Origin of the sequence: Nocardioides euryhalodurans, assembly GCF_004564375.1 — a bacterium.
Classification (GTDB): domain Bacteria; phylum Actinomycetota; class Actinomycetes; order Propionibacteriales; family Nocardioidaceae; genus Nocardioides; species Nocardioides euryhalodurans.
In genome coordinates this window covers 3,953,889-4,010,421 of sequence record NZ_CP038267.1, presented here as the reverse complement: position 1 = coordinate 4,010,421, position 56,533 = coordinate 3,953,889, and the positions used below count along the sequence as shown (strand labels likewise).

Genomic DNA, 56,533 nt, shown 5'->3' with positions numbered 1-56,533 from the left:
GTCACCAGCCGGACCGTCCGCGGCCCCACCGCGCCGATCCGTACGCCGGCCTCGGCCGCCCGGGCCACGAAGCCCGCCGCGTCGTCGTGCGGCACGACCACGATGTTGGTCTCGACGCCCGCCGGATCGACCCCGCACGCCTCGGCCAGCATCCGGGCGTGCTCGTGGTCCTCGGCCAGCCGGTCGAGGTGGTGGTCGAGCGCGTGCAGCCCGGCCGCGGCCAGCACGCCGACCTGCCGCATCCCGCCGCCCATCCGCTTGCGCCGCACCCGGGCCTCGGCGACCGCCTCCGCCGACCCGACCATGAGCGACCCGATCGGCGCACCGAGCCCCTTCGACAGGCAGACCGCCAGCACGTCGGCGAGCCCGCCGTACGTCGTGAGCGGTACGCCGGTGGCGACGTGCGCGTTCCAGATCCGCGCCCCGTCCACGTGGACCGAGGTGCCGACCTCGTCGGCCCAGGTCCGGAGGGCCTGCAGCTGCTCCAGCGGCACGACCGCGCCGCCGGCGAAGTTGTGGGTGTTCTCGACCGCGACGGCGGCAGTCGGCACGAAGTAGGGGCCCAGGTCGGGCGCGAACATGTCCTGCACCCGCGCCACGGGGACGCGTCCGTCGGGGGCGTGCCAGGTCCGCATGGTGATGCCGCTGTGGGCCCCGTGGGCGCCGAGCTCGGCCCGCGCGATGTGGGCGCGCTCCTCGCAGAGCACCTCCTCGCCCGGAGCCACGACGCTGCGGACGGCGAGCACGTTGGCCATCGACCCGGTCGGGGTGAAGAGCGCCGCCTCGTGGCCGAAGAGCCCGGCGACGCGTTCCTCCAGGCCCAGGACCGTCGGGTCCTCGCCGTAGACGTCGTCGCCCACCTCGGCCTCGGCCATGGCGCGCCGCATCGCGGCGGTGGGGCGGGTGACGGTGTCGGAGCGCAGGTCGATCACGCGACCGAACCTACCCACCGGCCCGTCGGGTGCCGCGACGCGGGCCTCAGGCCTGGCGCAGCATCTTGGCGACGAGGAAGGCCAGCTCCAGGGACTGGACCCGGTTGAGGCGCGGGTCGCAGACCGACTCGTAGCGGTCGGCCAGGCCGGCCTCGTCGAGCAGCTCGCCGCCGCCGACGCACTCGGTCACGTCGTCGCCGGTCAGCTCCACGTGGATGCCGCCGGGCCAGGTGCCGAGCGAGCGGTGCACGTCGAAGAAGCCCTGCACCTCGTCGATGACGTCGTCGAAGCGGCGGGTCTTGTAGCCCGAGGACGCCTCGAAGGTGTTGCCGTGCATCGGGTCGCACACCCACGCGACCTCGACCCCGGCGGCGGTGACCTTCTCGATCAGCTGCGGGAGCCCGTCGCGGATCCTGGCGGCGCCGAACCGGGTGATGAAGGTCAGCCGGCCGGGCTCGTTGTCGGGATTGAGGCGGCCGGCGAGGGCCAGCGCGTCGTCGGCACTGGTGGTCGGGCCGAGCTTGACGCCGATCGGGTTCTGGATGTGGCGCAGCATCTCGACGTGGGCGCCGTCGAGCTGGCGGGTGCGCTCGCCGATCCAGACGAAGTGCCCCGACACGTCGTACGGGAGCTGGGTGCGCGAGTCGATGCGCGTCATCGCGTGCTCGTACTCGAGGACCAGCGCCTCGTGGCTGGAGTGGAAGTCGACCCGGTGGAACTCGTCGGGGTCGGCACCGATCGCCTTCATGAAGGTCAACGCCCGGGCGATGTCGTTGGCCATCTCCTCGTAGCGCTGGCCGGCGGTCGACTCGCGCACGAAGTCGGTGTTCCAGGCGTGCACCTGGCGCAGGTCGGCGTAGCCGCCGGTGACGAAGGCCCGCACCAGGTTCAGGGTCGCCGCGGAGGCGTTGTAGACGTCGACGAGCCGCTGCGGGTCGTGGCGCCGCGAGTCCTCGGAGAACTCGTAGCCGTTGACGGCGTCGCCGCGGTAGGCGGGCAGCGTGATCCCGTCCCGCGTCTCGAAGTCCGAGGAGCGGGGCTTGGCGTACTGGCCGGCGAGCCGGCCCAGCTTCACGACCGGCACCGAGGCGGCGTACGTCAGGACCACCGCCATCTGCAGGATGACCCGCAGCTTGTTCCGGACGTTGTCGGCCGTGACGCCGGCGAAGGTCTCGGCGCAGTCACCGCCCTGGAGCAGGAAGGCCTCGCCGCGGGCGACCGCGCCGATCTTGGCCTTGAGCTCGTCGCACTCCCCGGCGAAGACCAGCGGCGGCTGGGTGCGCAGGCGGGCGACAGCGGCCTCGACGGCCACCTGGTCGGGGTACGACGGCTGCTGGGCGGGGCCCATCGCGTGCAGGGTCGCGAGATCGGGAACGGCACTCACCGGACCAGCGTACGCGCGGGCGGCCCCGTGACCCGGATCGGCGACGTTCGTTGAGATCCCCGGGAGCCCGGCTCCCGCACGACCTCGGGCGAGGAGGGCCCCCGGCGCCAGTGCGTCGGGGGCCCTCCTCGACGCACGGACGACTCAGCGGACCTCGTCCTCCATGTGCTCGATGTCGCGGAAGCCCGTGCGCTTGGCCCGCACCCCGCGGTTGGTGAACCACGTCAGCAGCCACAGGGCGACGCCGATGGCCAGCAGGATCGCGGCGATCCGGTACTGGATCCAGGCCTCGGGGTCACGGGCCCAGGGGCCGGCCAGGAACAAGCAGGCCACGGCGCCGATCACCGGGAGTGCCGTCGGGGCACGGAAGCGTGTGGGCGTCGAGGTGTCGCGCCGGAGCACCAGGCACGCCACGTTGACGACCGAGAACACGATCAGCAGCAGCAACGCGGTGGTCCCGCTCAGTGCGGCGACGACCGAGCTCTCGGCGTCCAGGGTGACGAACGTGATGAGGCCGAGGGCCAGCAGGGTGGTGAAGCCGATCGCGGTCCACGGCGTACGACGACCGGGCAGGACCTTGCCGAGCGACCGGGGCAGCACGTCCTGGTTGGCCATGCCGTAGATCAGCCGGCTCGCCATGAGCATGTTGATCAGGGCCGTGTTGGCCACGGCGAAGACGGTGAGGAACGGGAAGATGTCACCGACCGGGAAGTCGGGGACACCGGCCTTGACGACCTCGAGCAGGATCCCGGTCTCGCCGTCGAAGGACTGGATCTCGCCCAGGGGCAGGACCAGCACGACCGAGACCGCCACCAGCATGTAGATCACGACCGCGATGCCGAGGCCGGTCAGCATGATGCGGGGGAAGATCTTCTCGGGCTCCTTGACCTCCTCGACCATGTTGACGGAGTCCTCGAAGCCCACCATCGCGAAGAAGGCGATCGCCGTCGCGATCGTCGTCGCGGCGAACATGCTGCGGTCCGAGGACGTCTCGAACACGACGATCTGGCCGAGGTCCGCACCCTCGGTGGCCATCGCGTAGAAGCCGATCAGGATCACGATCGCGAGCGCGAGCAGCTCCACGAGCGTCAGGACGACGTTGAACTTCACGCTCTCCCCGACCCCGCGCAGGTTGATGACGGCGAGCAGCACCATGAAGGCGAGCGCGGTCAGCAGGATCGCGGTGGTCCCCGGGTCACCGCCCTCGACGCCGAGACCCGTGAGCAGGTTGGCCGCCAGCAGGTTGGACGAGGTCGACGCGCTGGTGATGCCGGAGCACACGACCGTGAACGCCACCAGGAAGGTCACGAAGTGGATGCCGAACGCCTTGTGGGCGTAGAGGGCCGCGCCCGCCGCCTGCGGATACTTGGTCACCAGCTCGAGGTAGGCGAAGGCGGTGATCGTCGCGACGGAGAACGCGATGAGGAAGGGCAGCCAGGCGACTCCCCCGACCTCGGCGGCGATCGCACCGGTGACCGCGTAGATCCCGGCGCCCAGGATGTCGCCGACGATGAAGAGCAGCAGCAGCTTGGGGCCCATGACCCGGAGGAGCGATCCCTCCTGGTCCTGCTCCGCCTCGACGTGCGGTGTGCTGGACATGGCATTCCCTTCCGAGAGTGGCAGGTCCGCTCATCGTGGCCCACCGGGCGTACGAGGGGAAGCACCACGGCCGCGTCGCGCGTCGACACGCGAACGGCCTCAGCCGAAGAAGACCTCCGCCTCGGCGTACTCGGCAGGGCTGACGAGCTTGAGCTCGCCGGTGCCCTCGATGAGCGGCAGCCGGACGATGTCGGTCCCGCGCAGCGCCATCATGGTGCCGAACTCGCCGTCGGCGACCGCGTCGATCGCGTGGATCCCGAAGCGGCTGGCCAGCCACCGGTCGAACGCCGTCGGGGTGCCGCCGCGCTGGATGTGGCCGAGGACGACCGCGCGGGCCTCCGCGCCGGTCCGGTCCTCGATCTCCTTGGCGATCCGGTCGCCGATGCCGCCGAGGCGTACGTGCCCGAAGGCGTCCTTCTCGCCCGAGACGAGCGTCATGTCGCCTCCCTCCTTGGGCACGGCGCCCTCGGAGACGACCAGGATCGGGGAGTAGCGCGACTCGAAGCGGGACTCGACCAGTCGGCAGACCTCCTCGATGTCGAAGGGCTGCTCGGGGATCAGCACGATGTTGGCGCCGCCCGCGATGCCGGCGTGCAGCGCGATCCAGCCGGCGTGCCGCCCCATCACCTCGACGACGAGCGCCCGGTGGTGGGACTCGGCGGTGGTGTGGAGCCGGTCGATGGCCTCGGTGGCGATGTTGACCGCGGTGTCGAAGCCGAAGGTGAAGTCGGTGCCCGACAGGTCGTTGTCGATGGTCTTGGGGACGCCGACCACGTCGACACCGAGCTCGGCGAGCTTCGTCGCCACGCCGAGGGTGTCCTCGCCACCGATGGCGACGAGGGCGTCGACGCCGTCGCGGGCGAGGTTCTCCTTGATCTTCTCCACGCCGCCGTCGATCTTGAACGGGTTGGTGCGGGAGGACCCCAGGATGGTGCCGCCACGGGGCAGGATGCCGCGGCACTGCTGGACGCCGAGCTCCATGGTGAGGCCCTCGAGCGGCCCCTTCCACCCGTCGCGGTAGCCCACGAAGTCGAACCCGTGCACCTTGACGCCCTTGCGGACCACGGCCCGGATCACCGCGTTGAGCCCGGGACAGTCCCCGCCTCCGGTGAGCACTCCGACGCGCATCGACTCTCCTCGTTGTTTGGATCGTTCAAGTGGGCGGCTCGACTCTAGCGAGGTTGTCCGGCGCCGACCAGAGGGGACCGACAGTCGGTCGGTGTCCCTACTAGGGTCCGGGCATGACCTTCTCGATCGTGGCCCGGTCCGCCGACGGAGAGTCCTGGGGAGTCGCCGTCGCATCGAAGTTCCTCGCCGTCGGGTCGGCGGTGCCCGCCGCCGTCGCCCAGGTCGGTGCCATCGCGACGCAGGCCGACGCCAACGTCGCGTGGAAGGGCATCGCCCTTGCCCACCTCGACGAGGGCGCCACCGCCGGCGTCGCCGTCCAGCGCCTGCTGGAGGAGGACGCGGGACGCGACCACCGCCAGGTCGGCCTCGTCGACGTCGACGGCGAGGCGGTCTCCCACACGGGTTCGGCGTGCCTGCCGTGGGCCGGCGGCGTCACCGGCGACGGCTACGCCATCCAGGGCAACGTGCTGGCCGGCGAGGACGTCGTGATCGCGATGCAGGCCGCTTGGGACACCTCCGACGACGACGCGCCCCTGGGTCGCCGGTTGCTGGCCGCCCTCACGGCCGGCGACGACGCGGGAGGCGACCGCCGTGGGCGGCAGTCGGCCGCCCTCCTCGTGGTCCGCGAGGGTGCCGGGTACGGCGGCCGCGACGACATCGCGGTCGACCTCCGGGTCGACGACCACGACGACCCGGTGACCGAGCTCGCCAGGCTGCTCGACCTCAGCGACCTCTACCTCACCGCCTCCACCGAGGAGGAGAAGGTGCCCGTGACGGCCGAGCTGGCCGAGGAGCTCGCCCGCTTCGCCCGGGCGCAGGGCCAGCACGACTTCCACGCCTGGGTCGGGACCGAGAACTACGAGATGCGGGTGGCGCCGGACCTGACCTGGATCGACGAGAAGGTGCTCGACGTGGTCCGGACGACGGCGGCCGGCCGGGTGTCCGCCCCGTGAGCATCCTCGCGATCGACGCGGGCACCACCGGAGTCACCGCGGTGGTCGTCAGCGACGTCGGCACGATCGTGGCCAAGGGGTACGAGGAGTTCCGCCAGCACTTCCCGCGACCCGGCTGGGTCGAGCACGCCCCCGAGGAGATCTGGCAGGCGACCATCGAGGCCACCCGACAGGTGCTCCGCGAGGTCGACGCCGCCGAGCTGACCGGGGTGGGCCTCACGAACCAGCGCGAGACGGTCGTCCTGTGGGACCGGGAGACCCTCGGCTCGCCCCGCCGCGCGATCGTCTGGCAGGACCGGCGTACGGCCGAGATCTGCACGCGGATGCGCGAGGCCGGCCACGAGGACCGCGTGGCGGAGCTGACCGGGCTGCGGCTCGACCCGTACTTCTCGGGCACCAAGCTGGTCTGGCTCGCCGAGCAGGAGCCGCACACATGGGCCCACGTCGAGTCCGGCCGCTACGCCGTCGGCACGGTCGACTCCTACCTCATCGCACGGATGACGCGCGGGGTCCACCACGTCACCGACGTGTCGAACGCCTCCCGGACCCTCCTCTTCGACCTGGCGGAGGGGACGTGGTCCGAGGAGCTGTGCGGCATCTTCGGCGTGCCCCCCGACGCGCTGCCGGAGATCGTGCCGAGCTGGGGCGAGATCGCGACGACCGACGCCGCCAGCTTCTGCGGGCTGTCGCTGCCGATCGCCGGGATCGCCGGCGACCAGCAGTCCGCTCTCTTCGGGCAGACCTGCTTCGACGAGGGCGACTCCAAGTGCACCTACGGCACCGGGTCGTTCATCCTCACCAACACCGGCAGCACGGTCCAGCGCTCGGAGGCCGGGCTGCTCTCGACCGCCGCGTGGCGCTCCCCCGACGGTGAGATGACCTATGCGCTCGAAGGTGCGATCTTCGTGACCGGGGCGGCCGTGCAGTGGCTGCGCGACGGGCTGCAGATCGTGGGGTCCGCGGCCGAGACTGCCGCGATCGCTGCGACGGTCGACCACACCGACGGCGTCGTCTTCGTCCCGGCCCTCACCGGGCTGGGGGCACCCCACTGGGACCCGCAGGCTCGCGGCCTGCTGATCGGGCTGACCCGCGGCACGACCCGTGCCCACGTCGTCCGGGCGACCCTGGAGGCGATCGCCTTCGAGGTCCGCGACGTGCTCGAGACGATGCCCGTCGAGGGCGAGCCGCGACCGCTCAGGGTCGACGGCGGGGCGGCCGCCAACGACCTGCTCTGCCAGGTGCAGGCCGACCAGGTCGGCGTACCCGTGGAGCGGCCGGAGATCGTCGAGACCACCGCGCTGGGCGCGGCGTTCCTCGCCGGCCTCGGCACCGGCGTGTGGTCCTCCACGGACCAGCTGCGCGACACCTGGTCGCTCGACCGCCGCTTCGAGCCCGCGTCCGACCGGTCCGCCGCCGACGCCGCCCACACCCGGTGGCTCGCGGCGGTCGAGCGGTCGAAGGGGTGGGCGGACCTCTGAGATAGTCCGTCACGGATCGGTCGCCATCGCGGCAACAACACGACCCATCTGTGACGCACTATCTCCGTACCCGGCCTCACGCCGCACGACGGTGACGGAGCAGCCTGGCTCGTCGGCCGGCTGACAGGGACCGACGCTGCTCCACGGTGAGGGTCGGGACCCACCAGTCCGGCGGTTCGGTCGTCCACGCCCGCTGTCCCTCGGGCAGCCAGCGAGCCCGCCGGCGAGCGGCGACCATGCGCCGGGCCGTCCCGTCCGGATCGGCAGTGTCTCCCGCAACCAGGGTGAGGGCCTCCAGCCCGACCTCCCGGAACGCCTCCTCACGACGGATGTCACCGGCCCGACGGCTGCCCTCCAGGTGGAGCCTGCCGTCGTACTCGCAGATCGTTCCGGACTCCGGGTCGAGCAGGTCGGGGGTGCCGATGTGCCGACCGAGGCGGTCGAAGACCGGGCGGTTCATCAGCGGGGTGGGCAGTCCCGCGTCCAGGATCCAGATGAGCTCCATGAGCACCTCCTGGGGCGACCAGCAGTTCTCGTCGGCGTGGAGCAGGGCTTCGCGGGCCAAGGGCACGCCGGTCCAGCTCGACAGGCCCGCTCGGGGGGCCTCGCCGACGTAGAGCCGCATCTCGTCGCGACTGACGAGGTCGTCGTACGCCGCCATGGCGAAGACCTTCGCGGCACTGCGGACATCCGGTGCATAACGCATGGCGTAGGCCACCGACCGGAGGGGGAAGGTGACAGGCAGGGAGTCCACGATGATCACCTCAGCCGGATCCGAACGCTCCCGGCACACCACCACCCCATCCCGCGGACGCACCCTCGCGGAGACCGCCAGGTCGACGGGCAAGCCGGCGGCGTGGGTCGCCGTGGACCCGTCGAACCAGCTCCCTCCCAGCCAGCGCAGGGCCGCCCAGCCGGTGACTGCGCCACGGCCGCGCGAGATCAGCGACGCTGCCTCGACGATCCGCTGCTCGACCGTCTGCTCGACGTCCGCGGGGGTGAAGAGGCCACTCGTCGTACGCCGCCATCCCGGTCCGCGTGCCTGTCCGGGGGTCGGCCCCCGCAACCCCGCCGGGTCGACCCGGACCGGCGCGACGAGACCCGGCCGGTCCGGGTGGAACGACCCCGGGCGGAACCGCGAGGCAACCATGGCGACATGGTGGCGCGGCACCCGTCTCGCTCGTGCGCCTCATCCACAGGTGCTCCTGGGTCCCCCGGCACCGGGGGGATAGTGCGTCACGAAACGGTCGCTAGACAGGCCGAACCACGACCGTTCTGTGACGCACTATCGGGCTGCCGCGACGCACTATCGGGCCGGCACCCTCAGTCCGCGAGGTCGGCGAGCGGCACGCCCGGGTCGCGTACGGCCGCGGTCGCCTCGCGACCGACGACCGCCTTGAGGGGGTCGATGGCGTCCCAGTCGTTGACGTGCATGCCGGCCACGACGCGGTCGCCCCGGATCCACAGCGCGCTGAAGATCCGGCCGGCGAGGTCGCCGCGGAGCACCACGTCGTCGTAGCCGGCGCCGGTGTGGCCGACGTACTCCATGCCGAGGTCGTACTGGTCGGTGAAGAAGTACGGCTGCCGGTCGTAGGCCGCGTCGTCGCCCAGCATCGCCCGGGCGGCGTGCTTGCCCTGGTGGATCGCGGTGTCCCAGTGCTCGACGCGGATCCGGTGGCCCAGCACGGGGTGGTCGTGGTGGGCGACGTCACCGGCGGCGAAGACGTGGTCGTCGCTGGTCCGCAGCCGCGCGTCGACGAGCACCCCGCCGTCGACGGCGAGACCTGCCTCGACGGCGAGCCGGTCCTCGGGCACCGCGCCGATGCCGACGACGACCAGGTCGGGGGTGATCGCACTGCCGTCGTCGAGGACCACCCGGGTGCCGCCGCCGGTGTGCTCGACGGCAGCGACGCCGGTGCCGAGCCGCAGGTCGACGCCGTGCTCGCGGTGGAGCTCGGCGAAGACCGGCGCGACCTCGGGCCCGAGCACCCGCTCCAGCGGCAGGGACGCGCTCTCGACGACGGTGACGCTGCCGCCGGCCTGACGCGCCGCGGAGGCCACCTCGAGGCCGATCCAGCCCGCGCCGATGACCAGCAGGTGGCCGCCGAGCCGCTCCTTGAGCGCGAGCGAGTCCTCGAGGGTGCGCAGGTACGCGACCTCGGCGCCGGAGTCGTCGGCGACCGCGAGTCGTCGCGGCCGCGCGCCGGTGGCGAGCAGCAGGCGGTCGTAGTCCAGCTCCCGGTCGCCGAGGGCGACCCGGCGCGCAGCGGTGTCGACGGCCGTCACGGTGTGGCCGGTCAGCAGCTCGACGTCGTGGTCGGCGTACCACCCGGCGTCGCGCACGATCGGCGAGTCGGGCTCGTCGGTGCCGAGCAGGAGCCCCTTCGACAGCGGCGGCCTCTCGTACGGCGGGTGCTGCTCCGACCCGATGAGGGTGACCGGTCCGGTGTGGCCCTGCGCGCGGAGCTCCTCGACCGCGTGCGCGCCGGCCAGTCCGCCTCCGACGACGACGATTCCCATGGCTACCTCCTGCCTTCGCACCCTAGCCGCGCAGCCTCGCGAGGGCGGCGAGCGCGGCCTCGTGGTCGGAGGTCGCCGCCGCCAGCGACGCCTCCGCCTCCGCGCGCACGTCCTCGGCGTCGGCGAGCTCCTCGTCGACCTCCTCGTACGTCGTCTCGAGGTCGGCCAGCCTCCGGCGCAGCTCCTCGATCTCGGCCTGCAGCTGCATCCCCCGGGCCTCGAGGTCGGTCACGTCGGTCCGTGCCGACTCGAGCGCCTCCGTGGCAGCGGCCACTGCCGAGCCGGCCCGCTCGGCCTGCTCGCGGGCGGCCGCGACGGCCTTCTCGTCGGCGTCGGGGTCGGGCACGACGTGCAGCTCCGGGGGCGCGGGCTCGACGGGGGTGGCGCTGAAGCCGAGGGCCTCCGGGGTCGCCACCGCGCGGGTGAGGTCGACCTCGTCGACCCCGGTGGCCGCGAGCGCGGTCACGAGCAGCCCGCTGCGGACCGCCTCGGCGCATCGTGCGTCGAGCATGGCCGCGGTGAGCGTCGCCTCGACCTGCTCGGCCACTGCTGGGGTGACCCGGACCCCGGCCTCCGAGGCGAGCGAGCGGGCGCCGGTGGTGACGGCTGCCGTGAGCTGCCGCCGTTGACGGGTCAGGGCCCGGAGCTCCTCGCCGTCCATGCCGGCGGCCGCCTCGCGGAGTGCCGCCCCCAGGTCGAGCACCTGGCCGACCTGCTCGGCGTCCCGGCGTACGAGCAGGTCGACGACCCAGGCCGCGAGCGAGGGCTTGCGCAGCGCCTTGACGGACGCGGCCAGGTCGGTGCCCTTCAGCTCCTTGGCACGCGCGTCGCGGGCCGGCGTGAACTCGGGCAGCGGCAGCCCGTAGAGCTCGTCCGCGATGCCCAACAGCTCCTCGGTCACCGTCTGATCCTAGGATGCCTCGTCGTGGAGGTCTGGACGACAGTGGCGTGCAGCAAGACCCGGGCGGCCCTCGACGGGCTGCAGCGGGCGGGCGAGCGGTACGAGACCCGCTCCTGCCTCGACGAGCCGCCAACGCACGACGAGCTGTACGACGTCCTGCGCCGGCTCGACGTGGAGCCCTGGGAGATCGCCCGGGACAAGGAGAGCGCGGACGCCGGGTTCGCCGACCTGCCGCGCGACGCCCCGCACCGGCACGACTGGGTGGCCGCCCTCGCGTCGCACCCACGCGCGATCCAGCGGCCGATCATCCTCCTGGACGACGGCACCGCCGTCGTGGCGCGCGACGCCGAGACGCTCGACCGCGTGCTGGGGGTCTGAGCCCGGTCACGGCCCGGCCGCGACCTGCCCGTCCGCCGGCCGGGCCAGGGCGTACTCGCTCTCCACGGGGTGGGGCGGCCACTCGGCCCGACGCGACCCTCCGGTCGGGCGCCACCCGAGGTGCTCGTACAGCCCCCGCGCCCGGTGGTTCGCGTCGAGGCACCACAGCCGCGGCCCGGGCGCCATCCGGGTGACCGCCCGCTCGACCGCGGACCGCGCGAGCCCGCGGCCCCAGGCGGACGGGTGGACCGCGAGGTGGCGCAGCCGGTGGTCGTCGTACGCCACCAGGGCCAGCAGGCCCTCGGTACCGGGGACCACCTCCACCGTGACGCCGTCCTCGGCCAGCGTGGCGTCCCAGCGTGCCTCGACCTCGGCCTCGGGGTAGGGGTGCTCGGCAGCCGGGAAGACGTGGGCGAGGGCTACCAGGTTGGCGTCGCGCTCGAGCTCCATCAGCGCGTGGGCCTCCTCCGGGGACGCGACCCGGAACGACTCGGCGCCGTCACCCATCGCCGTCGAGACCCTGCTCGATCGCCCAGCGGGTCAGCTCGACCCGGTTGTGCATCTGCAGCTTGCGGAGGGTGTTCTGGACGTGGTTCTGGACGGTCCGGTGGGAGATGACCAGCCGCTCGGCGATCTGCTTGTAGGACATGCCCTTGGCCACCATCTTGAGCACCTCGGTCTCGCGCTCGGTGAGGTGCTCCCCCGGTGGCGTCTCGGCCGGCGCCTCGGCCATCCGGCGGAACTCCCCCAGCACCAGACCGGCGAGCCCGGGGGTGAAGACCGTGTCGCCCGCGGCGACCCGGCGTACGGCGTCGAGGAGCTCCTGCCGGGAGGCGGACTTGACGAGGTAGCCGGTCGCCCCCGCCTTGACCGCCGCCAGCACGTCGGCCTGCTCCCCGGAGGCCGACAGGATCAGCACCCGTGCCGAGGGGTCGTGCTCGAGCACCCGCGCGGTCACCTCGACACCGTTGGGACCGGGGATCTGCAGGTCCAGGACGACGACCTGCGGCCGTGCCGCGGGGAAGCGGGCGATCGCCTCGGTCCCGTTGGCGGCCACGCCGACGACGTCGAACCCCGCTGCCTGCAGGTCGCGCTCGACCGCGTCGCGCCACATCGGGTGGTCGTCGACCACCATCACCCGGATCGGCTGGTCGCTCATGACCGCGACCCTAGTGGGCACCGGTCGGTCCCGCAGGGCGTCAGGGACGGACCCAGCGACCGCGTCGGTGGACCAGCGGCTCGGGGTCGTCGCCGACGGCGACCTCGTCGAGGGTGCAGGTCACCAGGCGCGACCACCCGACGTCGCCCACCTCCTCGAGCGAGACCAGCGCCCAGGTGTCGGCGTCCACGAGCCGCGGGCCGTACGCCGTCTCCTCGAAGGCGGCCGTCCGGAAGGGCCCGCCGGGAGCGGGCGCGGTCCCCGCGAAGGCCTCGGCCAGGTCACGGTGGTGCCACGAGAGGAGCTGCACCACCGCCTTGCCGGTCGACTCCAGAGCGGCGGTCAGGTCGGCGTCGGGGTCGACCAGGCCGAGCACCCGACCCGGCTCGCCCCCGGCGACCATCAGCGACGTCACGGTCAACCCGGACCTGCCGCGACCCTCCCCGGCGGTCCACAGCGACACCGTGCCGGTGACCCGGCCGCGCAGCCGGCGTACGGGATCGGGGTCGGGATCGGCGAAGGGGTGCCCGGAGTGGATGGTCACGACGGGGAGCCTAGGACGCGCCGGGGGACGACGAGCTCCCACTCTGTGCCGAAGGCCCCGGTCTCGAGCGTGGCGGTCCCGCCGAGCTCGGCCAGCCTGCCGATGATCGACTGCGAGACGCCGAGCCGGCCCTGGTCCTCGGCCTCGGCGAGCCGGCCCGCCGCGATTCCCGGCCCCTCGTCGCGCACGGTCACCGTCACCTCGGCACCGGTGTCGTCGAGCAGCACCCACGCCGGGGCGTCCGGCGCGACGTGGGTACGCACGTTGTCGAGGCAGGTCCGCACCGCAGCGACCAGCTCCGACCCGACCGGCCCCGGCAGCAGCACCGGCCCGCCGGGCGTCGAGAGCGTGACCGGGGACCCGTTCGTCCGGGTCAGCTCCTCCAGCGCGCTGGCGACGTCCGTCGTGGTGGTGTCCGGGCCGTCGGCGGCGTCCTGCTGGCGGATCAGCGACCGCAGGGCAGCCTCCTGCTCCCCCGCCAGCCGGCCGAGCTCACCGAGCTGCGGGTCGGTCGTGGCCAGCTCGCCGCCCTTGCGCTGCACCAGTGCCAGCACCTGGAGCACCCCGTCGTGGACGGCGCGCGCGAGCCGGGCCCGCTCCTCGCTGGCGATCGCCACGCGCTGCGCGGCGTCCCGCTCCCGGGCCATCAGCTCCAGCGACTCGCACAGGAAGCCGACGATCGGACCGACCACGAGGAGCAGGAAGATGTTGCCGTAGTTGCCCTGCGTGACGTCGCTGCGGACGGAGAGGTCGGCGGCGGTGACGAGTGCGCCGGCCGCCAGTCCACCGCGCCAGTGCCAGTGGATGGCCCACGCCAGCACCGCCGCCATCACCCAGAAGCCGGGGATCGTGGCGCGCAGCCCTTCCCCCTTGATGAGCGGCGAGGCGAGGACCAGGCCGAGCACGACGGCCAGGTCGGCGCCGAGCAGCCAGGCGGTCCGGCGCGCCGGGTCGGCGTACAGCTTGGTGACCAAGACCGTCCAGCCGGCCATCACACCGACGGCGACGACACCCCACGCGGGATGGCGGAAGTTGTCGGCCCGGTAGACGTTGAGCGCCACCGCGTTGACGAGGAGGACGGCACGCAGGATCCCCAGCGCCCGGAAGAGCCGGTCCTCGACCGCGAGCGCCGGCCGGGACCACAGCCGCAGCCGCGTCAGGACGCCTTCTTGTGCTGGTCGGCCCCATCGCGCTCGGCGGCGGCTGCCTTCGCTTCCTTCTCGAGCCGCTTGGACTCGTCCTTGGCGCGGCCGGCGTACATGTCGACGTACTCCTGCCCCGAGAGCCGCATGATCTCGTACATGATCTCGTCGGTGATCGAGCGCAGGATGTAGCGGTCGTTCTCCATGCCCTCGTAGCGGGAGAAGTCGAGCGGGCGGCCGAACCGCACGCCGGGGCGGGTGAACGTGCCGAACTTCTTGCCCGGCGGCGCCACCACGTCGGTGCCGAGCACCGCGACAGGGATGACGGGTACGCCGGTCTCGAGCGCGAGCCGTGCGACGCCGGTCTTGCCGCGGTAGAGCTTGCCGTCGTGGGAGCGGGTGCCCTCGGGGTAGATGCCGAAGAGCTCACCCTCGTCGAGGATCCGCTTCGCGGCCGACAACGCGCCCTCGGCCGCCGAGGCGCCGGCCCGATCGATCGGCACCTGGCCGGCCCCGGAGAAGAACTTCTTCTGGAACCAGCCCTTGATGCCCGGGCTCGTGAAGTACTCGGCCTTGGCCACGAAGGTGACCCGCCGGGGCAGCGTCAGCGGCATGAACAGCCAGTCGGCGTAGGAGAGGTGGTTGCTGGCCAGGATCGCCGGCCCCTCGTCGGGCACGTGCTCGGCACCCTCGACGACCGGCCGGAAGACCACGCGGAGCAACGGCCCGATCGCGATCCACTTAAGGAACCAGTAGAACACCGCGCGACCTCCCCGACCCCGCTCGACTCCGACGGGTGGAGCCTAGACCCTCGCGGCCCGGATGCCCCACCAGCGCGACCGGCTCGGGCATGATCTGCGCCATGACCGTCCACCCCCTCGCCCAACCGCTCTCCCGGGCCGCCAAGCCGCAGCTCACCGGCGGCCGGGCGATCGGCGTCCTGCTGCTCCACGGCTTCAGCGGCTCCCCCGCGTCCATGCGGCCCTGGGGCAGCTACCTCGCCGACCGCGGCTACGCCGTGGAGGTGCCGCTGTTGCCGGGCCACGGCACCCGGTGGCAGGACCTCAACGGCGTCCGCTGGACCGACTGGTACGCCGAGGCCGAGCAGGCCCTCGACCGGCTGCTGACCAGCTGTGACGCGGTGGTCGTCGGCGCGCTGTCGATGGGCGGCTCGGTGGCCCTGCGGCTGGCGCAGGAGCGCCACGACGACGTCGCCGGCCTGGTCCTGGTCAACCCGTTCGTCTCGAGCAGCCGTCCCGAGCTCCGGGCGCTGCCGGTGCTCAAGCGGGTGGTGCCGTCGCTCAAGGGCATCACCAACGACATCAAGAAGCCCGGCCAGGACGAGGTCGGCTATCCGCGGCTGCCCCTCAAGGGGCTGTCCCAGGTCACGGAGATGTGGAAGCCCGTCGTGCGCGACCTGCCGCGCGTCACCCAGCCGCTGCTCTACTTCCGCTCGACCGAGGACCACGTGATCGACGACTCCTCCAGCAGGACCGTGCTGGGCGCGGTGAGCTCGCGCGACGCGCAGGAGCGGATGCTGACCAACAGCTTCCACGTCGCGACGCTCGACCACGAGGCCGAGATCATCTACGCCGAGTCCGCCGACTTCGTGGCCCGTGTGACCACCTGACGTATCGTCTGGGCCGTGAGCACGAGGCCCGGCGAGGACGACGTCTGGCGCTCGATCGTCGACAACTACGGCGAGCGGGCGGAGTTGGACGACGCTGACCCCCATGCTCCCGGGGCAGCACCGGAGCCCTCGCCCGAGCCCTTCGCGCCGACCCACGACGAGATCGACGCGTGGGAGGAGCCGGAGGAGCGCTTCGTGCCGCCGGTGCCGCCACCCGCGCCCCGGCTCCCGCTGCCGCAGCGGCTGGCGTGGCTGGGCGTCTTCGGCAGCCCCGCGGTCCTGCTGGTCGCCCTGGTCGCCGGCATCAGCCTCCCGGGGCTGGTGGCGTACGCCCTGGTGACCGCGTTCATCGGCGGCTTCCTCTACCTCGTCGCGACGATGCAGCGTGGCAGCAGCCGCGACCCCTGGGACGACGGCTCGCGGATCTGACTGCCGTCAGCCCGGATCCACGCTTCCGCCGCGGGCGGCCATCGCCAGCGCGGCGGCGCCGATCAGCCCGGCCTCGGGACCGAGGGCGGCCGGCACCAGCGGCGGGACCTCCCGGTGCTCGGCACCCACGAGCGAGCGCCCCAACGCCTCGCGGGCCGGCTCGAGCAGCCGGTCGCCCGCGACGCTGACACCGCCGCCCACCACGATGAGTGCGGGGTCGAAGGCGGCGACGAGGTTGGCCAGGCCCACGCCGAGCCACCGGCCCACGGACGTGAAGGCGCCCCGCGCGACCAGGTCGCCGTCCTCGGCCGCCGCGGTCACCATCGGCCCGGTGAGCCGTTCGGGGTCGCCCTCGCAGAGCTCGGTGAGGACCGTGGGGTCGGTCCCGAGCCGGGCGCGGGCGTAGCGCACCAGCGCGCTGCCGCTGGAGTACTGCTCCCAGCAGCCGCGGCGACCGCACTCGCAGGGAGCACCGTCGGGGACGACCTGCATGTGGCCGAACTCCCCCGCCATGCCCTGGTCGCCGCGCCACACCCGGCCGTCGAGGACCAGGCCGCCCCCGATGCCGGTGCCGAGGGTGACGAGCAGCAGTGACGACATCCCCCGTCCTGCGCCGTACGTCGCCTCCGCGTGGGCGGCGCAGGTGGCGTCGTTGTCGAGCACCACGCGGGCGTCGAGGCGGGTCGAGAGCCGGGACCGGACGTCCTCGCCGCGCCACGGCAGGTGCGGGGCGAACACCACGCGCCCCCCGCTGCCGTCCACGAAGCCCGCCGCGGCCAGCCCGACGGCCGTCACCGGCTCGCCGCCCGCAACCTCGGTCACCGCACTGACGATCGTGTCCTCGACGACCTCGGCCGAGACCAGTCGGCCCGGCGTGCTGCGTCGTACGGAGCGCAGCAGCTCTCCGGTGTCGGCGACCAGTCCGGCGAGCACCTTGGTGCCGCCGACGTCCACGCCCACCCAGCGGCCCACGGGGCGCGGCCTAGCTCCGCGCCAGGTCGGCGGCGCCGACGAGCCCGGCGGTGTTGCCGAGGGTGGCCTTGCGGATCTCGGCGATCGGCCGGTGCTCCCGGCCGGGCAGGTGCTCGACGAAGGACTCCCGCACCGGGTCGAGCAGCAGCTCGTCGGCGTCCGCGACACCTCCGCCGACCGCGATCACGGCCGGGTCGAGGACGGCAACCAGCGAGGCGATGCCGGCGCCGAGCCAGCGCCCGAGCTCGGCGAGCTGCGCGAGCGCGAAGGGGTCGCCGGAGCGGGCGACCTCGGTGATCATCGGCCCGTCGATCGCCGCGGCGTCGCCACCGGCGCGCTCGAGCAGTGCGCTCGCCGCCGCATCGCCGGACGCCGCCGCGGCCCTGGCCCGCCGGTCGAGCGCGGTGCCGCTCGCGTACTGCTCGAAGCAGCCGCGACGACCGCAGCCGCACGGGAGGCCGTCGGGGACGACGCGCAGGTGGCCGATCTCGGCAGCCACGCCGAAGGCGCCACGGTGGACCTGGCCGTCGAGGACGAGACCACCGCCCACGCCGGTGCCGACCGTGACGAGCAGCAGGTCGTCGACGTCGGCGCCCGCGCCGTAGCGGAACTCGCCCCAGGCCGCCGCGTTGGCGTCGTTCTCGACGACGACGGGGAGGTGGATCTGCTCCTCGAGCTCACCCTTGAGGTCGATGTCGCGCCAGGCGAGGTTGGGGGCGATGAGCACCTTGGCGCGGTCGCGGTCGACGTAGCCCGCTGCGCCGACCCCGACGGCGGAGACGTCGTGCCGGGACGCGAGCTCGCGGACCAGGCCCGCGATCGCGTCCTCCATCGCGTCGACGTCGGTCGCGGGCGACTCGACGCGCAGCTTCTCGAGGACCGTGCCGTCCTCGTCGACGACACCGCCGGCGATCTTGGTGCCGCCCACGTCGATCCCACAGCTGAGAGTCACTGGTGCTCCTCCTCCGGCCACGGGCCGTCGTCGTCCAGGTCGATGTGCTCCACCCCGGGCTCGGGCCGGGGCGCCTGGGTGCCACCGGCAGCGGCGAGGATCCCGGCCGCCGCCTGCATCAGGGAGGCCGCGGCGACCGCGAGGTGCTCCCGGACCTCGGGGCTGGTCGCGCGCACCAGGTGGACCGTGCGACAGACGGGGCACCAGCTGCACTCGGAAGCACCGGTGTCGACGTGTTCGGACACCTCCCGGGCCGCGGCGGAGGCGTGTCCGGCGAGCCCGCCCAGACCTCCACCCAGCCCGCTGCCGAGGTCGGAGCCGTGGTCGCGCGCCCAGTCGGAGAGCGCGCCGAAGAGCCTGGCCGCCTCCTCGCCGACGCTGCCGACCTCCTCGTCGGGCGCCCCGTGGGGTGCCTCGTCACCAGGACCGCTGCTCACGTGACCCTCTCCTCGAACCTGACCTGTAGCTCACCCTGCTCCACCCGCGCGCCCGCGACGGCGTACCGCGAGAGTGCCGCAGGCAGGGTGAGGAGCCGACGATACGACCCCAGCGTCACGACGAGCTCGTCGCCGTTGCGGGCGAGATCGACGTCCGACCTGCGTACGAAGGGGAGCGCGAGGTGCAGCACCGCACCCGAGGCAGTGCGGGTGACCCGGAACGGGCCCTCCCCGGACGGCAGCGCGAGCGGGTCGTCCGCGGCGTACGCCTCGGTCGCGAGGGTCGACAGCGCGACCACGCCGACCGGCTCGTCGGGGCGGTAGAGCGAGCGCCACACGGGCAGCCCGGCGAACGACTCGTCGACCTCCGCCAGCACGCCCTCCTGGGCACGGACCCAGCCCTGCCGCCACGGATCGGCGCCCTCGCTCGGGAAGACCCGGTTGGCGACGACGCCGTCGACGCGGTAGCCGAACAGCGACAGCGTGGTCCAGGAGCGCCGCGCCTCGGCGAGCACCACCGCCTCGGGGGTCAGCACCAGCCGTACGCTCGCGTCCGGGCCGGTGAGCAGCGAGCGGACCTCGTCGAGCTCGCCGTGGAGCCGCTCGACGGCGTCGAAGACCGAGTCCTCCGGCATCGGCACGCCGGCCGCCCGGGTGAGGACCGGCCGCAGGGCCTTGACCACGCGACGCTCGACCGGGAACACCCGCTGCATGTACCAGCCGAGCGCCTCGGGCAGCGCCAGCAGCCGCAGCGTCTCGGCGGTCGGTGCACAGTCGACCACGACCACGTCCCACCGACCGGAGCGGGCGTGCAGCCGCAGCTCGAGCAGGGCCAGCACCTCCTCGGCGCCGGGGATGACCGTCATCTCCTCGGCGGCGATCGGGTCCAGGCCGGCGACGTCGAGCACCGACAGGAGGTAGCCCTGGATCTCCGCCCACGACTGCTCGAAGCGGAGCTGGGCGTCGACCTGCTGCACGTGGAGATGGTCGGCGACCTCGGTCGGCTCCGGCCCGACGGGCGTGCCGAACGCGTCGGCCAGCGAGTGGGCGGCGTCGGTCGAGAGCACCAGCGTGCGCAGGCCGGACGCGGCGGCGAGGGCGGCGGTCCCGGCGGCGACGGTGGACTTGCCGACGCCCCCCTTCCCGGTGAAGAGCAGCACCCTCACCGCAGGGATTCGACCCGCTTCTTCAGTCCCTTGAGCGCAGTGTCGATGAGGATCTTCTCGCCCTTGCGCTTGAGCATCCCGATCAGCGGGATGGTGACGTCGAGGGCCAGCCGGTAGGTGACCTCGGTGCGACCGCCCCCGAGGTCGCGCAGCGTGTAGGCGCCGTCGAGCGCCCGCAGCATCTTGCCCTCGACCAGGGACCAGGTGACCTCGTCGAGCCCGTCCCAGTCGTAGGCAAGGGTGTACTCGTCCTTGATCGGCGACACGTCGAGCCGGAAGAACACGCGCTCGGCCCAACCGCCCTCGCCCTCCTGGACGACCGTCGCCTCCTGCACCCCCTTGGCCCACTCGGGGTAGGACGCGAAGTCACCGATCACCTCCATCACCGCCGCCGGCTCGGCGTCGATGACGATCGAGGAGGTGGTCTGCTCCGCCATCGGTGCTCCTGGAGTCGGGTCGGGGGGTCGGGTCGCGCTCGCTGGGCAGCGAGCGTACCGGATCACGAGGGTGCCTCCGGGCAGCGGTAACCTGCCGCGCAGACCGTCCCTCGACCCCCGGGTCGACCACCGCCGAGGAGGCATCGTGCGGGAGTACTCCACGCCGCTCTCGACCGACATCCCGTCGACCGGGAACCTCAGCGACGCCGTGGTCGCCAACGCGCTCGAGGATCCCGACGGCGTCGTCATGGCCCGCCGCGTCGACGGCACGTGGACCGACGTGACCGCGGCGACGTTCCTCGCCGAGGTGCAGGCGGCCGCCCGCGGGCTCATCGCCTCCGGCCTCGCCGTCGGCGACCGTGTCGTGCTGCTGTCCCGCACCCGCTACGAGTGGACGCTCCTCGACTACGCCATCTGGTTCGCCGGCTGCGTCACGGTGCCGGTCTACGAGACCTCCTCGTCCGAGCAGGTCGCGTGGGTGCTGCGGGACTCGGGGGCCCGGGCCGTGCTCGCCGAGACCGAGGACCACCGGGCGCGGGTCGCCGAGCGCCGGGACGAGGCCCCGGACCTCGACCACGTGTGGGTGATCGACGGCGACGCGGTCGGCGAGCTGACCCGGCTGGGGTCCGGGGTGACGGACGAGCAGCTCGAGGAGCGTCGTACGACCGCGACGCCGCTGGACCTCGCCACCCTGATCTACACCTCCGGCACCACGGGCAGGCCCAAGGGCTGCATGCTCACCCACGGCAACTTCATGTTCGAGCTCGGCGTCGCGACCGAGGAGCTCGCGGAGCTCTTCGAGCAGGACGACGCCTCGACCCTGATCTTCCTGCCCCTGGCCCACGTGTTCGCACGGATCATCCAGATCGGCTGCATCCAGCGACGGGTGCGGCTCGGCCACTCGGCCGACGTCAAGAACCTCCCCGCGCTGCTCGGGGAGTTCCAGCCGACCTTCCTGCTGGCCGTGCCCCGGGTGTTCGAGAAGGTCTTCAACACGGCGTCGCAGCGAGCCACGGCCGACGGTCGCGGTGCGCTCTTCGACCGCGCCGCGCGGACCGCCATCGAGTGGTCGCGGGCCACGGAGCGCGGTCGGCCCTCGCTCCCCGTCCGTGCGCAGCACGCCCTGTTCTCGCGGCTGGTCTATCCCCGGCTGCTCGACGCCCTGGGCGGCCGCTGCCGCTACGCCGTCTCGGGCGGCGCGCCGCTCGGCGACCGGCTCGGCCACTTCTACCGCGGCATCGGGCTCACGGTGCTCGAGGGGTACGGCCTCACCGAGACGACCGCCGCGGTCACCGTCAACCTGCCCGACGCCCACAAGGTCGGCACCGTCGGCCGGCCGCTGCCCGGGACCGCCGTCCGTGTCGCCGACGACGGGGAGCTGCTCTTCTCCGGTGGCCAGGTCTTCGCCGGCTACTGGGGCGACGAGGCCGCCACCCGCGAGGTCCTCGAGCGGGGCGGCTGGTTCCACACCGGCGACGTCGGTGAGGTCGACGACGAGGGCTTCGTCCGGATCACCGGGCGCAAGAAGGAGATCCTGGTGACAGCCGGCGGCAAGAACGTCTCGCCGGCCGTGCTCGAGGACCGGGTCCGCGCCCACCACCTGGTGAGCCAGTGCCTGGTCGTCGGCGACGGGCAGCCGTTCATCGCCGCGCTCGTGACCATCGACCCCGAGTCGTTCCCCGCGTGGGCGAGCGCCCACGGCAAGACCGGGACCATCGCCGACCACACCGAGGACCCCGACCTGCTGGCCGAGATCTCGGCAGCCGTCGAGGACGCCAACACGGCCGTGTCGAAGGCCGAGTCGATCCGCAAGTTCGTCGTCCTCCCCCACGACTGGACCGAGGAGGGCGGGCAGCTCACCCCGAGTCTCAAGCTCAAGCGCAGCGTCGTCCTGAGGGAGTCCCGTGACCGCATCGAGGACCTCTACCTGGGCTGACCTGGGGCCCCTCCGCTCGTGGACTTGTCCACCGCCGGGCAACAAATGATGAAACCGGTGTGACGGACGTTCTTTCTCATTACAGTGAACCGCGTTCCGTCTAGCCCCCCAGGACCAGATCTCCGGAACACCTCATGCTGAGCATCGCGCTGACCCCTGTGGTCTGCGCTGGACCGAAGAAGGTGCCGATGGACCGCCGCCGAATTCTCCTTGTGGTCGCCGTCATCGTCGCGCTGCTGGGCACCTCCCTGGTGTTCCTGTACGTGCGTGGCGCCGACCAGCGGGCCGAGAGCAGGTTCGAGACCGTGGACGTGCTGCGTGCCGTCCAGCCGATCGAGGTCGGTGAGTCGATCGACGACGCCGCCGCCGCCGGCAAGATCGCGATGCAGCCGGTCGTCCGCGACTACCTGCAGAACGGCTACCAGACCTCGCTGGACGGGCTCTCCGGCCAGTTCGCCGCCACCCGGATCTACGCCGGTGAGCAGATCGTCGAGGGCAAGTTCGACGCCACCGTCGAGACCGCGTCGGTGCTGCCGATCCCGGACTCGCAGGTCGCCGTGTCGGTGGACCTCACGGACACCGCCCGCGTCGCCGGCTTCGTCAACCCCGGCTCCCAGGTCGCGATCTACCTCAACGGCAGCGACCCCGCCGGCGGGACGTTCACCCGGCTGCTGCTGGAGCGGGTCACCGTGATCGGCGTCGGGTCCACGACCCCGACCCAGACCACGACGACCAGCCCCGAGGGCGCGCAGACCACGGAGGCGCTCCCCCGCACGCTGATGACGTTGGCGCTCGACCAGGCCGACGCCGAGAAGGTGCTCTACAGCCAGGGCAACGGCGAGCTCGCCTTCTTGTTGCTGACCGAGAAGAGCCGGGTCAACGCCGGCCCCGGCATCACCGCCGCCAACCTCTTCCAGTAGCGAGGTCGCCCCATGCCCGTCGTCGTCGACCCTGACAACGAGACCATCGAGACCCTTCTCACGACGGTCCCGGTGGGCGCCCACGCCATCGACCAGCCCGACCGGTTGCAGGCGTGGTTGACCAACCGCCCCGAGGAGTACGTCGTCGTGCTCGGCCCGCAGGTCGAGCTGACCGCGGCGCTGGCCCTCGCCGACAGCATGCGCCTGAGCCGGCCGTCGACCAGCGTGGTGCTGGTGCGCGACGAGGTCGACGCGATGGTGATGCGCGACGCGATGCACGCCGGCGTCCGCGACGTGGTCCCGCTCAAGGACACCGACTCGGTCCGCGCGGCCGTCGACCGGGCCTACCAGCTCTACCTGGCGCTGCGCGGCCCCGGCGGCGCGATGCACCAGGGCCGGATCGTCACCGTCTTCTCGCCCAAGGGCGGGGTCGGCAAGACCACGGTCTCGGTCAACCTGGCGCTGGCGCTGGCCGACAAGGGTGCCCGCAAGGTGTGCGTGGTCGACCTCGACCTGGCCTTCGGCGACGTGGCGATCACCCTGCAGCTCTTCCCGAGCCACACCCTCGAGCACGCGATCGGCTCCGAGGACGCGATCGACGCCCCGCTGCTGGAGTCGCTGCTGACCCGGCACGCCGACTCGGTCATGGTGCTCGCCGCGCCGAGCCACCCGGACGTGCGCGAGCGCGTGACGCCGATGCTGGTGTCGCGGGTCCTCAAGGGGCTGCGTGAGTCCTTCGACTACATCGTCGTGGACACCGCTCCCGCCTTCGACGAGCAGACCCTGACCGCGCTCGACGAGACCGACGAGTGCGTCATCGTGGCCACGCTGGACGTGCCCACCCTCAAGAACGTCAAGGTGGCGCTCGAGACCCTGGAGATGCTGGACATCGCCCGGGGCCACCGCCACCTGCTGCTGAACCGCGCCGACGACCAGGTGGGGCTCGGCTCCGACCGGGTGGAGTCGATCCTCGGGATGCAGATCGCCGGCCGGGTCGAGTCCTCGATGGACATCGCGGCGGCCACCAACGCCGGGCGCCCGATCATGAGCGAGGACCCGAAGCACCCCTCGAGCCAGGCCCTGCAGGACCTGGCCCTCCGGCTCACCGGCGAGCCGGTCGCCCCCGACTCGGCCCCCGGGTCGGGCAGCTCCCAGCAGTCGCAGCAGGACCGGAAGTCCGGACTGTTCCGCAGGAAGAGGTGACGCCATGAGCAGTCTGGGTGACAGGCTCAACGCTGCGCGTCGAGCCAACCCGTCGACCGGGGACGCGACCGTCGAGGACGCCGACGCGGCCGTCGACGAGCCCGGGTCCGCCGAGCCGACGTACGACCCGGCGCCGCAGGCGACCGTGGTCGACGACGACCCGCTCACGAGCCCCAGCTTCGCCGTGCACCGGAGTGCGCCGGTCCAGCACTCCCAGCCGACGCTGTCGCAGCCCGCGGCCTCGCCGGTCACGACCGCCCGGACCGACGGTGGCTCCTTCCCGGAGCCCCGCCGCTCGCTGAGCACGCAGCAGGACCGGCTCGAGGAGCTCAAGCAGACCGTCCACGCCGAGCTGCTCAAGCAGCTCGGTCCCAAGCTCTACGGCTCCGACATGGACGCCAACGAGCTCGACCGCCAGGTCCGCAGCGTCCTCTCCGACGTGCTGTCGCGTCAGGACAAGCCGCTCAGCAACAGCGACCGGGTGGCCGTCACCCAGGACATCAGCGACGACATCCTCGGCTACGGCCCGATCGAGCCGTACCTCCGCGACTCCGACGTCTCGGAGGTCATGGTCAACGGACCCGACTCGATCTGGGTGGAGAAGAAGGGCCGGCTGACCCCGGTCTCGGCGCAGTTCACCGACGAGAAGCACCTGCGGCGGACCATCGACAAGATCGTCTCCCGCATCGGCCGGCGCGTCGACGAGTCCAGCCCGATGGTCGACGCCCGCCTGCCCGACGGCAGCCGCGTCAACGCGGTCATCCCGCCGCTGGCGGTCGACGGCTCGGCGCTGACGATCCGCAAGTTCTCCACCGACCCGCTGACCGTCGACGACCTCATCAAGTTCGGGTCGCTGAGCCCGCAGACCGCCGGCTTCCTCGAGGCCTGCGTGCGCGGACGGCTCAACGTCATCGTCTCGGGCGGAACCGGCTCCGGGAAGACCACCACCCTCAACGTGCTGTCCTCCTTCATCCCGACCGACGAGCGCATCGTCACCGTCGAGGACGCAGCGGAGCTGCAGCTCAAGCAGGAGCACGTCGTGCGCCTGGAGTCCCGTCCCTCCAACATCGAGGGCAAGGGCGAGGTCACGATCCGCGACCTGGTCAAGAACTGCCTGCGCATGCGGCCCGACCGGGTGATCGTCGGCGAGGTCCGCGACGCCTCCGCGCTCGACATGCTGCAGGCGATGAACACCGGCCACGACGGCTCCCTCTGCACGCTGCACTCCAACGGCCCCCGCGACACGCTCTCCCGCATGGAGACCATGGTGCTGATGGCCGGCATGGACCTGCCGATGCGCGCGATCCGCGAGCAGGTCGCCTCCGCGGTCGACCTGATCGTCCACCAGACCCGCTTCAAGGACGGCTCCCGTCGCATCACCCACCTCACCGAGGTGGAGCGGATGGAGGGTGACGTGATCACCCTCCAGGACGTCTTCGTCTACGACCACGGGGCAGGCTTCAACGCCGACGGCAAGGCGATGGGCACCCTGCGGGCCACCGGTCTGCGGCCGAAGTTCCTGGAGAAGATGGAGCACGCCAACGTCAGGATCGACCCGCTGATCTTCGCCACGGGCAGGCTCTGATGCTGGCCCGTCTCGCCTCCGGCCTGCTGGCCGCCGCGCTCTCGGCAGGAGTCGCCCTCCCGGCGTACGCCTCCCCCGGCGCGGGCTCCGGCGACACCAGCATCGCCTACGTCGAGAGCACCGACGACGGGCTGCAGATCCTGGTCTCGGTGCCGCCGGACGCGACCGTGGACGTCGACTCCGTCACGGTCAGCATCGACGGGACCGCGGCCGATGCGTCCGCGGCGCCTGCCGACTCGACGACCGAGGTCCGGCGTACGGCCGTGCTCGTCGTCGACACCAGCAACTCGATGCGCGGCGACCGGTTCGCGGCCGCCCAGGCCGCCGCCCTCACCTTCCTCGACACGGTGCCGGAGGACGTCTACGTCGGCATCGTCTCCTTCGACAGCGACGTCACCGAGTCACTCGCTCCGAGCCTGGACCGCGACGCGGCCCGCGCGGTCGTCGAGGAGCTCGAGCTCAGCCAGCAGACGCGCCTCTACGACGGCGTCCAGGCAGGTCTCCAGATGGCGGGCAGCGAGGGCCAGCGACAGCTGCTCGTGCTCTCCGACGGTGCCGACACCAGCGACACCTCCCTCGATGACACCACGGCGGCGATCACCGACTCCGAGATCCTCGTCAACGTCGTCGGCCTCGAGCAGGGCGGCGCCGCGATCGACGCCCTCGACGCGCTGAGCGTCGCCGGCGGAGGATCGCTGATCAACGCCGACTCCGAGGCACTCGAGCAGGCCTTCAACGCCGAGGCCGACGTGCTCGCCCGCCAGGTCCTGGTGACGGCCCAGGTTCCCGACACGATCACGGCGACGGACGCCACTGTCGCCGTCTCGCTCGGCTCGGACACCGGGGTGCTGACCGCCGAGGCGTTCACCCCGATCGGTCAGGCGGCAGACGCCGGCGGCCCGACCTTCTCCGCACCGACCACCGGCCTGGTGCTCGGCAACACCTGGCTGTACGGCGGCCTCGCCGCCCTCGGGCTCGGGCTGATCGTGCTCATGATCGCGCTGGTGCCTCGCAAGCAGCGGCCGCTCACGGCCGAGGGCCTCGCGACCAGCTACACCGACCACGTGACGCGCGGCTCCCACCGCGCGGAGTCGACCCAGGGCCAGTCCGGCCAGGTGACCGAGACCGCCGAGAAGGTGCTCCACGCCAACAAGAACCTCGAGTCGCGGATCGCCGAGCGCCTCGACGGCGCGGGCAACCCGTTCAAGCCCGCCGAGTGGGTGCTGGTGCACCTGGCCGTCTTCCTCGGCATGGGGGCGCTCGGCTTCCTCATCGGTGGCGGCAACCTCGTCGTGGGGATCCTGTTCCTCGTGCTGGGCGCCGTGCTGCCCTGGATGTACCTCGGCTTCAAGCGCTCGCGCCGCCGCAAGGCCTTCGAGCGCAGCCTGCCCGAGACGCTGCAGCTGATGTCCGGCTCGCTCGCCGCCGGTCTCTCGCTGGCGCAGTCGGTCGACACGATCGTCCGCGAGGGCCAGGACCCGATCGCCAGCGAGTTCCGCCGGGTGCTGGTCGAGACCCGGCTCGGCATCAGCCTCGACGACGCGCTGGAGGGCGTGTCCGACCGGTTCGACAGCAAGGACTTCTCCTGGGTCGTGATGGCGATCCGGATCCAGCGCCAGGTGGGCGGCAACCTCGCGGAGCTCCTCGACACGGTCGCGGCCACGATGCGCGAGCGGGAGTACATGCGCCGCCAGGTCGCCGCGCTGTCCGCGGAGGGCAAGCTGTCGGCGTACGTCCTGGGCGGCCTGCCGCCGGCGTTCATGCTCTTCCTGTTCCTCACCAAGCGCGACTACGTGATGGTGATGTTCACCGATCCGCTGGGATGGCTCATGCTCGGTGGTGCGCTCACGCTGCTGGCGGTGGGATCCTTCTGGATGAGCCGACTGGTCAAGGTGGAGGTCTGAGATGACGTTGCTCTTCGTCGCGGGCGTCACGCTCGTCCTGGTCTCGATCGTGCTGCTCGGCATGGCCGTCGCCAAGCCGCAGCCCGAGGGCGTCCACCGGTCGATCGCCGTCCTCGAGGCGATGTCGTCGGCCCCCAAGGAGCTGACCCAGGAGCTGGATCGCCCCTTCGGCGAGCGCGTTCTCGACCCGCTCCGCGGGCGCGCGCTCTCGATCGGCAAGCGGCTCACCGGGTCCGACAGCGCCGACCGGATCCGCCAGAAGCTGGACCTCGCGGGCAACCCCGGCACCTGGACCGTGGACCGGGTGATCTCCAGCAAGGTGCTCGGCGCCGTGGTCGGCGTGGTCGCCGCCTTCGGAATCACCGCCCTGCTCGGCACCTCGCTCAGCCTGCGGATCGTGATCGTCGTGGGCGGGCTGGTCCTCGGCTACGTCGCGCCGAACCTCTACCTCTACCAGGTCGCCTACGACCGCAGCGCCAAGATGCAGCGCGAGCTGCCGGACGCCATCGACCTGATGACGATCAGCGTCGAGAGCGGCCTCGGCTTCGACGCCGCCGTGCAGCAGGTGGCCACCAACACCGACGGACCGCTCGCCGACGAGCTCGCCCGGGTGCTGCGCGAGATGCAGATCGGCCAGAGCCGTTCGGAGTCCCTCCGCAACCTCTCCGAGCGGACCAACGTCCCGGAGCTCAAGTCCTTCGTGAGCGCGATGGTGCAGGCCGATGCGTTCGGCATCCCGATCGCCCAGGTGCTGCGGGTGCAGTCGAGCGAGATCCGGGTCAAGCGCCGTCAGGCCGCCGAGGAGAAGGCGATGCAGGTCCCGGTGAAGATCACGATCCCGCTGATCTTCTGCATCCTCCCCTGCCTCTTCATCGCCGTCATGGGCCCGGCAGCGATCACCGCCCTGGAGAACTTCAGCTGATGCACCGCCCCGCGCTGGCGCCGGAGTACCACCGGATGGCGGTGGGCTCCCGGTTGCTGGCGATGGCCATCCTCGGGATCCCGACGCTCGTCTTCGGGGAGCGCTCGACCCTGGTCGGGCTCGGCGTCCTCGGCCTGACCTGGCTGCTCGCCACCGCCGCCGAGCGGGTCCGGTGGGTCGGACCGGTCGCGCTGGTGGTCGAGGCGGCGGTCGTCGGCCTGGTCGCTGCCCTCAGCCTCGAGGGCAGCTCGACGCTGATCGCGGCCCTCGCCCTCCCCCCGTTCACGGCGGGACTGCGCAAGGGCGTGCGCGGCGTCGCCGCCGCGCTGTCGGTGGAGCTGGTCGTGCTGGTCGCCGTCACGTCGAGCTCGTACGGCGCCCTCGAGGCGGAGCAGGCCTCCAGCGTGCTCACGTCCGTGCTCACCGGCATCGGGCTCGGACTGATCGCCAGCTACGTCCACGCCCAGCTCAACCGGCCCCCGGACCCGCTGACGCCTTACCGCGACGCGCAGCGGCTCCTGCGGGACCTGATCGACCTCTCGGGCAACCTGGGCTCCGGACTGGACGCCGCGACGCACGGGAGCAGGATCGCGGTCATGGTCCGCGACGAGCTCCCGCTGCTGGCGGTCTCGGTCCACGTGCCCCGCCAGGACGAGCTCACGCCCCTGGTCACGGGTGCGATGTCGACGACGGTCGACGAGGACTCGATGAGCGGCGTGGCCACGGCCGCCCAGGAGAAGCGCACACCCCAGATCGCCGGTCAGGCGTTCGCCATCCCGCTGGTCACCGAGGTCGGGGTGGTCGGCGTGGTGGCCGGGATCCTGCCACCGCGGCTGGACCCCCGACGACTGCTCGCCTCGGGGCGCTTCGACGCCGTCGGGGCCGCGTTGGACGCCGCGGCCGTCCACCTGGACACCGCGCTCCTCTTCTCCAAGCTGCGCGACGCCGCCACGGCCGATGAGCGGCGCCGGCTGGCCCGTGAGATGCACGACGGCGTGGCGCAGGACATCGCGTCGCTGGGCTACCTCGTGGACGCGCTCGCGGCCTCGCCGTCGACGCCCGCGCAGGCCGAGATGCTGCAGCGGCTGCGCGACCGGATCACGACCGTCGTCACCGAGGTGCGACTCTCCGTGCAGACGTTGCGGACCGACGCCGAGGCGAGCGAGAGCCTGGGCGCTGCCATCAGCGGCCTGGCCCGCCACCTGAGCGAGAGCTCGGGCATCCCGATCCGGGTCGCCGTCGACGAGCGCACGACCCGGTTGCGCTCGGAGATCGAGTCCGAGCTGCTGCGGATCGCCCAGGAGGCGATGACCAACGCCGTGCGGCACTCCGGGGCGACCTCGATCGAGGTCGACTGCCGGGTGGCGGCCCCGACCGCCGAGATCGTGGTGCGCGACGACGGTCATGGCCTGGGCCGAGCGCGCCCGGACTCCTTCGGCCTGGACATCATGCGCGAGCGCGCCGCCCTCATCGACGCGGACCTCAGCATCGCCTCCGACCAGCCGCGGGGCACGGTCGTCAAGGTGCGCGTCCCGTCGAGACACGCTCGGACCTCACCCACCCGCGACGGCGACAGTGACAGAGTGTCCGTGTGACCACTGCGACGACCGTGCTCCTGGTCGACGACCACGACCTGATCCGTGACGGCCTGACCGGCGTCTTCTCCGCGCAGCCCGACATGGAGGTCGTGGGTGCGGCGCGCAGCGTCGCCGAGGCGCTCGAGATGTACGACGAGTTCCGGCCCCAGGTCGTCGTCACGGACCTGCAGCTCCAGGACGGCACCGGCCTCGACGTGGTGCGCCGCGTGCGCCGCGAGGACGCCCGTGCGGGCCTCGTGGTGCTCACCATGCACTCCGGAGACGACCAGATCTTCGCGGCCATGGAGGCCGGGGCGTCCGCCTTCGTCGGCAAGGACGCACCCTCGGCGGAGGTGGTCAAGGCCGCCCGTCACGCGGCCGTCTCGCCCCGCTCGTTCCTCTGTGCCGGCCTCGCCCAGGCCATGATGCGCCGGGCCAGCGGGGAGTCCACGCGGCTCTCCGACCGGGAGCACAGCGTGCTGGTGCTGCTGGCCGACGGGCTCAGCGCCGGCGAGATCGCGCCCCGCCTCCACCTGTCCGAGTCGACGGTGAAGTCGCACGTCGCGAAGATCTACCAGAAGCTCGGCGCGGCCAACCGCGCCCAGGCCCTGGTGACCGCGATGCGGATCGGACTACTCTCCAGCATCAACCCGGACAGCGCCACGCGCTAGCGATGCTAGGCCTCCCTAGTCCCAAGTGACTACGCGACATCGATCGAACTCCCGGTGCCCAGGACCCTTGTCCTGCCTGAGGATTGTCAGCACAGGAGGTCGTTCGACCTCTGGTGAGATCGATTCGCTAGGGACACCCAAGGAGCCCCCCATGTTCGACTTCCTCAAGACCGTGATCAACGCCCGCTTCGCCAAGATGGAGGAGCGCGGCGCCTCGGCCGTCGAGTACGGCCTGCTCATCGCCGGCATCGCCGCCCTGATCGTCGTCGCCGTCTTCGCCCTGGGCCCCGTGCTCAGCGGCCAGTTCGAGGACACCTGCGCCACGATCAACAGCGGCTCCTGCTGACCCAAGGACCACGGGGCGGCCCCGGTGCTCTGGATCGAGCACCGGGGCCCCTTTCGTCCCTGGAAGGGGCTGAGACCATGACCGGTCGAGAACAGCGCGACGAGCGCGGCGCATCCGCGGTCGAGTACGGGCTCCTGATCGCGGGCATCGCACTCATCATCTTCGCCGTCGTCTTCGTCTTCGGCGGTGGTGTCGACGGACTGCTCAAGGGCTCCTGCGACACCATCAACCAGGAGATCACCGCTGCCGACTGCTGATGCCCGGGGCCTCCCAGCCTCGAGCCAGCGCCACCCGCTCGACCAACGTCGGATGGGTCCCGAACCAGAGCTGTGACCACGCCGGAGGCGTGGGATCGGCCAACGAGCGGACCGCGAGGCTCCGCTGCAGCTCCACGAAGGCCACCGGGTCACCGGTGGTCTCCAGGGCGGTCACGTCGGCCCGGGTCTCGACCAGCCGGCTGATCGTCGCCTGGACCGGGCTCGTCACCAGCACCGCCACGGCCACCAGGGCCAGCACGCGGGGGACGTCCTCCGGCCCCAGCACCACCGCTCCCTCCGCCCGGCGCCCCCGCGCCACCAGCAGCCCCAGCGCACCTGCGCCGGCCATCGCCGCCAGCGCGCCCAGCACCGACCCGACCAGCACGTCGTCGTACCGCGCGTGGGCGAGCTCGTGCGCCACCACCGACAACACCTGGTCGCCCGGCGCCTGGTCGACGAGGTTGTCGTAGAGCACCACGCGCCGCGTGGAGCCGAAGCCCGACACGTACGCGTTGAGCGTGGTCGTGCGCCGCGACGCGTCGGCGACCAGCACCTCGTCGACCGTGACTCCCTCGAGCTGCGCCGCCGCCAGGATCTCGTTGCGCAGCGAGCCGTCGGGCAGGGGCGTGAACTCGTTGAAGAGCGGCTCGACGACGACCGGGTAGGCCAACGAGCCCAGCAGCACCAGGGCGCCGAGGCTTCCCCCGACGACGGCCGGCCAGGCCCGGCGCCACCGGCGCGCGCATGCGACGACGACCACGAGGACGGCGCCGGTCACCGCGATCGTCAGCAGCTGCCCCACCGCGACGTCACGGAGCCAGGCGAGCCACCCCTGCGTCGCCAGCCCGGCGTCCACCTGGAGCTGGTGCAGCCCGATCCCGAGCGGCAGCGTCGCCAGCCTTCCTGCCACCTCGCAGAACGCGACCGCGAGCACGACCCGCACCGGCCACGGGCCCGGCAACCGTCGTACGACGGCCCGGCCAGCCCTCGTGAAGCCGAGCAGACCGGCCACGAGGAGCGACAACGCGAGACTGCTCCAGCTCCACCACCGCGCCAGGGAGGAGTAGTCCTCGGCACGCGCGATCTGGTCGGCAGCGAGCACCGACTCCGCCGACACCGGGTCCGGCAACCCTCCGGGGACCGGGTGCCACGGCACCAGCCACGCGGCCACGAGCACGAAGCCAAGACCTCCGACGACGAGGACGGCCCACGCGGCGCGTCGCTCGGTCCAGGTCACCCGGCCAAGTCTGTCAGGCGGTCCCGCCACTGCTCGGTGAAGGCCGCCAGCGAGAGGCCGAACGCGGCGCGGAACTCCGCCGCGACGTCGTCCCCTACCTCCAGCCCGGTGTAGAAGCGGGTGAGCACCTGCTCCCCGGACCTCTCGGCCAGCATCGTGCAGGCGATCCAGGAGGCCTCGTACGACGCCCCGAGGTGGGTCGTGCGGGTGTCGAACGCCTCGTCACCCGGCAGCGCTGCCGGGGCCCCGTCGCGGCGGACGCGACGGATCACCTGGGCGGCGGTCACGGAGAGCGGCAGGTCCACGTCACGGAGCGCGACGTAGTCGGCATAGCCCTCGGTCAGCCACGGTGGCACCGCATCGGGCTCGACGGCCGCGCCGGTGGCGACGTGGACGGCCTCGTGGCTCATGACGACCTGGGCCCCCTGGCGGTCCAGCTCGCCGAAGACGGCGGGGTTGAGGAGCACGTGGACGGGCGTCCGCGGCGAGCCGTCGTCCCCCACCCGGCCTGTCACCGCGGCGACGGCGGCGTACTCCCCCGGCTCCGCACCGAGCGCCCCGTCGAGCGCGGACGCGTCGGGCGGGACCTCGACCACCAGGCCACTGCGCCACGACGGCAGCACACGGCGCACCACGGGCACCGCATTCCGGGCGAGCGCGGCAGGTCCACCTGCGTCCGCGGCCGCGACCACCAGCACGTCGCCCTGCCGTACGACGTCGACCGGGCCGGCGAGCCACACCGGGGTGCGGCCCGTGGCACCGCCGACACCGGCGATCGCCGTCCGGTCGTCCTCCGCCTCGAGCAGGAACTCCACCTCCGCCGTGGCCGGGACCGGGTCGAAGCCGGCGAAGCGCCAGCCGGTCTCCACCGTTGCCGTCCACCGACCGTCTCCGTCGACGCCGCCGAGCGAGTCCACGTAGCGGAGGGTGAGGTCCTCGACCTGGATGCGGTCTGCGTTCCCGGCCAGCGCTCGCAGCAGCGCGGCTGCCTCGTCGTCGCCGTCGGGGGCGAGAGCAGCCGCGGCGTCCGGGTCGCCGGTCGAGAGTGCCGCCTCGAGGTCACGGAGCGTCGCCGCGGCCTCGCCGGGCCGTACGGCGGCCGCGGGCGCTGTCGCCGGGGGTGCGACGTACTCGTCGTCGGTCAGCACCACCCAGCCGACGACGGCGAGGACGAGGACCAAGCACGACGAAAGGCCGGCCACCCACGGACGTGGGCGGCCGGCCTTCGAGGTCACGGGATCAGCCGGGGCGGACCGCACCGGAGAACGGCATGGAGTACAGGCCGGTCACCTGGACGCCGGTGCTCGGGTTGGCGGCGTGCACGATCTGGCCGTTGCCGATGTACATGCCGACGTGGCTGATCGGGCTGTAGTAGAAGACCAGGTCGCCCGGCTGGAGCGCGCTGGCGGCCACCTGCGGGCCGGAGCTGTACTGGGCGCTCGAGGAGTGCGGCAGGCTCACGCCGGCGGCGGCCCAGGCGGCCATGGTGAGTCCGGAGCAGTCCCAGGCGTCCGGGCCCATCGCGCCGTAGACGTAGGCGTCGCCGACCTGGCCCATCGCGAACTGCACGGCCGCACCTCCGCGACCGGAGGCCGCGACGTCGACGACCGGGGCGGGAGTGGAGCTTCGGGAGACCTGCTGCGCCTCGAGGCGCTCCTGCTCCTCGGCCTCGAGCCGGCTGAGGAGCTCCTTGGCCTCCGCGAGGTTCGCCTCGACGGTCTCCTTCTCCTCGGCGAGGCGCTTCTCGACCGCAGCGATCTCGGCGAGCTGGCCCTCGGTGGCTCCGCGCCGGAGGTCGAGCGCCTTGGCCTCGCGGGAGTACGAGGAGAACATCTGCGACTGCAGCTCGCTGTAGGAGGTCATGGTGGCCAGCTGGTCGAGGAAAGCCGTGGGGTCCTCGCTGACGAAGACCTGCCCGACGGCGTTGAGGTTCTCGCCCTGGTACTGGCGGATGACGGTGTCGCGGACCTGCTCCTGGACCACCGAGAGGCGGTCGTCCTGGCGCTCCTGGTCGGCCTTCAGGGAGTCGAGGTCCCCCTGGAGCTCGTCGAGCTCCAGCTTGGCGTCGTGGTACCGCTCCTGGGCGGCCTCGGCCTCGTGGTAGAGCCGGTCGACCCGGTTCTCCACGTCGTCGATGTCGGGCTCCGCCTGCGCGGCGCCGGGGACGAGCCCGACGACTGCCGCCAGCGTGAGGCCCGAGAGGGCACTGAAGAGTCGCTTCCGACCGTTGAGCACGAGACGGGGGTCTCCCTTGGTTGTCGTACGCCTACCGGGTGAGCTGACGGGTTCGGGCACGACATGCCCTACCCCTGCTCCACACGCCACTCTCGTGACCTGCCTCGCAGGGGATTCACCCCAGATGGTGTGGTTCCCCGGCTCCGTCGACCGTCCCCCCGGTCTGGACTCGGCGCGGTGCCCGCGCGGATCTCGGACTGACCCACTTCCACGAGCACCTAGCGCACCACCCTAGTCGCGATCCGCGACGGCGGCCAAGTTCCCACACAGGTCGGGACGTGTTTCAGGCCACGTGAGGCGGGGACTCCAGACGCACTGATCACACGAGCACCACCTGTCACAGAGCGCCTACATCATGCCGACTCGATCACCGGCGGGTCCACCGACTGCACCAGCCGGAGCGGGGGCACCAGGCCACCGGCGGCCAGCGCGTCCAGGGCGCGCTTCTCCTCGTCGTCGAACTCCAGCTCGGGCGGCGGCCCGAGCAGCACGGTCACCACGCAGTCGTGGCAGGCCAGCCCCCTCACCACGCAGGTGTCGCAGTCGATTCGTGTCGTCATGTTCGTGAGGGTGAGGGCCCCCACTGACAACCGGCCCCGAGAAGGGGTCGCCGCGGCGTGTCGCGCCGGGTCAGGCCTCGCCGTCGGAGGCGACGTCGGCGCGTGACACGACCTCGACCGCGTCGTCCCGGCCGCACCAGCGGCAGGTCACCGAGGCCACGGTCTCGTCGCGGACGTCGGTCTCCTCGACCTCGTGGTCACCGGCGAGGTCGAAGTGCCAGAACTCCGTCGTACGCCGGACGCGCGCGACGTCGAAGCGGGTGAGGTTGCCGCACCCTCCGCAGCGCCAGCGTTGGGTCGGACCCGGGATCTGCGTGCTCACCCGACCAGCCTAGGGCGCGCCCTCCCGCGGTCTGTCGGTGCCCACACCTAGCGTCGTGGACGTGACCATCGCCCACGACTCCGCCACCCGGAGCGCCTCCCGCTGGGAGGAGCAGCGGAGCTTCGACCAGCTCGGGCGGCCCTTGCGCGACCTGACCTTCTGCGTGGTCGACCTCGAGACCACGGGCGGCTCCGCGGCGGGGGGCTCGCGGATCACCGAGGTCGGCGCGGTCAAGGTCCGGGGTGGCGAGGTGCTCGGCGAGTTCCAGACCTTGGTCAACCCCCACACCGAGATCCCGGCGTTCATCGCCGTGCTCACCGGCATCACCAACTCCATGGTCAGCGACGCCCCTCCCATCGAGTCGGTGCTGCCCGCGTTCCTGGAGTTCGCGGAGGGCTGCGTCCTCGTCGCCCACAACGCACCGTTCGACGTCGGCTTCCTGCGCCACTTCGCCGAGCAGCAGGGGCGCCCGTGGCCCACCTTCGAGGTGGTCGACACCGCGGTGCTCGCCCGCCGCGTGATCACCCGCGACGACGCGCCCAACTGCAAGCTCTCCTCGCTGGCCCGCGTCTTCAATGCGTCGACCACGCCCAACCACCGCGCGCTCTCCGACGCGCGCGCCACCGTCGACGTCCTCCACGGCCTGATGGAACGCCTCGGCGGTCTGGGAGTCCACACCCTCGAGGAGCTGCAGACGTTCTCCGCCAAGGTCTCCGCCGCCCAGCGGCGCAAGCGCCACCTCGCCGAGAAGCTGCCCCACTCCCCCGGTGTCTACCTCTTCCGTGACGACGCCGCCCGGGTCCTCTACATCGGGACCTCCCGCGACCTCCGCACCCGGGTCCGCTCCTACTTCACGGCCTCCGAGACGCGGACCCGGATGGGCGAGATGGTGGGGCTCGCGAGCGAGGTCACCGGGATCGAGTGTGCGACCCCGCTCGAGGCGGAGGTGCGGGAGCTGCGCCTGATCGCCGAGCACAAGCCCCGCTACAACCGACGATCGCGCTTCCCCGAAAAGGTCCACTTCATCAAGCTCACCCGGGAGCCCTGGCCACGCCTGTCCCTGGTGCGGCGGGTCGCCGACGACGAAGCCGACTACCTGGGCCCCTTCTCGTCGAAGAAGGTGGCCGAGAAGTGCCTGTCGGCGCTCCACGACACCTTCCCCGTCCGGCAGTGCTCGGACCGCCTGGCCCGCCGACCGAGCAAGGCGGCCTGCGTCCTGGCCGAGATGGGGCGCTGCCTCTCGCCGTGCGACGGCAGCGTCGACGACACCACGTACGCCGCCGTGGTGCGCCAGCTGCGCGACAGCCTGCTGCGCCGGCCCGACGAGGTGGTCGACGCGATCAACGAGCGGATGGCGTCGCTGGCGGCGGACGAGCGCTTCGAGGAGGCCGGCGTCCACCGTGACCGGCTGGCCGCCTTCATCCGGGCCACCGCGCGCACCCAGCGACTGAGCGCCCTCACCCGGTGCCCCGAGGTCATCGCCGCCCGCCGTGAGGACGACGGGCGATGGGCGGTCCACGTCGTACGCCACGGACGCCTCGCCGCAGCCGGCGTGATCCCCTCCGGCACGGACGCCCACGCGTTCGTCGACGCCCTGCGCCTGGGCGCCGAGTCGGTGCGACCGGCTCCCGGCCCGGTGCCAGCCGCGACGGCCGAGGAGACCGAGCGGATCCTGCGCTGGCTGGAGTCCCCGGGGATCCGGCTGGTGGACGTCGACGGTGAGTGGACCTGCCCGATCACCGGCTCCACCCGCCACCTGGCGCTCCACGACGCCGTGACCCAGTCGCGGCTCTCACTGGTGCCGTTCGACGAGCGGCGCAGCCTTGCGCCGACCCACCGCCCGGCCCGCTAACCTCGGGCGCATGATCACCGCCATCGTGTTCGTGAAGGCCGACGTGGCCCGCATCCCCGAGGTCGCCGAGCAGATCGCGGCCCTCGACGGCGTCAGCGAGGTCTACTCGGTGACCGGCCAGATCGACCTGATCACGCTGGTGCGCGTGAGCAACCACGACGACGTCGCCGCCGTGGTCGCCGACCGGCTCAACAAGGTCCCCGGAGTGACGGCCACCGAGACCCACATCGCGTTCCGGACCTACTCCAAGCACGACCTCGAGTCGGCGTTCTCGATCGGGCTGGACTGAGGGAACCTCGAGGACGAGACCGGTCACTCACCCGGCGCCGAACGCGCGATTCAGCCCCGTCCGACGGCGTCCGGCATCTAGGCTGGCCGCATGTCGCAGGTCGTCACAGGTGCCTCGCGCGCGCCGATGACCCGCTGGCGGGGCCCGAACGACTGCGGCACGACGAGTCCGGGCGAGGTCACGCAGGCATGACCGGCATGTCTGCGGCCGACATCTGCATCCTGATGCCGGTCCACCGCAACACCTCGGCCGCCCACCTCCGCGGAGCGCTCGACAGCCTCCGTCACCAGACCCTGCGAGCGGGGGAGATCCTCGTCGTCCGGGACGGCCCGCTCACACCCGCGCACGACGTGGTCCTCGACGAGGAGCGTGCCCTCGCTCCGGAGCTCGTCGTGCTCGAACCCGGCTCCGTCGGGCTCGTGGGAGCACTCAACGCGGGTCTCGCGCACACGACGGCGGCCTGGGTGGCGCGCATGGACGCGGACGACGTCGCGGACCCGCGGCGGATCGAGCTGCAGGCCCTCGCTGCGAGGGAGGGCACAGCAGGGGTGATCGGGAGCGCGATGCTGGAGTTCGAGGAGGATCCCGGGACGGCGACGGCGCGACGGGACATGCCCCTCGACCACGACGAGATCGTCCGGAAGCTGCGCAGCGTCAATCCCGTGAACCATCCGACGGTCCTGATGTGCCGCCAGGACGTGGTGAGTGCCGGCGGCTACCTCCCGCTCGCCGGCATGGAGGACTACTACCTCTGGGCACGCCTCGCCGCTGCGGGGACGCGTTTCCACAACCTGCCTCAGCCCCTGGTCCACTACCGGGTCGACGAGGCGTCGTACCGTCGTCGCGCCGACCGGGAAGCGATCCGCGCGGAGTGGCACCTGCAGCGGCATCTCCGACGCCTGGGTCTCGTCGGCCCGGCTCGGTCAGCCACCAACCTCGTGCTCCGCGTGTCGTTCAGGCTGCTGCCACCACGGTTGATGCGCCCCGCCTACGACGTCGTGAGGTCGGTCCTCGCCGGGAGCAACCGTGCCGGGTAGTGCACGTCGCCGCCTGACGGGACTCATGGTCCTGGGGCTGCTGCTCCTCCAGGCTGCGTGGATCCTCGCCATGCCTCCCTTCGCCGGGATCGACGAGTTCGACCACGCCTACCGCGCCAGCGCCGCCGGCCACGGCGAGCTCTTCACCGACCTCGGGAGGCCGGACGACGGACGTGGCCTGCTCGTGACGGTCAACGACGGGATTGCCGACGCGGCACGGCCGCTCTGCGAGTCGCTCGACTATCCGGGTGCGGACAACTGCCGACCGACCGGGGAGGTCGGTGTGGGGCAGGTGGCGATCGCCAGCGCGGCCGCGATCTACCAGCCGACGTACTACCTGGCGGTGGGCTGGCCCACCTGGTTCCTCGACGGGAACGCAGCCCTGTACGCGATGCGCATCCTCTCCGCGCTGTTGTGCGCGACGCTCTTCGGAGCCACCGTCTGGACCATCACGGGCTGGGCACGATCCGCCTGGCCACTCGTCGCTGCCGCGGTCGTGCTGACGCCGACGACGGTCTACTCCCTGGTCCTCGTCGCCCCGAACGGCGTAGAGGTGATGCTGGCCCTGGCTCTGTGGGCATGCCTCCTCGGCACCACGCGCCCGGCGGACGACGCGCACCGTGGTCGTCTGCTGCTGGCGTCCATCCCCCTCGCAGCGACCTTTGCCTGGATCCGACCCTTCAGCCCGGTCTGGCTGCTGCTCATCCTGTGCGTGTGGATCGTGCTGCTGGGGCAGACCGGTGTTCGAGATGTGCTGCGACGACATCGTCGCCTCATGGCCGTCGCCACCGTCGTGATCGGCTGCTCGGCCGTCACGTCGACGCTGTGGGTCCTGGCACATCCCTCGCCGGATCCCGCAGGGACCTACGACATGGTCGGAAGTCGTCTGGGCGAGACGCTCGGCGAGATCCCGCTGTGGTTCTTCCAGGTCATCTCCGCAGCACCCTTCAGGGGCAACGCCGCCACCCTCGACGTCTACGTAGCCGGTCTGGTCATGTTCGCCTTCCTGTTGCTGCCGTTGGTCCTCACCCGCGTCCCCCGGCTCAGGGTCGCGGCCCTCGCCGCGGCAATCGGCGCGGTCGCGGTCGGCGCGTGGTACACCTACTCGCGTCTACCCACCGCGGGCACGCTCTGGCAGGGGCGCTACTCGTGGTGCCTCGCCCTGGGCGTGGTCCTGATGGCCGGGATTGCCCTCGAGGAACGCCCCCTGCGGATGCTGAAGACACTCGGTCTCGTCTTCGGCGTGCCGAGCCTCTTCGTGATGCATGTCCGATGTCTCCAGTTCGTGCTCGGACGCGAGCTGGACCGAAGCCCGCTGACCGGCGACCCGGCGTGGATCACCGCACCCTTCGTCGGGGTGGCCGCACTGGCCACGATGGGACTCGCCTGCTGGGTCTACTCCTGCTGGCGCGCCCACCACGCCTTGGGTGCAGGTGCTGACAGGGAGGGAGCGACGTGACCGAGGGCATGCGCGTCGTGACGCTTGCGGAACACCGAGACATCCTGCTCGGGCTGCTCGAGGACATCAGGATTCACTGCGAAGCCGAGGGACTGACCTACTTCCTGTACGCCGGCACGCTCATCGGCGCCCTTCGCCACGAAGGCTTCATCCCCTGGGACGACGACCTCGACGTGATGATGCCCCGGGCGGACTACGAGGTGTTCTGCCGCGAGTTCCCACGGTCGGGACGGGTCTACCTCGCCTCCGGGGACACCCACGGCGACTTCCCCTACGCCTATGCGAAGGTCTGTCGATCCGGCACCGTCGTACGTGAGCCGGTCGCCGGGGGAACCGACCACTTCGGTGTCAACGTGGACGTGATCCCGGTCGACCACGTCCCGGCCGGCCGTCTGGCCTGGCGCTGCCACCGCGCCCTCGCGATGGCAGTCCGCGCCGTGCTGCTGGCCAAGGTCGTCGAGCCCACCCCCGATCTTGCGAGGCGGACGAGAGTCGCCTTGCGCGTTGCCCGTGCCCTGCTGCGACCAGTCCCGACCGCGGCGCTCACCCGCGCCAGGACCAGGGTCGCCACGCTGCGTGGCGGGGCCGCCACCGGTCACGTGGGCATGCTCGTCGCCAGCGTCCCCTGGCGGATCGCGGAGACCGATCTGGCCCCCGCGGAGCTGGTCGCCTTCGAGTCGGTCAGCGCGCCTGTGCCACGAAAGGCGGCAGACCTGCTGGAGCAGATCTATGGTGACTTCATGACGCTTCCCCCGGAGCACCAGCGGGTTCCCCCGCACTCGAGCACCGCGTACTGGGTCCAGGGCGATCCGCGGGAGGGCGCGCGTTGAGCCGCGTGATCGGGAAGGGCGAGGAGGGTGACCACCTCAGGCTCGACTCCGAGAAGGTCAGCAAGTTCTTCGAACGACGGGCAGCGCGGATCCCTGAGCTCGGCGCGACCCGTGCCGTCATCTACCAGGATCGGCACCCGGACCTGGCCGAGAAGCGCGACGCCTACGAGCGGCGCGTGCTCACGCCCCGGCTGGAGCTCGACGGCAGCCAGCGGTTGCTCGACGTCGGATGTGGCACGGGGCGCTGGACGTCCACCATCTCCTCCAAGGTCGCGTCCTACCACGGCATCGACTTCGCCCCCGGACTGGTCGAGCACGCGGCGGCCGAGCACGGGCAGCCGCCGCGCGTCCGCTTCTCGGTCGCGGACGCGTCGGACTTCTCGCTCGATTCGCTGGGCGAGCACGAACCCTTCGACCGGGTCCTGGTGTCAGGGGTGTTCATCTACCTCAACGACGACGGTCTGGACTCCGCACTGCGCTGCATCGCGGGTGCAACCGTGGACGGCGCCCTCGTCCTGCTTCGGGAGCCGGTGGCGCAGGGCGACCGACTCACCCTCGTGGACCACCACTCCGAAGAGCTGGACGCCGACTACCACGCGGTCTACCGCACTCGTGCCGAGCTGCTCGGGGCCATCGAGGCCGCTGGTGGGGTCCCCGGCTTCACGCTCAGGGGCCACGGCTACGTCTACGACGACCCGGATCTCAACAACCGCCGCGAGACGCAGCAGGAGTGGTTCCTGCTGAGCACCGGAACGGGAGCGGCATGACCCGCACCGCGTACTGCTTCGACCTCGACGGCACACTCAGCGCGATGGAGATCCTCCCGGCGATCGCGGCGGAGATCGGCTTCTCCGAGGAGGTCGAGACGCTGACCCGCGTCACGATGGACGGGCATCTCTCCTTTGCACAGTCCCTCCGACTCCGCGCCCTGCTCCTCGGCGCGGTGCCGATCGAGCGCGTACACCGGGTGGTCGCGGACCTTCCCCTCGACGAGCACCTCGAACAGTTCGTCACCGACCGCGCCGATTCCTGCTTCGTGGTCACCGGGAACCTGGGGGTCTGGTTGACGCCGATGCTCGACCGGCTCGCGTGCCCGATGGTCGCCTCGATCGCGTCCCACCGGGACGGTCACCTGCGGGTCGACCACGTCCTGGACAAGGGGGAGTTCGTGCGCGGCCTGCCATCCCGCGGTTTCGACAGGGTGATCGCAGTCGGCGACGGTGCCAACGACGTTCCCATGTTGCGCGAGGCCACCTACGGTGTCGCCTTCGGAGGGGTCCACTCCCCCACCAGGTCCGCGGTGGAAGCCGCGGACTACGTCGTCCACGAGGGGAGGGACCTGTGTCGACTCTTGGCGGAGCTGTGATCGCCGCTGCCGGTCTGGGGTCACGCCTGGGACACGGCCTCCCGAAGTGCATGGTCGAGGTCGGTGGGCGGACCATCCTGTCCAGGCTGATCGAGGAGGTCGAGCGGCAGACCGACCGGATCCACGTCGTGGTGGGCTACCGCGAGGAGCTCATCATCCAGCACTGCGCACTGCACCACCGCAACGTCGTGCTCGTGCGCAACCCCGACTTCCGCACGACCCAGACGATCCACAGCTACCGTCTCGGCGCGCGCGGACTGCCCGGCCCCGCACTGTTCATCGATGGGGACTGCCTCATCGCCCCCGGAGCACTCGGGTCGTTCGTCGAGGCGGCACGAGGTCATCGCTCCCTCGTCGGGCTGACGCCCGCCTCCTCCGACCACGCTGTCTTCGCCGCCGTCCGCGAGGGCGACCGTGGCACGGAGGTCGTCGGCTTCGACCGTGCGACGCCGGAGGCGCAGGAGTGGGCGAGCGTCCTGATCACTCCCGCCGACGTCCTCGAAGGGCACGAGAACTTCGTGTACGAGGCGCTGGCCGAGCACCTGCCCCTCCCTGCCGCGACGATCGAGCTGGCCGAGGTGGACACGACCGCGGACCTCGAGCGCGCCCACGTACGAGCCGCCCAGTGGTGGCCAGCCGGCTGACTGGTCGCGGCCGACTCACGATCTCGGTCGCTGACCAGGTGCTGGCCAGCGCGGCCTGGTACTTCCCCGTCCTGTTCGTGGGGCGGGCCGTCGCACCGCAGGAGTTCGGGGTCTTCCTCGTGGCGTACGGGGCGCTGGCCCTGGCGATGGCTGTGAGCAGAGCCATGTTCGGCGTGATCGTGGGGATGGACGTCAGCTCGGTCTCCCGGTCCCACGAGGTCCTGCGACTCACGACTGGCGGGGTGCTCTCGTCCGGAGCCGCGGCGGCCGCCCTCCTGCTCGCTGCGGCGGTCGTGGCCTCCGGCGGACGAACGCTGGTCGCGCTTCTCGGGGTGGCAGCGGTGGTCGTGCTGGTCCAGGACCTGGCTCGCTACACCGCGATCGCCGTCGGCACCCCCGTCGTGGCCCTGCTGATGGACACCGTGTGGCTGGTCCCCTGCGTGGTCGGCCTCGCGCTGGACGTCGGTGGCAGGCTGTCCTTGTCGGCAACGGGCGGGATGTCCCTCTGGCTGGCAGCGGGTGCCGGGTCCCTCGCCGTCGGCGCGCTCGCGGGGGTCCTCGCGCCGCCACGATTCTCAGGTCTCTGGGGCTGGTGGCGCGGCGATGCCCGACGACGCCACCTCGGGGCGGACAGCGCCCTGAGCGGAGCCGTCCCCGTCGCCAACGGCTGGGGGGCCGCCCTGGTCGCTGGCGCGACGGTCGTCGCGGCCGTTCGGGGCGCCGCGATGCTCTTCGCGCCGGTCGCGACGCTCATGACGGCCATGACGCTCGCTGCGGTGCCGGAGGCCCTGCGCCGACGTCCCCGGGAAGCGGTTCGGTTGCTGGGCACCCTCACAGGGCTGCTGGTGCTGTGCGCCGCCGGTTGGGGCGTGATCGCCGCGCTGCTTCCGGACGCTGTGGGGCGCGGGCTCATCGGGGACACCTGGACGGTCGCGGAGTCGGTGGTTCCGATCGTGTCGGTCGAGTACGTGGGTCTGGCGATGTGGACCGGCGGGACAGCGCTCCTCCGCTACGCCTCCGACACCCGCGCCGTCCTGCGCGCGCGGCTGCTGTACGCCCCGGCCGCAGCAGTCCTCCCCGTTGCCGCGCTGGCGATCGACGACGACCCACGCCTCTTCGCCGTCGTCCTGGCTGTCCTCGCCTGGCTGGTCGGCGGGAGCACGTTCGCGATCGGGCTGCGCGCGGCCCGTCACAAGCCCGAGGACGACTCCGTACGGTCAGCGCCGTCGCCGGCCCAGGACTCCTGACGCGTCGCGAGGGCCTCCTGGACTGCCAGGGTCCGAGCCAGGGCCGTGTAGCGGCGCTCGAGGGCGCCGATCCTCCGGAACAGCACGACCGACACGAGCATGAACGTGACGACCAGCAGGTAGAGGAGGAGGTCGGCGCCACGACCGATGCCGAGCGCGTTGGCGACCTCCGTGAGCGCGTCGGGGAAGAGCACGGCCAGGCCGGCGGCGATGACGACGAGCACGACGTAGGCGCGCCACAGCACCTTGTGGAGGGCCTTGCGGCTCCCACGGAACGCGAGGAGGCCGATGACGACGATGGCCGCGAGCAGCAGCAGCTTGATGAGCGTCATGGCGGGTCTCCGGGCGAGAAGGGGGCAGGGACCAGCGTAGGCGGGATCTGCTGGCTTCGTGGATAGTTCGAAAACGCCGCGCCGGAGCCACGGCCAGCCCTAACCTCGGATCGTGAACGAGCCCCCCGGCAACTGCGACGTCTGCGTCGTGGTGCCGATGTACAACGAAGCCGCCAGCGTGGGGGCTGTCGTGCGCGACCTCCGCTGGTCGTTCTCACGCATCGTGTGCGTCGACGACGGCAGCAGCGACGACTGCGCCCGGGTGGCCGCCGAGGCGGGTGCGACCGTCGTGCGGCACCCGGCCAACCTCGGCCAGGGCGCTGCCCTGCAGACGGGCTTCACGTACGCGCTGCGCGACCCCGAGGTCGCCTACCTCGTCACCTTCGACTCCGACGGCCAGCACCGCCGGGTCGACGCCGAGGCGATGGTCACCACGGCTCGCAACGAGGGCGTCGACGTCGTGCTCGGCTCCCGCTTCCTCGGGGAAGCCGAGGTGGAGGTCCCCCCGCTGCGTCGCCTCGTGCTCCGGGCCGCCACCACGTTCACCCGCCTGAGCACCGGCCTCGACCTCACCGACACCCACAACGGCCTGCGGGTGCTGAGCCGCCGCGCGGTCGAGTCGATGGACCTCACGCTCGACGGCATGGCGCACGCCAGCCAGCTGCTCTCGAGGATCGCCCAGCACCGGCTGAGCTACGTCGAGGCGCCGGTCACGATCGCCTACACCGACTACTCGCGCTCGCGCGGCCAGTCCAACGTCAACGCACTGAACATCGCGTTCGACCTCGCCCTCGAGCGGCTCCGGGGACAGGGCTAGCCTGTTCCCCCGTGGAATGGCTGTCGGACACCTGGCTCGATCTCCTCGGATGGCTCGGCAGCGCGCTGCTGGTCGTCTCGCTCCTGCAGACCCGGGTGCTCCGGTTCCGCATCCTCAACCTCGCGGCGTGCCTGAGCCTGGTCCTCTTCAACGCCCTCATCGAGGTGTGGCCGATGGTGGCGATGAACGTCGCCACGAGCACGATCAACGTCTTCTTCCTCACCCGGCTGCTGCGTGACCGGCACGACGAGAGCGCGTTCCACGTGCTGCAGGTCGAGCCGCGGGACGCGTACTTCCAGCACTTCCTGGTCGTGCACGCCGCCGACATCGAGAAGTTCCACCCGGCGTTCCACGGCACCGAGCCCGACGACCTCGCCTTCCAGGTCGAGAAGGGGGACGAGACGGTGGGGGTCGTCCTCATCCGCCGCGAGGGCGACATCGCGCAGGTGCAGCTCGACTACGTCACGCCCCGCTTCCGCGACTTCTCGCCGGGCGAGTTCGTGTGGCGACGTACGCCGCGGCTGCGCGAACGGGGGTTCCGCAAGGTCGTGACCCCGGTCGGGATGGTCAACCCCTACTACGACCGGCTCGGGCACGGCTTCCGCCGCGAGGGCGACGCCTACGTGCTCGACCTCTGATCGGGCACGGTGGTCCTGGCGCGGGGGTGGGAACACTCCCCCTGTGCGATACCTGACCGCGAAAGTCATCCGTCCGGTCGGCTGGATGATGATCTTCGCGGTCAGCTGTCGCGGGGCTCGAGGGTCGTCAGCCTCGCGAGGCGGCGACCCAGCGGTCGAGCAGGTCCCGGGCCGCCCCCGAGTCCACGGCCTGCTCGGCCCTGGCCAGCCCGTGCGGCAGGGTCTCGGCCAACGGGCGGGCCGGGTCGTCGTGGACGGCCAGCGCCGCCCCGGCGTTGAGCAGGACGGCGTCGCGGACCGGACCACGCTCGCCGTCGAGCAGCCGTCGTACGACGTCGGCGTTGTGGGCCACGTCGCCACCGCGCAGCGCCTCGGCCGTGACGGTCTCGAGGCCGAGCTCGGTCGGGTCGACGGTCGACGTCGTCACCTCCCCGGCGTGGACCTGCCACACCGCAGAGGTGGTGGTCGTCGTCAGCTCGTCGAGGCCGTCGTCGCCCCGGAAGACCAGCGCGTCCACGCCGCGGGCGGCGAAGACCCCGGCCATGACCGGAGCCTTGCGGCGGTCGGCGCAGCCGATCGCCTGGGCCGCGGGCCGCGTCGGGTTGGCGAGCGGGCCGAGCAGGTTGAAGGTCGTGGCGATGCCGAGCTCGCGCCGCGGGACGGCCGTGTGACGCATGCCGGGGTGGAAGGCGGCCGCGAAGCAGAAGGTGATGCCGACCTCGTCGGCGAGGGCCGCGACCCGTTCCGGCGGGAGGTCGAGGCGGATCCCGAGGGCCTCGAGCACGTCGGCGGAACCGGAGGCGGAGGACGCCGACCGGTTGCCGTGCTTGACCACCCGTGCGCCCGCCCCCGCCGCGACGACGGCCGCCATGGTGGAGATGTTGACCGACATCGAGCGGTCGCCGCCGGTGCCGACGACGTCGAGCAGCCGTCCCTCGACCCGGATCGGCGTGGCGACCTCGAACATCGCCTCGGTGAGGCCGATCAGCTCCTCGGCGGTCTCGCCCTTCGCGCGCAGCGCGACAGCGAAGCCGGCCACCTGGGCCGGGGTCGCCTCGCCCGCGACGATCCGCGCCATCGCCCAGGCGGTCTGGTCGGCGGTGAGGTCCTCGCCGGCGACGAGGGCGGTGAGCACGTCAGGCCAGCTGTGGCTCATGGCGTGCCGGCGTTCAGCTGGTCGCCGGCACGCGCGACCGCAGCAGCGCCACGACCGTCTCGGCCAGCTGGACCGGGTCGATCGGGTGGGCCACGGCTGCCTCGGCGCGCGACCACGTGGCCAGCCAGGCGTCCTGCACGCGGCCGGTCAGCACCACGCACGGCGGGCACTGGTAGATCTCGTCCTTGAGCTGCTTGGCGATGCCCATCCCGCCGGCGGGAACGGCCTCGCCGTCGAGGATCGCCAGCGCGATGCCACCCGCGTCCATGTTCTGGATGACGACGGGCTCGGTCGCGACCTCGACGTACTGCAGCTCGGGCAGGTCGGGGTGCGGGCGCCGGCCCAGGGCCAGGATGACCTGCTGGCGCGTGTTGACGTCGTCGGAGTAGACGAGCACCTTCAGCGGGGCGGCGTTGTGGTCGGTCACGCGCCAGATGCTACCGGCCGGTCTCCCGCTCGAGGTCGCCCCCGTCCCGGGACGCGGCAGCGCGCGCCTCGAGCAGGTCGAGCCGCCGGTCCTCGCGCTTGGCCTCCTTCATCGAGGAGCGCACCCACTGGGTGAAGAGCACCCCGAAGAAGACCAGCCCGATCAGGTCGCCGCTCCCCCACAGGATCCCGCCGGCGAGGTGCTGGTCGTCGAGCGGGTCGGGGAGCCACCAGCCCATCGGGCCATCGGCCAGCGAGGGGTACCAGTAGCCGCCCAACAGGGTCTCCTGGCCCATGATCGTGACGCCGAGGAAGGCGTGGAACGGCAGCGTCAGCACCACCAGCAGCATCCGGGCCGGATAGCCCACCCGCCCCGGGACCGGGTCGATGCCCATCAGCGGCCAGAAGAACAGCGCCCCCACCAGCACCAGGTGGACGTGCATCAGCTCGTGGACGAACGGCGACTCCAGCGAGGCGAGGTACCAGCCGGAGAAGTAGAGCGCCCACGGCGAGACGACGTACAGCGCGAAGGTCAGCGGCGGGAACGACAGCACGCGCGCGACGCGGGAGTGCAGCACTGCGAGCAGCCAGCGTCGCGGTCGTGGCGGGAGCGTACGCAGGGCGAGCGTGACCGGCGCGCCCAGCGCGAGCGCCAGCGGGACCAGCATCGTGAGCAGCATGTGCTGGACCATGTGGACGCTCAGCAGCGTGGTGTCGTAGGCCGCCATCCCCGACATCGTCGCGAAGGCGAAGGTGCCCATCCCGACCACCACGAAGGCGACGGTGCGACCCACCGGCCAGTGGTCGCCACGCCGACGCAGGGTCGCCACGCCGACCAGGTAGAGACCGGCGACCCAGACCGTCAGCAGGAACGGCAACGGGGCCAGACTCCACTCGCTGAGGCCTCGTGCGAACGTGAACGGGGGGAGGTCGAGTCCCGCTCCGGAGGCCGTGATCAGCACACCCACGAGTCTAGGTCCCGGAACCGAGGGGGTCGGGATGCCCCCGGGGCCTCCGTACGGCCATAATGGTCGCGTGGCGACTGCAGCAGCGACGATCCCGGCCTCCCGACTCCACGGGCACCACGACCGACCGAGCATGGTCAGCGTCGGCACGATCATCTGGCTCTCCAGCGAGCTGATGTTCTTCGCCGCCCTGTTCGCGTCGTACTTCACGATCCGTGCGGTCTCGCCGGACCTCTGGGCCCAGAACACCGAGCTCCTCGACGTCCCGTTCGCGTCGGTCAACACCACGATCCTGGTGCTGTCCTCGCTCACCTGCCAGCTGGGCGTCTTCGCCGCCGAGCGCGGCCAGGTCGGCCGCACCGGCTCGGTGTTCAAGATGGGCGGCTGGGGGCTGCGCGAGTGGTTCCTGCTCACCTACGTCATGGGCGCCGTCTTCATCGCCGGCCAGGCCATCGAGTACGCCACGCTGGTCCAGGAGGGCGTGACGATCCAGGACTCGGCGTACGGCACGATGTTCTACCTCACGACCGGCTTCCACGGCCTGCACGTGACCGGCGGGCTGGTGGCCTTCCTCTTCGTGCTCGGCCGGACCTACATCGCCCGGAAGTTCACCCACGAGCAGGCCGTCAGCGCGATCGTCGTGTCCTACTACTGGCACTTCGTCGACGTCGTCTGGATCGGCCTGTTCGCGACGATTTACCTGATCAAGTGACAACCGCTGCCCCGGATCTGACGAAGGACTAGATGTGCGCTTCCTGAACCGTTCCGCCGGCCGGATCTCCCGCCACCGCCGCGGTCCGCTCGCCGGCCTCCTGGTGCTGCTGCTGGGGCTGCTGCTCACCGGCGGGCTCTACACCATGTTCTCCCCCGCCCAGGCGCAGGAGACCCAGTCCGACGAGGAGCTCATCGCCAAGGGCCGTGAGCTGTTCACCGTCAGCTGCGCCTTCTGCCACGGTCAGAACGGCGAGGGTGTCCGCACCATCGACGGCAACCAGCTCGGCCCGTCGCTGGTCGGCGTCGGCGCAGCCGCCGTCGACTTCCAGGTCGGCACCGGCCGGATGCCCATGACCCAGCCCGGCCAGCAGGCCGTCCGCAAGCAGGTCGTCTTCACCGACGAGGAGACCGCCGCGATGGCGGCGTACGTCGCCTCGCTCGGCCCCGGTCCGGCCATCCCCGACGAGTCCGACTACAGCCTCGAGGGGCTCTCCGACGAGGAGCGCCAGGAGGCGATCGTCCGCGGCGGCCAGATCTTCCTGACCAACTGCACCGCGTGCCACAACTTCACCGGCTCGGGCGGCGCCATGCCCCGCGGCGGCTTCGCGCCCAACATCCTCGACGTGGAGGACCGCTACGTCTACATGGCGATGCTGACCGGCCCGCAGTCCATGCCGAACTTCTCCAACGGCAACCTGACGCCCGAGGCCAAGCGCGACGTCATCGCCTACCTCAACTCGATCGAGGAGAACCCCGACTACGGCGGCTTCGGCATGGGTGGCCTCGGCCCCGTGGCCGAGGGCATGTACGCCTGGCTCGCCGGCATCGGCATCCTGATCGGCTTCGCCGTGTGGATCGCCGCCCACGGCGCCCGCTCGAACAAGGAGAAGGTGGAAGCGTGAGTTCCCACGACGTGCACGACGAGCACCTCCCGGCGCACCGGTCCGAGACCACGCCCGCCACGGAGCCGATCGCCGACCCCGGCCTGCCGGCCCACCAGTGGCGGCCCACCGACGTCGACCCGGCTGCCGAGAAGCGCGCCGAGCGCCAGGTGGCGACCATGTTCGGCCTCTCGGCCGTCTGCACGGTGCTGTTCGTGGTGTCCTACTTCGTCTTCGAGATCGGTGAGGTCACCACCACCATCGCCGGCCTCGGCGCCTCGACCGTCGCCCTCGGCACCACCCTCGCCGGCGCGCTGCTGTTCATCGGCATCGGCATCATCCAGTGGGCCCGCAAGCTGATGTCCGACCACGAGATCGTCGAGATGCGCCACCCGGCCGCCTCCAGCGACGCCGACCGTGCCGAGACGGTCGCGGCCTTCAACACCGGCCTCGAGGAGTCCGGCATCGGCCGCCGGCCACTGGTGCGCAACTCGCTGCTCGGCGCGATCGGCGTGCTCGCGCTGCCGGTCCCCGTCGTGCTGCTGCGCGACCTCGGACCGCTGCCCGGGGACACCCTCAAGAGCACCATCTGGGAGCCCGACATGCGCGTCGTCCGCGACGTGACCGGGACCCCCATCCGCCCCGCCGACCTCGAGGTCGGCGACCTGGTCAACGCCGAGCCCGCCGCGCTCTTCGAGACCGACGAGGAGGGCGAGCCGCTGGTCGAGGGCGTCGAGCTCCAGGTCGAGAAGGCCAAGGGCGCGGTCATCCTGGTCCGGATCGAGCCCGACGACATCACGCCCGGACCGGGCCGTGACGACTGGGGCGTCGACGGGATCCTCTGCTACTCCAAGATCTGCACCCACGTCGGGTGCCCGATCTCGCTCTACGAGCGGACCACCCACCACGTGCTGTGCCCCTGCCACCAGTCCACCTTCGACCTCGCCGACGCGGCGAAGGTCGTCTTCGGCCCGGCCGCACGGCCACTGCCCCAATTGCCCCTCGCAGTAGACTCCGAGGGATATCTCGTGGCGCAGCGAGACTTCGACGAGCCGGTCGGACCGAGCTTCTGGGAGCGTGACTCACGATGAGCATCGACACGAGCAAGGTCGCCACCAGCAACACCACCACGGCGGCCACGGCCAAGAAGCCGAACCCGATCGGCGCGGCGGCCACGTGGGCCGACGACCGCCTCGGCCTGGCCGCCCTCGGCAAGAAGCAGCTGCGCAAGGTCTTCCCCGACCACTGGTCCTTCATGCTGGGCGAGATCGCGCTGTGGAGCTTCGTCGTGCTGCTCCTCACCGGCACGTTCCTCACCCTGTGGTTCCGCCCCTCCATGGTCGAGGTCACCTACATGGGCAGCTACGACCAGCTGCGCGGCATCCACATGTCCGAGGCGTACGCCTCGACGCTCGACATCTCCTTCGACGTCCGCGGCGGCCTGCTGATGCGGCAGATGCACCACTGGTCGGCGATGCTCTTCATCGCCGCGATGATGGTGCACATGATGCGCGTCTTCTTCACGGGCGCGTTCCGCAAGCCGCGCGAGCTCAACTGGGTGATCGGCTGCCTGCTGCTGCTCCTCGGCACGCTCGAGGGCTTCACCGGCTACTCCCTGCCCGACGACCTGCTCTCCGGCACCGGCATCCGGGCCGCCGACGGCTTCATGAAGTCGATGCCCGTGGTCGGCACGTACATGTCGTTCTTCCTGTTCGGCGGCGAGTTCCCGGGTGACGCGATCATCTCGCGCCTCTACGTCGTCCACGTGCTGCTGCTGCCCGGCATCATCCTGGCGCTGATCGCTGCCCACATGCTGCTGCTCGTCTACCACAAGCACACGCAGTGGCCCGGTCCCGGGCGCACCGAGAAGAACGTCGTCGGCTACCCGCTGATGCCGGTCTACATGGCCAAGGCCGGTGGCTTCTTCTTCATCGTCTTCGGCATCACCGCTCTCATGGGTGGCCTGCTGTCGATCAACCCGGTGTGGAAGTACGGCCCCTACGACCCGTCCAAGGTGACGGCCGGTTCCCAGCCCGACTGGTACATGGGCTGGCCCGACGGCGCGCTGCGGATCATGCCGGGGTGGGAGTCGACGATCGGCCCCTACACGCTCTCCTGGAACGTGTTCCTGCCGATCATCGTGCTGCCCGGCGTGGCGTTCACGGTGCTGCTGCTGCTGCCGTTCCTGGAGTCGTGGATCACCGGCGACAAGCGTGAGCACCACCTGCTCGACCGCCCGCGCAACGCGCCGACCCGGACCGCGGTGTTCGTCGCGCTGATGACCTTCTACGGCCTGATGTGGGCTGCGGGCGGCAACGACATCCTGGCGATCACCTTCGACCTGAGCATCAACCAGATCACCTACTTCATGCGAGCGGCAGTGTTCGTCGGACCGGTGATCGCGTTCTTCATCACGCGTCGCTGGTGCATCTCGCTGCAGCGCGCCGACAACGAGCGACTGCTCCACGGCTACGAGACCGGCATCATCATGCGGTCGGCCGAGGGCGGCTACTCCGAGCGGCACCTGCCGATCAACGAGACGTCCGCCTACACGCTCACGGCCCGCGACCGGGACCACGTCTACGAGGCGGGCTCCGAGAGCGACGACAACGGCGTGGCGGCGCCCGGCACCCGCATCCAGCGGATCCGGGCCCGGCTCTCCCGCGGCTGGTACGGGCACAACGTGCAGAAGCCGACCGCCGAGGAGCTGCAGGACGCTCACGCGCACGCCGAGCACGAGCACGAGCTGCAGGCAGGACTCGACCACCCGGCCGACGGCCACCAGTTCGACGGCCACCACACGGTCGACGAGGAGAGCCTGCGCCACTGACCGACCGGTCACCGCAGCACGACGAGACGGCCCGTGTCACCGAGAGGTGACACGGGCCGTCCTGCGTCCCGGGCAGGCCGTCCGGCGGACGGTCCGTCCCCCGCCCGGACTACCGGAAGCGGGCCCCCACCTCGTGCCGCGACCCGTCGGCCAGCACCAGCACGAATCGGCGGGTGGTGCCCGCCCACGACCGCGGCGTCTTCACGACCACCTGGTAGGTCCCCTCGGGCGAGAGCTCCAGCGCGCGTACGTCCGCACCGGCACCGTCGACCTCCAGCCCGACGAAGGTGGCACGGTCGACCACCAGGTTGCCGGCCGCGTCGCGGAGCTTCCACTTCATCGGCAGCGCCGAGCCTGCGCGTACGGAGTCCTGCCGCTGGGGGAACGGCGGCAGGAACCCGTCGAAGTCGTAGCTCAGGGTCACCGACTGCCGGCACTGCGACGCGTTGCCGCTGCCGTCCACGGCCCGGTGGACCACGACGCTCGTCCCCGGCCCGAAGCGCTCGGGCCAGGTGGCCGACACCACCGGGGCAGGGTCGACGACGTCCACGGCCTGCGCCGGGACCTGCGCCACGTCCTCCCCCACCACACCCCGCACGTCCGGCGGGCAGGTGATGATCGGGGCGGTCGTGTCCGCCACGGTGACGACCTGCGTGGCCGTGGCCTGCTCGCCGTCCTCGTCGGTCGCGGTCCAGGTCACGCTCGTCTCCCCCAGCGGGAGGAGCGCCGGCGCGTCGTTGACGAGCTCCACCTCCCCGCCGTCCGGGTCGGTGGCCGTGACACCGGTGATCGGTCCCGCCCAGCCTCCGGTCGTGTTGCCCTCCAGGGTCGCGTCCGCCACGGTGAGCACCGGCGGCTCGCTGCAGAGCAGCCGCAGGTCGAGGTCGGTGACCGGGGGTGGGATCTCCATGACCCGGCTCTCGACGTACGCAGCACCGTCCACCGCCGTGCAGCCCTCCTTCTCCGCGCGCACCCGGTAGTAGCCGGTGATGACGTCCCAGCCGAAGTGGCCGCGGTCGTCGGTCAGCGAGGGGTTGGTGCGGTTGGCGGGCGACATGATCGCGCTGCCGTCCGGGACCACCGTGAAGGGCCCGTTCGGGTCGTCGGACCGGAACAGCGTCACGGTCGCCCCGGCCACCGGGCGGCCGCTCGGCGTCCGCACCAGCCCGCTCGGGTCGATGTAGACGTCGAAGGAGAACGTCATGTCGTCGGTCCCCTCAGGACAGTCCACGTGCACCACGACGGTGACGTATCCGTGCACCGGGTGGAACGGCGGGATCGTGCCGCGGTAGCGCCCGGCCGAGACCTCGGTCAGGTCGCCCACCAGCAGGCTGGCGCCGTCCTGGAAGACCTCGTAGGAGCCGGAGCCCCCCGGGCACGCGGCGGTCGTCAGGGCGAGCTCGTCCTGCCAGTAGGCCACGAGCACGCCGTCCGAGCCGGGCTGGGACGGCTCGAGGCTGGCGCCGTCGGGCAGTCCCCCGAGCTCCTCGAGCTCGACGTCGAGCCTCAGCCGCTCGCCGGCCGCCAGGGTCACGTCGCGCACGTGCTGCGGCCGCGCCACCACGTCGGCCGGCGGATAGACCGACACGTCGTAGGCACCGGGCGGCAGCCCGTTGGCGTCGTACGTCCCGTCGGAGCCGGTCCGACCGAGGTAGACGCAGCGCCCACCCTCGGCCGGGCACACCTGGACCGACGCGTCCGACACCGGTACCTCGAGCAGGCCGGGCGTCGCGGTGACCTCACCGGTGATCCGGGCTGCCCCCGAGGGTGGGATCCCGTTGCGCACCGGGAACACGTAGCGTCCCGGCTCGGTCGAGTTGCGACTGCCCGCGGCGAGGCTCCGCGGACCGCCGTCGAGGAAGGCGCCGTTCTGCAGCGAGCCCGGGAGCTCGAAGAAGGCGGCCTCGTCGTTGGTCCCGGCCGAGAAGCCGGCGCCCGCCGAGGTCCCGCCGAGGCCGCCGCTGCCGCCGCTGGCGTCACCGGTCTCCCACTGGATGCCGTCGTAGTTGAAGACGATGTCGAAGTCGCCGACGCCCAGGTCGGAACGGTCGACGAGCAGCAGCTGGAAGCTGTTGAGCTTGTCGTAGTGACCGCTGTAGTAGCCCACGTTCAGCCAGTTCACGCAGAACGCCTGCCGCCCACCGAACGTGGTCTCACCCACCGAGTACGTCACCGGTGCGCTGCCCTCGCCCCGCGTGTCCACGTCGGCGAAGAACGGCGCGATGATCGGTGGCGTGCTCGCATCGAGCCGGAACGGTGTGAACGTGCTCATCGGGCTGTCGAAGGTGACGTTGCCGTTGTTGTTCACGTACGTGTGCGTGTAGGTCGTGCCGAAGAAGTTCGGCGCGAACGGCAGCGCCACGGACTGCGAGGAGCCGTCGTCGTTCGGCGGCAGCGACACCTCCGTGCACGACTCCCGCTGGTCGACGGCACCGTCGATCTCGAGCTCGGAGGAGCAGCTCGTGTAGGGGCCGGTCTGCGGGTCGTCGCCCTGCCAGCCGGTGACCGCGACCCGCACCTGGGCGCCGTGCCCGCGCGCGACCTGGTCCCACTCCTGCCGCGAGGGCGTCCAGCTGGTGCCGCTCACGTCGCCGGACTCCAGCAGCGGCTCCCAGGCGGCGTCGTAGAAGCGGACGACGAAGCGGTCGTTGCGGTAGGCCGGCCCGCCGCCGCCCGGCTCCCACTCGACCTGCGGCGGCTCGTCGGAGGCGACACCGGTCACGGTGACGGACGAGAAGTCGAGGTCCGGGGCCATCCCCTGCTCGGTCAGCAGGCAGTTCGGGCCGTCGGCGAAGCCCGGGCTGGTGTCGGCGGGGAGCATCGCCTGGACGGCGTGGCTGAGCCGCTCGGAGTTCGAGCTGGAGACGTCGTACCAGATGCTGGAGTCGCTCCACGAGACGTCGTCGCCGTACTCGGAGGTGTCGTCGTACATGTCCCACAGGAAGCGCTGGACGGCGACCTCGTTGTCCTCACCCTCGTAGGACCCGTTGCTCTCGAGGTCGTAGTCGGCCGGCGTGTCACCGATGTCGTCGTAGCTGGTGTCGCCCGCGCTCGGGAGGTTCATCGCCGCGACGTCGAGCTCCTGCTGCAGGCTGATGCCGAAGTACGTCGGCCAGCCCTCCGCCCAGGCCATGTGGGTGCCCTCGTCCTTGTCGCGGCCACCCGTCTCGGACAGGTTGTCGCTGAAGAAGTGCGGGCCCCCGGGGTTGTCCTCGATGTCGAAGCGGTCGGCCA

At 71.8% G+C, this 56,533-nt stretch carries 57 protein-coding genes and 1 riboswitch (2 of these 58 only partly in view); of the genes, 30 read left to right on the top strand and 27 right to left on the bottom strand.

Annotated elements, in window-relative coordinates; all coding sequences use genetic code 11:
* The 4 genes from EXE57_RS19475 to EXE57_RS19460 all read right to left on the bottom strand — a co-directional run.
* Positions 1-932, bottom strand: the 5' portion of a protein-coding gene (locus EXE57_RS19475; RefSeq protein WP_135080418.1) for a threonine aldolase family protein. The gene continues 61 nt to the left of window position 1, outside the view; the window shows 932 of its 993 coding nt (coding positions 1-932); the start codon lies at positions 930-932; its stop codon lies beyond the left edge, outside the window.
* A gap of 46 nt (positions 933-978) precedes the next feature.
* The gene (locus EXE57_RS19470; protein ID WP_135081166.1) at positions 979-2,280 is read right to left on the bottom strand and encodes a class II 3-deoxy-7-phosphoheptulonate synthase; all 1,302 of its coding nucleotides are present in this window, start codon (positions 2,278-2,280) and stop codon (positions 979-981) included.
* 180 nt (positions 2,281-2,460) lie between these two features.
* Positions 2,461-3,915, bottom strand: a complete 1,455-nt coding sequence (locus tag EXE57_RS19465; RefSeq protein WP_135080416.1) for an APC family permease — start codon at positions 3,913-3,915, stop codon at positions 2,461-2,463.
* Between the two features lie 99 nt (positions 3,916-4,014).
* A complete protein-coding gene (locus tag EXE57_RS19460) occupies positions 4,015-5,043 on the bottom strand; it encodes a 6-phosphofructokinase (protein ID WP_135080414.1) in 1,029 nt (342 codons plus the stop codon).
* 113 nt (positions 5,044-5,156) lie between these two features.
* Here EXE57_RS19460 and EXE57_RS19455 point away from each other — a divergent pair, with 113 nt between their 5' ends.
* Positions 5,157-5,996 (top strand): DUF1028 domain-containing protein, encoded by an 840-nt coding sequence (locus tag EXE57_RS19455; RefSeq protein WP_135080412.1) that lies wholly within the window; start codon positions 5,157-5,159, stop codon positions 5,994-5,996.
* A complete protein-coding gene (glpK, locus tag EXE57_RS19450; protein WP_135080410.1) occupies positions 5,993-7,474 on the top strand; it encodes a glycerol kinase GlpK in 1,482 nt (493 codons plus the stop codon). The genes EXE57_RS19455 and glpK overlap by 4 nt, the downstream gene beginning before the upstream one ends.
* A 76-nt stretch (positions 7,475-7,550) precedes the next feature.
* Here the strand turns inward: glpK and EXE57_RS19445 are convergent, their stop codons facing one another.
* The 3 genes from EXE57_RS19445 to EXE57_RS19435 form a co-directional block, all read right to left on the bottom strand.
* Positions 7,551-8,624 (bottom strand): hypothetical protein, encoded by a 1,074-nt coding sequence (locus EXE57_RS19445; RefSeq protein WP_135080408.1) that lies wholly within the window; start codon positions 8,622-8,624, stop codon positions 7,551-7,553.
* 173 nt (positions 8,625-8,797) lie between these two features.
* Entirely contained in the window at positions 8,798-9,994 is a 1,197-nt protein-coding gene (locus EXE57_RS19440; RefSeq protein WP_135080406.1) for an NAD(P)/FAD-dependent oxidoreductase, read from the bottom strand.
* Positions 9,995-10,016: 22 nt separating this feature from the next.
* Positions 10,017-10,895 carry a hypothetical protein gene (locus tag EXE57_RS19435; protein ID WP_135080404.1) on the bottom strand — a complete coding sequence of 293 codons (879 nt, stop codon included), beginning with the start codon at positions 10,893-10,895 and terminating at the stop codon, positions 10,017-10,019.
* Between the two features lie 24 nt (positions 10,896-10,919).
* Here EXE57_RS19435 and EXE57_RS19430 point away from each other — a divergent pair, with 24 nt between their 5' ends.
* Entirely contained in the window at positions 10,920-11,273 is a 354-nt protein-coding gene (locus EXE57_RS19430; RefSeq protein WP_135080402.1) for a thioredoxin domain-containing protein, read from the top strand.
* 6 nt (positions 11,274-11,279) lie between these two features.
* On the opposite strand, the gene EXE57_RS19425 is transcribed toward EXE57_RS19430, so the two are convergent.
* The 5 genes from EXE57_RS19425 to EXE57_RS19405 are packed head-to-tail and all read right to left on the bottom strand — an operon-like array spanning position 11,280 to position 14,879.
* Positions 11,280-11,780 carry a GNAT family N-acetyltransferase gene (locus EXE57_RS19425; protein WP_135080400.1) on the bottom strand — a complete coding sequence of 167 codons (501 nt, stop codon included), beginning with the start codon at positions 11,778-11,780 and terminating at the stop codon, positions 11,280-11,282.
* Positions 11,773-12,432: a response regulator gene (locus EXE57_RS19420; protein ID WP_135080398.1), complete on the bottom strand. Its 660-nt coding sequence runs from the start codon at positions 12,430-12,432 to the stop codon at positions 11,773-11,775. The genes EXE57_RS19425 and EXE57_RS19420 overlap by 8 nt, the downstream gene beginning before the upstream one ends.
* 40 nt (positions 12,433-12,472) lie before the next feature.
* A complete protein-coding gene (locus tag EXE57_RS19415) occupies positions 12,473-12,976 on the bottom strand; it encodes a flavin reductase family protein (protein ID WP_135080396.1) in 504 nt (167 codons plus the stop codon).
* Positions 12,973-14,073, bottom strand: coding sequence for a MacS family sensor histidine kinase (gene macS / locus EXE57_RS19410; RefSeq protein ID WP_244247110.1), 1,101 nt, complete (start codon positions 14,071-14,073; stop codon positions 12,973-12,975). The genes EXE57_RS19415 and macS overlap by 4 nt, the downstream gene beginning before the upstream one ends.
* Positions 14,074-14,132: 59 nt before the next feature.
* Positions 14,133-14,879 (bottom strand): lysophospholipid acyltransferase family protein, encoded by a 747-nt coding sequence (locus EXE57_RS19405; protein WP_135080392.1) that lies wholly within the window; start codon positions 14,877-14,879, stop codon positions 14,133-14,135.
* A 101-nt stretch (positions 14,880-14,980) separates the two neighbouring features.
* On the opposite strand from EXE57_RS19405, the gene EXE57_RS19400 reads away from it, so the two are divergent.
* Entirely contained in the window at positions 14,981-15,748 is a 768-nt protein-coding gene (locus EXE57_RS19400; RefSeq protein ID WP_135080390.1) for an alpha/beta hydrolase, read from the top strand.
* A gap of 15 nt (positions 15,749-15,763) precedes the next feature.
* Positions 15,764-16,177 carry a hypothetical protein gene (locus tag EXE57_RS19395; RefSeq protein ID WP_135080388.1) on the top strand — a complete coding sequence of 138 codons (414 nt, stop codon included), beginning with the start codon at positions 15,764-15,766 and terminating at the stop codon, positions 16,175-16,177.
* Between the two features lie 6 nt (positions 16,178-16,183).
* On the opposite strand, the gene EXE57_RS19390 is transcribed toward EXE57_RS19395, so the two are convergent.
* The 5 genes from EXE57_RS19390 to EXE57_RS19370 are packed head-to-tail and all read right to left on the bottom strand — an operon-like array spanning position 16,184 to position 20,141.
* Positions 16,184-17,149: an ROK family protein gene (locus EXE57_RS19390; RefSeq protein WP_135080386.1), complete on the bottom strand. Its 966-nt coding sequence runs from the start codon at positions 17,147-17,149 to the stop codon at positions 16,184-16,186.
* A gap of 10 nt (positions 17,150-17,159) precedes the next feature.
* Complete coding sequence (locus EXE57_RS19385) at positions 17,160-18,101, bottom strand: ROK family glucokinase (protein WP_135080384.1); 942 nt, start codon at positions 18,099-18,101, stop codon at positions 17,160-17,162.
* Positions 18,098-18,538 carry a hypothetical protein gene (locus tag EXE57_RS19380; RefSeq protein WP_135080382.1) on the bottom strand — a complete coding sequence of 147 codons (441 nt, stop codon included), beginning with the start codon at positions 18,536-18,538 and terminating at the stop codon, positions 18,098-18,100. The genes EXE57_RS19385 and EXE57_RS19380 overlap by 4 nt, the downstream gene beginning before the upstream one ends.
* Positions 18,535-19,704, bottom strand: a complete 1,170-nt coding sequence (locus EXE57_RS19375; protein ID WP_135080380.1) for an ArsA family ATPase — start codon at positions 19,702-19,704, stop codon at positions 18,535-18,537. Before EXE57_RS19375 ends, EXE57_RS19380 begins: the two co-directional genes overlap by 4 nt.
* On the bottom strand, positions 19,701-20,141 hold the full coding sequence (locus EXE57_RS19370; RefSeq protein ID WP_135080378.1) for an SRPBCC family protein: 441 nt from the start codon (positions 20,139-20,141) through the stop codon (positions 19,701-19,703). Before EXE57_RS19370 ends, EXE57_RS19375 begins: the two co-directional genes overlap by 4 nt.
* A gap of 145 nt (positions 20,142-20,286) precedes the next feature.
* Here EXE57_RS19370 and EXE57_RS19365 point away from each other — a divergent pair, with 145 nt between their 5' ends.
* From EXE57_RS19365 to EXE57_RS19320, 10 genes are all read left to right on the top strand, one after another.
* Complete coding sequence (locus EXE57_RS19365; protein ID WP_135080376.1) at positions 20,287-22,077, top strand: AMP-dependent synthetase/ligase; 1,791 nt, start codon at positions 20,287-20,289, stop codon at positions 22,075-22,077.
* A 188-nt stretch (positions 22,078-22,265) separates the two neighbouring features.
* Positions 22,266-22,997: a Flp pilus assembly protein CpaB gene (gene cpaB / locus EXE57_RS19360; RefSeq protein ID WP_167305982.1), complete on the top strand. Its 732-nt coding sequence runs from the start codon at positions 22,266-22,268 to the stop codon at positions 22,995-22,997.
* A gap of 12 nt (positions 22,998-23,009) precedes the next feature.
* Positions 23,010-24,200, top strand: coding sequence for a CpaE/TadZ family protein (locus EXE57_RS19355; protein ID WP_135080372.1), 1,191 nt, complete (start codon positions 23,010-23,012; stop codon positions 24,198-24,200).
* A 4-nt stretch (positions 24,201-24,204) separates the two neighbouring features.
* The gene (locus EXE57_RS19350) at positions 24,205-25,785 is read left to right on the top strand and encodes a TadA family conjugal transfer-associated ATPase (protein ID WP_135080370.1); all 1,581 of its coding nucleotides are present in this window, start codon (positions 24,205-24,207) and stop codon (positions 25,783-25,785) included.
* Positions 25,785-27,689 (top strand): type II secretion system F family protein, encoded by a 1,905-nt coding sequence (locus tag EXE57_RS19345; RefSeq protein WP_135080368.1) that lies wholly within the window; start codon positions 25,785-25,787, stop codon positions 27,687-27,689. The genes EXE57_RS19350 and EXE57_RS19345 overlap by 1 nt, the downstream gene beginning before the upstream one ends.
* A gap of 1 nt (position 27,690) precedes the next feature.
* Positions 27,691-28,611, top strand: coding sequence for a type II secretion system F family protein (locus EXE57_RS19340; RefSeq protein ID WP_135080366.1), 921 nt, complete (start codon positions 27,691-27,693; stop codon positions 28,609-28,611).
* Positions 28,611-30,206 (top strand): sensor histidine kinase, encoded by a 1,596-nt coding sequence (locus EXE57_RS19335; protein ID WP_135080363.1) that lies wholly within the window; start codon positions 28,611-28,613, stop codon positions 30,204-30,206. The genes EXE57_RS19340 and EXE57_RS19335 overlap by 1 nt, the downstream gene beginning before the upstream one ends.
* On the top strand, positions 30,203-30,859 hold the full coding sequence (locus EXE57_RS19330; RefSeq protein ID WP_244246914.1) for a response regulator transcription factor: 657 nt from the start codon (positions 30,203-30,205) through the stop codon (positions 30,857-30,859). The genes EXE57_RS19335 and EXE57_RS19330 overlap by 4 nt, the downstream gene beginning before the upstream one ends.
* A gap of 151 nt (positions 30,860-31,010) precedes the next feature.
* The gene (locus EXE57_RS19325; protein ID WP_135080361.1) at positions 31,011-31,205 is read left to right on the top strand and encodes a Flp family type IVb pilin; all 195 of its coding nucleotides are present in this window, start codon (positions 31,011-31,013) and stop codon (positions 31,203-31,205) included.
* Between the two features lie 77 nt (positions 31,206-31,282).
* Positions 31,283-31,462, top strand: coding sequence for a Flp family type IVb pilin (locus tag EXE57_RS19320; RefSeq protein WP_135080359.1), 180 nt, complete (start codon positions 31,283-31,285; stop codon positions 31,460-31,462).
* On the opposite strand, the gene EXE57_RS19315 is transcribed toward EXE57_RS19320, so the two are convergent.
* The 5 genes from EXE57_RS19315 to EXE57_RS19295 form a co-directional block, all read right to left on the bottom strand.
* On the bottom strand, positions 31,443-32,699 hold the full coding sequence (locus EXE57_RS19315; protein ID WP_135080357.1) for a M48 family metalloprotease: 1,257 nt from the start codon (positions 32,697-32,699) through the stop codon (positions 31,443-31,445). The two genes, EXE57_RS19320 and EXE57_RS19315, sit on opposite strands and share 20 nt — an antisense overlap.
* Positions 32,696-33,934, bottom strand: coding sequence for a hypothetical protein (locus EXE57_RS19310; protein ID WP_167305981.1), 1,239 nt, complete (start codon positions 33,932-33,934; stop codon positions 32,696-32,698). The genes EXE57_RS19315 and EXE57_RS19310 overlap by 4 nt, the downstream gene beginning before the upstream one ends.
* A gap of 4 nt (positions 33,935-33,938) precedes the next feature.
* Entirely contained in the window at positions 33,939-34,934 is a 996-nt protein-coding gene (locus EXE57_RS19305; RefSeq protein WP_135080353.1) for a C40 family peptidase, read from the bottom strand.
* Positions 34,935-34,961: 27 nt separating this feature from the next.
* Positions 34,962-35,109: riboswitch (cyclic di-AMP (ydaO/yuaA leader) on the bottom strand.
* 178 nt (positions 35,110-35,287) lie between these two features.
* A complete protein-coding gene (locus EXE57_RS19300) occupies positions 35,288-35,494 on the bottom strand; it encodes a hypothetical protein (protein WP_135080351.1) in 207 nt (68 codons plus the stop codon).
* A 70-nt stretch (positions 35,495-35,564) separates the two neighbouring features.
* The gene (locus tag EXE57_RS19295) at positions 35,565-35,816 is read right to left on the bottom strand and encodes a hypothetical protein (RefSeq protein WP_135080349.1); all 252 of its coding nucleotides are present in this window, start codon (positions 35,814-35,816) and stop codon (positions 35,565-35,567) included.
* Between the two features lie 61 nt (positions 35,817-35,877).
* Between EXE57_RS19295 and EXE57_RS19290 the strand changes: the two genes are divergently transcribed.
* The 9 genes from EXE57_RS19290 (at position 35,878) to EXE57_RS19250 (ending at position 44,540) form a co-directional block, all read left to right on the top strand.
* The gene (locus EXE57_RS19290) at positions 35,878-37,668 is read left to right on the top strand and encodes a DEDD exonuclease domain-containing protein (protein WP_244246913.1); all 1,791 of its coding nucleotides are present in this window, start codon (positions 35,878-35,880) and stop codon (positions 37,666-37,668) included.
* A 10-nt stretch (positions 37,669-37,678) separates the two neighbouring features.
* A complete protein-coding gene (locus EXE57_RS19285) occupies positions 37,679-37,957 on the top strand; it encodes an Lrp/AsnC family transcriptional regulator (protein WP_135080347.1) in 279 nt (92 codons plus the stop codon).
* Positions 37,958-38,145: 188 nt separating this feature from the next.
* Complete coding sequence (locus EXE57_RS19280; protein WP_135080345.1) at positions 38,146-38,994, top strand: glycosyltransferase; 849 nt, start codon at positions 38,146-38,148, stop codon at positions 38,992-38,994.
* Between the two features lie 70 nt (positions 38,995-39,064).
* Positions 39,065-40,453: a DUF2142 domain-containing protein gene (locus EXE57_RS19275; RefSeq protein ID WP_167305980.1), complete on the top strand. Its 1,389-nt coding sequence runs from the start codon at positions 39,065-39,067 to the stop codon at positions 40,451-40,453.
* 17 nt (positions 40,454-40,470) lie between these two features.
* Positions 40,471-41,283 (top strand): LicD family protein, encoded by an 813-nt coding sequence (locus EXE57_RS19270; protein WP_167305979.1) that lies wholly within the window; start codon positions 40,471-40,473, stop codon positions 41,281-41,283.
* A 5-nt stretch (positions 41,284-41,288) separates the two neighbouring features.
* Positions 41,289-42,050, top strand: a complete 762-nt coding sequence (locus EXE57_RS19265) for a class I SAM-dependent methyltransferase (protein WP_244247109.1) — start codon at positions 41,289-41,291, stop codon at positions 42,048-42,050.
* Positions 42,047-42,649, top strand: a complete 603-nt coding sequence (locus EXE57_RS19260) for an HAD-IB family phosphatase (protein WP_135080336.1) — start codon at positions 42,047-42,049, stop codon at positions 42,647-42,649. The genes EXE57_RS19265 and EXE57_RS19260 overlap by 4 nt, the downstream gene beginning before the upstream one ends.
* A gap of 50 nt (positions 42,650-42,699) precedes the next feature.
* Entirely contained in the window at positions 42,700-43,293 is a 594-nt protein-coding gene (locus tag EXE57_RS19255; RefSeq protein ID WP_244246912.1) for a glycosyltransferase family protein, read from the top strand.
* Entirely contained in the window at positions 43,278-44,540 is a 1,263-nt protein-coding gene (locus EXE57_RS19250; protein WP_135080332.1) for an MATE family efflux transporter, read from the top strand. The genes EXE57_RS19255 and EXE57_RS19250 overlap by 16 nt, the downstream gene beginning before the upstream one ends.
* On the opposite strand, the gene EXE57_RS19245 is transcribed toward EXE57_RS19250, so the two are convergent.
* The gene (locus tag EXE57_RS19245) at positions 44,483-44,872 is read right to left on the bottom strand and encodes a DUF2304 domain-containing protein (RefSeq protein WP_135080330.1); all 390 of its coding nucleotides are present in this window, start codon (positions 44,870-44,872) and stop codon (positions 44,483-44,485) included. The two genes, EXE57_RS19250 and EXE57_RS19245, sit on opposite strands and share 58 nt — an antisense overlap.
* A gap of 112 nt (positions 44,873-44,984) precedes the next feature.
* Between EXE57_RS19245 and EXE57_RS19240 the strand changes: the two genes are divergently transcribed.
* Together EXE57_RS19240 and EXE57_RS19235 are read left to right on the top strand one after the other, a co-directional pair.
* Positions 44,985-45,689 carry a glycosyltransferase family 2 protein gene (locus tag EXE57_RS19240; RefSeq protein ID WP_244246911.1) on the top strand — a complete coding sequence of 235 codons (705 nt, stop codon included), beginning with the start codon at positions 44,985-44,987 and terminating at the stop codon, positions 45,687-45,689.
* Positions 45,690-45,700: 11 nt separating this feature from the next.
* On the top strand, positions 45,701-46,327 hold the full coding sequence (locus EXE57_RS19235; RefSeq protein WP_135080329.1) for a hypothetical protein: 627 nt from the start codon (positions 45,701-45,703) through the stop codon (positions 46,325-46,327).
* A gap of 127 nt (positions 46,328-46,454) precedes the next feature.
* On the opposite strand, the gene trpD is transcribed toward EXE57_RS19235, so the two are convergent.
* From trpD to EXE57_RS19220, 3 genes are read right to left on the bottom strand one after another with little or no spacing between them, the layout of a single operon-like run.
* Positions 46,455-47,483, bottom strand: a complete 1,029-nt coding sequence (gene trpD / locus EXE57_RS19230) for an anthranilate phosphoribosyltransferase (protein ID WP_135080328.1) — start codon at positions 47,481-47,483, stop codon at positions 46,455-46,457.
* 13 nt (positions 47,484-47,496) lie between these two features.
* Complete coding sequence (locus EXE57_RS19225) at positions 47,497-47,910, bottom strand: Rv3143 family two-component system response regulator (RefSeq protein ID WP_208542917.1); 414 nt, start codon at positions 47,908-47,910, stop codon at positions 47,497-47,499.
* A gap of 10 nt (positions 47,911-47,920) precedes the next feature.
* Positions 47,921-48,871: a cytochrome c oxidase assembly protein gene (locus EXE57_RS19220; protein ID WP_244246910.1), complete on the bottom strand. Its 951-nt coding sequence runs from the start codon at positions 48,869-48,871 to the stop codon at positions 47,921-47,923.
* Between the two features lie 73 nt (positions 48,872-48,944).
* Here EXE57_RS19220 and ctaE point away from each other — a divergent pair, with 73 nt between their 5' ends.
* From ctaE to qcrB, 4 genes are read left to right on the top strand one after another with little or no spacing between them, the layout of a single operon-like run.
* Positions 48,945-49,586, top strand: a complete 642-nt coding sequence (gene ctaE, locus EXE57_RS19215) for an aa3-type cytochrome oxidase subunit III (protein ID WP_482805349.1) — start codon at positions 48,945-48,947, stop codon at positions 49,584-49,586.
* Positions 49,587-49,620: 34 nt separating this feature from the next.
* Positions 49,621-50,490 carry a cytochrome bc1 complex diheme cytochrome c subunit gene (gene qcrC / locus EXE57_RS19210; RefSeq protein ID WP_135080325.1) on the top strand — a complete coding sequence of 290 codons (870 nt, stop codon included), beginning with the start codon at positions 49,621-49,623 and terminating at the stop codon, positions 50,488-50,490.
* Positions 50,487-51,560, top strand: a complete 1,074-nt coding sequence (gene qcrA, locus EXE57_RS19205; RefSeq protein WP_135080324.1) for a cytochrome bc1 complex Rieske iron-sulfur subunit — start codon at positions 50,487-50,489, stop codon at positions 51,558-51,560. The genes qcrC and qcrA overlap by 4 nt, the downstream gene beginning before the upstream one ends.
* Positions 51,557-53,299, top strand: coding sequence for a cytochrome bc1 complex cytochrome b subunit (gene qcrB, locus EXE57_RS19200; protein ID WP_135080323.1), 1,743 nt, complete (start codon positions 51,557-51,559; stop codon positions 53,297-53,299). Before qcrA ends, qcrB begins: the two co-directional genes overlap by 4 nt.
* Before the next feature lie 109 nt (positions 53,300-53,408).
* Here qcrB and EXE57_RS19885 read toward each other — a convergent pair whose 3' ends face one another.
* Positions 53,409-56,533: the 3' portion of a nidogen-like domain-containing protein gene (locus tag EXE57_RS19885; RefSeq protein ID WP_167305977.1), read on the bottom strand. It continues 1,165 nt past the right edge of the window; the window shows 3,125 of its 4,290 coding nt (coding positions 1,166-4,290); the start codon falls outside the window, past its right edge; the stop codon is at positions 53,409-53,411.

Coding starts and splice junctions, on each gene's coding strand:
- EXE57_RS19470 (WP_135081166.1), bottom strand. CDS start 2,280: ATGGGCCCCGCCCAGCAGCCGTCGTACCCCGACCAGGTGGCCGTCGAG.
- EXE57_RS19465 (WP_135080416.1), bottom strand. CDS start 3,915: ATGTCCAGCACACCGCACGTCGAGGCGGAGCAGGACCAGGAGGGATCG.
- EXE57_RS19460 (WP_135080414.1), bottom strand. CDS start 5,043: ATGCGCGTCGGAGTGCTCACCGGAGGCGGGGACTGTCCCGGGCTCAAC.
- EXE57_RS19455 (WP_135080412.1), top strand. CDS start 5,157: ATGACCTTCTCGATCGTGGCCCGGTCCGCCGACGGAGAGTCCTGGGGA.
- EXE57_RS19445 (WP_135080408.1), bottom strand. CDS start 8,624: ATGGTTGCCTCGCGGTTCCGCCCGGGGTCGTTCCACCCGGACCGGCCG.
- EXE57_RS19440 (WP_135080406.1), bottom strand. CDS start 9,994: ATGGGAATCGTCGTCGTCGGAGGCGGACTGGCCGGCGCGCACGCGGTC.
- EXE57_RS19425 (WP_135080400.1), bottom strand. CDS start 11,780: ATGGGTGACGGCGCCGAGTCGTTCCGGGTCGCGTCCCCGGAGGAGGCC.
- EXE57_RS19420 (WP_135080398.1), bottom strand. CDS start 12,432: ATGAGCGACCAGCCGATCCGGGTGATGGTGGTCGACGACCACCCGATG.
- EXE57_RS19400 (WP_135080390.1), top strand. CDS start 14,981: ATGACCGTCCACCCCCTCGCCCAACCGCTCTCCCGGGCCGCCAAGCCG.
- EXE57_RS19370 (WP_135080378.1), bottom strand. CDS start 20,141: ATGGCGGAGCAGACCACCTCCTCGATCGTCATCGACGCCGAGCCGGCG.
- cpaB (WP_167305982.1), top strand. CDS start 22,266: ATGGACCGCCGCCGAATTCTCCTTGTGGTCGCCGTCATCGTCGCGCTG.
- EXE57_RS19355 (WP_135080372.1), top strand. CDS start 23,010: ATGCCCGTCGTCGTCGACCCTGACAACGAGACCATCGAGACCCTTCTC.
- EXE57_RS19350 (WP_135080370.1), top strand. CDS start 24,205: ATGAGCAGTCTGGGTGACAGGCTCAACGCTGCGCGTCGAGCCAACCCG.
- EXE57_RS19345 (WP_135080368.1), top strand. CDS start 25,785: ATGCTGGCCCGTCTCGCCTCCGGCCTGCTGGCCGCCGCGCTCTCGGCA.
- EXE57_RS19340 (WP_135080366.1), top strand. CDS start 27,691: ATGACGTTGCTCTTCGTCGCGGGCGTCACGCTCGTCCTGGTCTCGATC.
- EXE57_RS19335 (WP_135080363.1), top strand. CDS start 28,611: ATGCACCGCCCCGCGCTGGCGCCGGAGTACCACCGGATGGCGGTGGGC.
- EXE57_RS19325 (WP_135080361.1), top strand. CDS start 31,011: ATGTTCGACTTCCTCAAGACCGTGATCAACGCCCGCTTCGCCAAGATG.
- EXE57_RS19320 (WP_135080359.1), top strand. CDS start 31,283: ATGACCGGTCGAGAACAGCGCGACGAGCGCGGCGCATCCGCGGTCGAG.
- EXE57_RS19300 (WP_135080351.1), bottom strand. CDS start 35,494: ATGACGACACGAATCGACTGCGACACCTGCGTGGTGAGGGGGCTGGCC.
- EXE57_RS19285 (WP_135080347.1), top strand. CDS start 37,679: ATGATCACCGCCATCGTGTTCGTGAAGGCCGACGTGGCCCGCATCCCC.
- EXE57_RS19280 (WP_135080345.1), top strand. CDS start 38,146: ATGACCGGCATGTCTGCGGCCGACATCTGCATCCTGATGCCGGTCCAC.
- EXE57_RS19275 (WP_167305980.1), top strand. CDS start 39,065: ATGCCTCCCTTCGCCGGGATCGACGAGTTCGACCACGCCTACCGCGCC.
- EXE57_RS19260 (WP_135080336.1), top strand. CDS start 42,047: ATGACCCGCACCGCGTACTGCTTCGACCTCGACGGCACACTCAGCGCG.
- EXE57_RS19255 (WP_244246912.1), top strand. CDS start 42,700: ATGGTCGAGGTCGGTGGGCGGACCATCCTGTCCAGGCTGATCGAGGAG.
- EXE57_RS19245 (WP_135080330.1), bottom strand. CDS start 44,872: ATGACGCTCATCAAGCTGCTGCTGCTCGCGGCCATCGTCGTCATCGGC.
- trpD (WP_135080328.1), bottom strand. CDS start 47,483: ATGAGCCACAGCTGGCCTGACGTGCTCACCGCCCTCGTCGCCGGCGAG.
- qcrB (WP_135080323.1), top strand. CDS start 51,557: ATGAGCATCGACACGAGCAAGGTCGCCACCAGCAACACCACCACGGCG.